Origin of the sequence: Neptunicella marina (assembly GCF_014270035.1) — a bacterium.
In the GTDB taxonomy this organism is placed as follows: Bacteria; Pseudomonadota; Gammaproteobacteria; order Enterobacterales; family Alteromonadaceae; genus Neptunicella; species Neptunicella marina.
Map to the genome: position 1 here is coordinate 1 of NZ_JACNEP010000017.1, position 57,671 is coordinate 57,671.

The window sequence follows — 57,671 nt, forward strand, 5'->3', positions numbered from 1 at the left end:
GATTCAGTAGGAATCAACGAAGAAATAATTCGTCGTTATGTTAGGCATCAGGAAAAAATGGAGAGGCAAGAGCAAGCTGAGCTTGCTCTGGACTAGAAGGCCCCCTTTTAGGGGGTTAACACAAAGCCACCTTCTTCAGAAGGTGGATTCTTTACTTGATATTTACCTATCGCAACGTAAATATATTTTCAGTAAGCCATTGCTGATTGATATTTGCACAGTTTATATTCATTGCCTGCACTAACTATGTGCACCTGATAAATCGTCTATAGTTAACAAGCAGTTAAGGTGCGCAACCACAATAATAAGCAATCACTGTATTGGCGCTTGTCATCAAGTTGACTTGAACCTGTAGCAAAAGGTTTATGTTTAGCTGGCATGGTTAGTGCTCATTTCGTGTTTTGGTGTTCATACCGGAGTTGACCCATATGGGAATAGATAAGTTGCTGTACTTGCAGGGAGTAGGGGCGCAGTTCATCGATTGTTTTGGTCAGACAATCCAAATTCCACACGTGGATCGCCTTGGTATTTTGCACTCGATGCTGGATCAGAAGCAGCTACCCCAGTCTTTATCCGACGAGTTTATCCATCAGCGTAATACGCAACTGGATGCGACACCCTGGACAAAGATACTACCCCAGTTTCAGTGGTGTTATGACGATGACTTATCTGTTTCTTTGCATTTGCCAGAGTTAGATACAGAGCATCATCAACTGATAATAGAAACCGAAAACCGTCAACAATTTCAGTTGGAGTTTTGCAGCTGTGATTTAAATGTGACTGGCGATTATCGTATTGGTGACCGTTTGTACTTTCGCTACAAACTTGAGTTGAAACAATATCTTACTCAACAGCAACTTGATCAAATCAGCCTTGGTTATCACAAAGTTGCTATAGGTGGGTTAGGCGGCGTTGGTGGCGATTATGCGCACTGGGTTGTTGCTCCACATCAGGTCTATCAGTTTAACCAGCAAGGTATTTCCTTAAACGAACAGCACAGTTGGGGAGTGAATATTCAACTCTTTACCCTTCGTAGTCAGTCTGTTTGGAAAATAGGTGATTTTGGCGACTTAAACCATTTAATTAACTGGATTGCACCTTATGGTGCAGATTTTATTTTACTCAATCCTTTACATGCGCTTGATATCAGTGATCCGGAAAATGCCAGTCCGTACAGTCCTCTGGACAGACGACGTTTGAATCCTTTGTATATTCAAATTGAAAAAGTACCTGAATTTAAAATATTAAGCGATACTGCGTTAAAACGCGCACATGCCAAAATGACAAAAAGATCCAAATTGTCAGTTAATGACAAAGAGGATAACTGGTTGGATTACACCGTTATTTTTGCTGCCAAGTATCAGGTTTTTACAGAGCTGTTTAAACAATTCCAAAAACAACATTTAAGGTTTAATACACCCAGAGCCAAACGTTTTCACCGCTTTTTAAAAGAGCAGGGGGAAAGCCTGTTGCAATTCGCTACGCGAGAAATGCAGCGTGCACCGCAACTTAAACAACAGGTCGAGTTTTTTTGTTATCTGCAGTTTGTCGCCAATCAGCAATTACAAGACTGTCAGAAAAATGCACTGCGTCGGGGCATGGCAATTGGCTTAATACGTGATCTGGCCGTGGGAGCCGTGGCCGATGGTGAAGAAATTCAGCAAAATGCGGGACAATTTTGTTTAAATGCCAGTATTGGCGCGCCACCGGACCCTATTGCGCCTCAAGGACAAAACTGGCAGTTAACGCCGCTTGATCCAGTTAAACTGAAACAGCATGACTACAGTCATTTTATTGCATTAATTCGCAGTAACATGCAGCACAGCGGCGCATTGAGAATGGATCATATTATGTCGTTAATGCGTCTTTGGTGGTGGCCGAAGGATCACAATAACGGCAATGGTGCTTATGTTTATTATCCTTTCGATACTTTGTTAGCGCTACTTTGCCTGGAGAGTCAGCGGGCCAAATGTATGGTTATAGGTGAAGATTTAGGTGTGGTCCCGCCGGAGATTGTGTCGAGTCTGTATCAGGCCGGGATTATCTCTAACGAGTTATTTTATTTCTGCCGTCATCAGGAGGCGTTCAAAGCCCCTGATGAGCACAAACGTCAGAGCATGATGATGTTAAGCAATCATGATGTGCCGACGTTAGCAGCATGGTGGAGTGGATTTGATATTGAACTACGCGATTCACTGGCACTCTACCCTAATGAGCAGGAAAAGCTCGCGGCACTAACGCAGCGAAAAATCGAAAAAGAGCAGGTTATCAACTATTTACAGTATTTTAATCATGACAATCAAGTTGATAATCAAAGGGAGTTATCCAGTGAAGAGATAGTGCAAAAACTTGCACCTGTGGTTGCCAGAAGTGCCTCAGTGATGTTTAGTTTACCTTTGAGTGATTTATGCTGTGATAAACACCCGGTCAATATCCCGGGGACCTGGAAGGAATATCCAAACTGGCGTCGTCGTATCGCAAAAAGTATCCAGCAAATGAAAAAAGACAGTGCGTTAGATAAGTTGCTGAAAGATATTGCCGCAGCCAGAAGCGACAATGGTTAAATGGGCACAGGAGTATATGGATGACAATCAAGCATTCCCAATTAGTTGATACGGGGTTTGTTCAGGCTTTATTGAGTAAAAACTACATTGATGCGTTTGCACATCTGGGTATGCATCCTGTTTCAGGCAGTCGCCAGCTCGTGGTGCGATGCTTTTTGCCTGAGGCCAGAAAAGTCACTGTGACGAGTCTTGATAATAAAAAAGTCGCCGAACTGGAACTGGTTAATGACGCAGGTTTTTTTGCTGGTACGTTAGGTCGGCGCACCAAACCTTTTTTATATCAATTGGTTGTGGAGTATGACGATACTCAAATTAATATTGTCGATCCGTATCAGTTTCAGTCCTTGTTGCAAGCAGATGATTTGTATCTTTTTGCGGAAGGAAAACAACTACAGGCTGAGCGTTTTTTAGGAGCAAATTGGCAACAACAACAGGGTATTGACGGGGTTAACTTTTGTGTATGGGCCCCTAACGCAAAACGTGTATCTGTAACCGGGGACTTTAACTGCTGGAACGGCGACCAGCATGTGATGCGTCTGCATCCTGCCAATGGCATTTGGGAAATATTTATTCCCGGTCTTAAACCGCAACAGCATTACAAGTTTGAGGTGGTGACGCAGGCAGGACATTGTCTGCAAAAAGCTGACCCTTATGCCAAAGCAATGGAGCCTGCACCCAACAATGCTTCGCTGGTGTGTGAGCATAAAGCTTATCAGTGGAGTGATAACTACTGGATGCAAGCCCGGAAGCACCAGCAATGGCATCAACAGGCGATGTCAATCTACGAAGTACATTTGCCTTCATGGCGCAGAAAGGGGGACGATGGTCGCCATTATCTGAGTTATACCGATTTAACTGAACAGTTAATTCCTTATGTGAAACAAATGGGCTTTACCCATTTGCAGTTAATGCCAATCAGTGAATATCCTTTTGATGGTTCCTGGGGATATCAGCCTGTTGGTATGTATGCGCCTACTTATCGAATGGGAAATCCCACTCAGCTTAAACAATTTATAGATGCCTGCCATCAGGCTGGTGTCGGTGTACTGCTGGATTGGGTACCTGCCCATTTTCCTACTGATCCGCATGGGTTAACTCAGTTCGATGGTACCCATTTATACGAACATGAAGATCCGCGACTAGGCACACATCCAGACTGGAATACCCTGATTTATAACTATGGTCGTGCCGAGGTACGCAGTTTTTTATTGAGCAACGCCAGTTACTGGCTACGTGAATTCCATTTTGACGGGCTGCGACTGGATGCGGTGTCATCTATGTTGTATCTGGATTACAGCCGGGAGCCTGATCAGTGGTTACCTAATATTTATGGTGGGCGTGAAAACCTGCAGGCTATCGACTTCTTAAAAGAGCTTAATCGCTTGTTATATCAGACTAATCCCGGGATTTGCATGATTGCTGAGGAGTCTACAGCGTGGCCGGGTGTCACAGGACAGGTTGATAACAACGGATTGGGTTTCGGTTTTAAATGGAATATGGGGTGGATGAATGACACCCTGAGTTATATCAAAAGAGATCCCATCCATCGTCAGTATCATCATCACGAGTTTACTTTTGGCTTGGTTTACAACTATACCGAGCAATTTATCCTATCGTTAAGCCATGATGAAGTGGTGCATGGCAAAGGTTCGTTACTGCATAAAATTCCGGGGGATGACTGGCAGAAGTTTGCAACCCTGCGTGCCTATTATGGTTTTATGTGGGGACATCCAGGCAAAAAACTGCTGTTTATGGGGGATGAGTTCGCGCAGCGTGATGAATGGGGGCATGACAAAAGTCTGGACTGGCACTTGTTGCAATACGAACCGCATCAGGGGGTGCAAAAGTGGTTGCAGGACTTAAATGCTTTTTATCGTGCAACACCGGCGTTATATGAAAGCGATTATCAGCCATCGGGTTTTGCCTGGCTGGATTGCACTAATTCAGCTCAAAGTGTTTTTGTGTTTATTCGCTATGCGCAGGATATAAGTCAGCACGTCATATTTGTGGTGAACATGACACCAACGATTCAAAGCGGATTCCGCATTGGGGTGCCCACCGGGGAGGATTATATTGAATGTCTCAACAGCGACAGCCTGTTTTACGGCGGAAGTAACGTAGGTAACGGAGGGCATATCAGCAGCCATAGTGGGCATTATCAAAATATGCCCTACAGCTGCGAAGTCACTGTGCCTCCACTTGGTTGTATTTTGTTGGTGCCTCATAGCATGACAGTTAAACGGAGCTGATGATGCAATGTTTTGCAGGTAACCCCTATCCATTAGGGGCAACTGTTCATGAAGATGGGGTTAATTTTGCCCTTTTTTCCGCCAATGCCAGTCAGGTGGTGTTGTGTTTATTTGATTCGTCAGGGCGTGAAACAGACCGTATTTGTATTAAACAATCTAATCGCCATATTTGGCATATATACGTTAAAGGAATTGGTGCCGGACAACGTTACGGGTTTCGGGTTGATGGACCCTACCAGCCACATTTAGGCCACCGGTTTAATGTTAATAAACTACTGCTGGATCCTTATACCAAGGCCTTGAGCGGAAAGTTTATTCCACACGACAGTCATTATGCTTATGACGCTGGCAGCAAGGATGAAGATTTATCTTTTGATAATCGTGATAACGCTGCTTATATGCCGAAGTCGGTGGTAGTGGATACTCGGCATGTTAAACAAGCCAAAGGTCCTATGCGGCCTATCAGTGACAATATTATTTATGAGATGCATGTTAAAGGTTTCACGATTCAGCATCCACAACTGGACGATGATATTAAAGGAACCTTTGCCGGATTAGCTGACGATAACATCATTACTTACCTAAAAGATTTAGGTATTAACAGTGTGGAGTTATTGCCAGTGCAGGCTTTTTTTGATGAGCCATTTTTGCAGGCCAAAAACCTCAGTAATTATTGGGGATATAACAGCATGTGTTTTTTGGCGCCGCACCCGGGGTATCTGGCCGGCGATGATATATTTGAGTTTCGCGCCATGGTGGATAAATTCCATCAGGCAGGCATCGAAGTGATTCTGGATGTGGTTTATAACCACAGTGCGGAAGGCAATCATCTGGGGCCGACTTATTGTTTTCGTGGTATCGATAACGCCAGCTACTACCGGTTGCATCCAAACGATCAGCGTTTTTATATTAATGATACAGGCTGCGGCAACACATTAAATATTACCCATCCAAGGGTATTGCAATTGGTGATGGATTCATTGCGCTACTGGGTGCAGGTGATGGGCGTGGATGGTTTTCGTTTTGATCTTGCCAGCTGCCTGGGACGTGAATCCTATGGGTTTGACCGTGGCTCTGGTTTTTTGGATGCTGTAGCGCAGGATCCGGTGTTGTGTCAGATAAAATTAATTGCCGAGCCCTGGGATATCGGCCCGGGCGGTTATCAGCTGGGAAACTTTCCTCAGGAGTGGAGCGAATGGAATGACCGATATCGCGATACCATGCGCCGTTTTTGGCGCGGTGATGGTGGTATGCTGGCTGAGTTTGCGCGTCGCTTTCATGGTTCCGGGGACCTGTTTGAACACTCAGGCCGCAGTCCGTCTGCTACCATCAATTTTATAACCAGTCATGATGGTTTTACCTTAAATGATTTGGTCAGTTACAACGAACGTCATAATGATATTAATGGTGAAAATAGTCGGGATGGTCATCAGGAAAACTTTAGTTATAACCATGGTGTCGAAGGCCAAACTGATGATAAAACCATTAACGCCTTACGTTTACGCCAACAAAAAAACCTGCTTACTACCCTGATTCTGGCGCAGGGAGTACCTATGTTGCTGGCCGGTGATGAAGTAGGTCACAGCCAGCAGGGCAATAATAATGCCTATTGTCAGGATAATGCGCTTAGTTGGCGAGACTGGTCTGCAGAAGAAAATAACAACGACCTTAGCGATTACTGCAAAAAATTAATCGCATTACGTCATCGGTATCCGTTATTACGTCATCCTCACTTTATTCATCAGCCAGAGTCGAGCAAAGAGCCGGGCCTGTTCTGGTTTAGCCGTCAGGGGGAGGTGATGAGTAAATCCTTATGGAGCGAATCTCAGACCCGTACGCTTAGCCTGATGCTGACAGGCTTTTTACAGGGCGACAGCAGCACCGAGCAACAAGCGTTGCTGCTAATGCTGAATGCCGATGATTCGCCGAACACGTTTTGTTTTCCTGAGGTTGCCGAAATTCGCCGCTGGAATTGTGTGCTGCATACTCAGGATATGCATAGTCCTGATGAAGAATATTCACCCAAACAATGTTTCGAGCTGCAAGATAAAAGCCTGATGGTTTTTCATGCCCATTTAATAAGGACGTAGTTATGGTTAAAAAAGCAAATAACAACCGTTCGGCGTCGTCCGGTAAGCAGGCTGATGGCGCAATTTGTGAGCCCTGTGAGAGTTTGCCGGTCGCTTTTGATCGCCACTTGCGTTACTGGTTAAGTCGTGATGATGATGCCCCCACTGCGCTGTATTATTCAATGGCACTCAGTATCAAAGAGCATATGCTGGAATACTGGCGTGATACCCGTACTAACGATGCCCAATATAAAAACAAGCAAGTTGCCTATCTCTCTCTGGAGTTTCTGATGGGACGTGCCATGGGTAATACGCTGCTCAATCTTGATTTGCAAGAGGACTGCAAGGCAGCATTAAAGGATTATGCAGTTAACCTCGAACAATTACAGGAACAGGAACATGATGCAGGTCTGGGTAATGGTGGTTTAGGACGGCTGGCCGCGTGTTTTCTGGATAGCTGTGCGTCAATGGATATTGCTGTGACTGGATATGGCATCCGCTACGAATACGGTATGTTCACCCAGAAAATTGTTGATGGTTATCAGCAGGAAAGTCCGGACAAGTGGCTACGTTTTGGTAACCCATGGGAAGTGCGGGTACCGGTACATAATGTCAGTGTAAAGTTTTTTGGTCATACAGAAACCCATACCGATAAAAACGGCCGTCGTCACATGGAGTGGGTGGATACGCAGGACGTACTGGCCATGGCTTACGATATGCCTATTCCGGGTTATAAAAATGAAAGAGTAAATACCTTACGGTTATGGAAAGCTGAAGCGACTGACGAGTTCGACTTAGACGAATTTAATCAGGGTGATTATGCAGAAGCGGTGGCGCGTAAAAATCTGGCTGAACAAATTACCATGGTGTTGTACCCCAATGACTCAAGCGAAAATGGTAAAGAACTGCGCTTACGTCAGCAGTATTTTTTATCGTCAGCGAGTTTGCAGGACCTGTTGCGTACCTGGGTGAAAAAGTGCGGCACTGATTTTAGTCAGTTTGGTGAGAAAAATGCCATTCAGCTTAACGACACACACCCTAGTGTCGCAGTACCGGAACTAATGAGGTTGCTGGTGGATGAATATTATCTGGAATGGGATGATGCCTGGGCAATAACCACCCAAACTATGGCTTATACCAACCACACATTATTACCAGAAGCTTTGGAACGCTGGTCTGTTCGCATGTTTAGTCATATGTTGCCGCGTATTTTGCAAATTATTTATGAAATTAACGCACGTTATCTGGACGAAGTGGCGCACCGCTGGCCCGGCAATTGTCAGAAGTTAGCGGATATGTCGATTATCGAAGAAGGTCATGAACCACAAATACGTATGGCTTATCTGGCGATTGTTGGCAGTTTTTCTGTGAATGGCGTAGCGGGATTACATACTCAATTACTGAAGTCGGGTTTATTTAAAGATTTTTACGAATTATGGCCGCATAAATTTAATAATAAAACCAATGGCGTAACACCACGTCGCTGGTTGGCTCATTGCAATCAAGGTCTGGCCAATTTACTGGATGACACCATTGGTCATGAATGGATCATGGACTTAAGTCAGTTAAGAAAACTGGAAAAAAACGCCAAAGATACGTCCTTTATTAAAAAGTGGCAGAAGGTTAAACACGATAATAAAAAAATACTGGCGGAGATGGTTAAAGAGCAATGTTTAGTCGAATTTGATGCTGACATGATGTTTGATGTGCAGGTAAAACGAATTCATGAATATAAACGTCAGTTGCTCAATATTTTGCATGTGATCCATTTGTACAACCGTATTATCAATGGTGATACTAAAAATATGGTGCCTCGCTGCGTGTTGCTGGGGGGTAAGGCTGCGCCTGGTTATGCCATGGCCAAGTCAATTATTAAGCTGGCAAATAACGTCGCGCATATGGTCAACTCCGATCCTGCTGTACGTCCCTATCTGCGATTTGCTTTTTTACCCAACTATAACGTCAGCGCCATGGAAAAAATTTGTCCGGGAACCGATTTGTCCGAACAAATTTCAACTGCCGGGAAAGAGGCCTCAGGTACCGGTAATATGAAATTTATGATGAATGGTGCGCTGACTATCGGCACGTTGGATGGTGCCAATATTGAGATGCTGGAAGAAGTCGGCGAAGAAAACTTTTTCTTATTTGGCTTAAATGCACAACAGGTTGCTCAGGCACGTATTAATTATTCTCCCCGGGCTATCATGCAAAATTCGCCACGTTTACGGGATGTGCTTAACTTGCTGCAAAGTGGTCATTTTAATCTGGTTGAACCGGGAATTTTTGATCACATTATCAGTGCCATGTTAAGCCCTGATGATCAGTGGATGACAGTTGCTGATTTTGATGCTTATGTTGATACGCAGGAAAAAGTGGCAGATTGCTATGCTCAGCCGGAACTATGGAGCACGATGAGTATCTTAAATACAGCTGCAAGCGGTCGTTTTTCCAGCGATGTTACTATTGCCGGATACCGTGATGAAATATGGAAAGCTTAACCCTGAATTTGCTTTAACGACGTTTAACCACAAGGGAGTGTTAGCTTATGCTAAAACCTAATTCCAGCCCACGTTATATCAGTAATTTAACCCGTGATACCTACGCACTCATTCTGGCCGGTGGTAAGGGCAGTCGCTTACATGAACTTACCGAGTGGCGGGCTAAGCCTGCGCTCTATTTTGGTGGTAAGTTTCGTATTATCGACTTTCCTTTGTCCAATTGTATCAATTCCGGTATCAGACGTGTGGGGGTGGTGACTCAGTACAAATCACACTCCCTGATTCGTCACGTAATGCGTGGTTGGGGCCATTTTAAAAAGGAATTAGGTGAATCGGTTGAAATCCTGCCGGCATCACAGCGTTATTCAGAAAGCTGGTATCAGGGCACGGCCGATGCTGTGTTCCAGAATATCGATATTATTCGTCGTGAAATTCCCAAATATGTCATGGTGTTATCGGGTGATCATGTGTACCGCATGGACTATGCAGGTTTGCTGGCCGCCCACGCTGAATCTGATGCTGATATGACAGTGTCTTGTCTGGAAGTGCCACTGGAAGAAGCTGCCGGTGCATTTGGTGTCATGGAAGTGGATGAAAATAACCGAATTTTAGGTTTTGAAGAAAAGCCCAAACATCCCAAACCCCTGCCTAATGACCCGACTATGTGTCTGGCGTCGATGGGAAATTATGTGTTTAACACAGAGTTTTTGTTTGAACAGCTGAAAAAAGACGCGGATAAAGAAGAGTCTGAACGTGACTTTGGTAAGGACATTATTCCTGCCATTATAAAGGAGCATAAGGTTTACGCGTTTCCTTTTCGCAGCGGTTTTAACGAAGAAAAAGCCTATTGGAGAGATGTGGGCACACTGGATTCGTTCTGGCTGGCTAACATGGAATTGCTTTCGCCGACACCCGCATTAAATTTATATGATGCAAAATGGCCAATCTGGACGTTTCAGGAACAAACACCGCCTGCCAAGTTTGTGTTTGATGATGATGACAGACGCGGTATGGCGGTTGATTCAATTGTATCTGGTGGTTGTATTATTTCCGGCGCGGTCGTGCGTCATAGTTTGTTATTTAATAATGTCGAGGTGTGCTCCTATTCACTGTTGGAAGACTCAGTGGTGTTACCTGATGTGGTGATTTTACGTAATTGTAAAATTCGTAAAGCCATTATCGACCGGGGCTGTATTATTCCCGAAGGCATGGTGATAGGTTTTAACCATGAGCAAGATAAAGCCAGAGGATTCCGCGTGTCGGAAAATGGTGTAGTGCTGGTAACCAGAGAAATGTTAGGACTGCCTGTCGGATATGACTGATCAAGCTGTAGAATGTAAAAGAGTACTGTTGGTAGCAACTGAAAACGCATTGTTGCCAGCCGCAAAAGTTGGTGGGATTGCTGATGTTATCGCTGATTTGCCCGCAGCACTAATGACGCAGAATGTTGTCGCCGATGTTGTTATGCCGGGATATGGTCGATTAGCCGCGCAAAATAATGCCGAGCTAGTCGCCAGTTTTGATGTACCGTTTGCCGGACACACGCTCAAAGTTCAGCTGGCCGTTTTGCCTCATCCTGACGTTAAGCAGGCCAGGATTTTTTTGATCGACCATGCCATCATTGCTGGTGCTAAAGGTGATATATATTCTCAGGATGAGCATGGTCGCCCGTTTGCTTACGATGCGACTAAGTTTGCTCTGTTTTGCATTAGTGTTGCAACCGCGCTAAAAAATAATGATATAGGTATGCCTGATGTACTGCACTTACACGATTGGCATACCGGCATGCTTGTCTTGCTAAGGGCTTTTGATGATCGTTTTGCTTTCCTGCGTAAAGTTAAGACCGTGTTTACGGTACATAATCTGGCGCTACAGGGAATTCGCCCTTTAAGTCATGATGATTCATCCCTCGCTGCATGGTATCCCGGGCTTTATCAACAGTTGTCTTCTGTGCAGTTATCACAAGTCACAGACCCGCGTTATGGGGGCTGCATCAATCCAATGCGAACCGGCATAGTGTTAAGCGATAAAGTACATTTGGTGTCTCCCAGCTACGCCGAGGAAGTGATACTTGCTTCGGATGCGGCTAAAGGTTTTTTTGGTGGTGAAGGATTAGAGCTGGATTTACGTGCCAAAAAAGCCAATGGTGCCTTGGTGGGAATTTTAAATGGTTGCCACTACGACAAAACAACATCACGTAAACAGACGTCTCCCGTGCCTTTGCTGCTGCAAAAAATGCAAACGGCCATTGTTAACTGGATGGGGCACCATCAGTGGGTCAGGGCAGTTGATCAGATTGCACTTATGCGTATTCAGCAAATTCACGCCAAAAAGCTTAAAAGCTTCCCATTTTTACTCACTTCAGTGGGCCGCTTAACCGATCAAAAAGTGCTTATTCTGCGTCAAAAAGTGTCGGCAACACAATCCGTGCTGGAAGCGATATTGCAAACATTGCAGCAATTTGATGAAGATGCCCTGTTTGTTTTGCTAGGCAGCGGCGACGCTGATATTGCCACAGAATTCCGCGAAATTGCTTCACGTTGCAGCAACTTTATTTTCCTGGAAGGTTATCACCCGGATTTACCCGAATATTTATACCGTTACGGTGATCTGTTTTTGATGCCCAGCTCCTTCGAACCTTGCGGTATTAGCCAGATGCTGGCGATGAAATACGGACAGCCCTGCCTTGTACATGCAGTCGGTGGACTAAAAGATACAGTGGTTGATGGTCAATCAGGATTTTCATTCTGTGGTGATAATTTAGTTCAGCAGGCTTCGCTACTGCAAAAACGGCTGCAGGATGCCCTGAGTATTTATGGTACCCAGGACTGGAAAATTATAAAACGCACCGCCAAAGCTCAGCACTTTAGCTGGCAGAAAAGTAGTGAACTCTATTGCAGCCAGCTGTATGACATATAGATGCACTGGCTTGCTGAATCCAGCATTTTAAATAATATTAAATGTTGGTGGTAACCATCCAAAATACAGACCCTGGTAATTCAGGTCAGGGAGTAAATTGAAAATACTGCTGCTTGCCGGATGGTTATGTTAAAGTCGCCAGACCTTGATGAAAAAATAAGCCGTTATTTTACAGTCGCTGATAAAAAGTTGCTTTATTTACAGGTGCTTGAATGTGTTTTGAAGCGAGAGCATACATTAAATATATTAGTTTAAGCACCGTCATTGTGTTTAATCTAATGTGTGCTTTTTGTGTGTCAGCTACGGATAACTGGATGACGCAGCTGACGCCTCGTTTTAATGAGTTCGCTCAACAAATAAAACAACAACCTGACACTGTCCTAAAACAACTTAAAGCCATGGATGTTTCTTCACTGACGTTGTTGCAAAAGGTTCAGTGGCAGCTGGTTTTAAGTCACACCTATTATGCGCTTACCTACCCACACGAAGCGTTACAGGAAGCTCAAACGGGCCTGACCTATGTAAATAAGGCAAAACAACCCTGGCTTTACCATCAGTTGCGTTTAGCAGAAGCCCTGGCCTACGATATTGTGGGTGACCCGGCTAAAGGTATGGAGCATTCAGAATCTGCGGTTGGCTGGGCTAAACTGCATAATGACTATGCTTTGCAACTCGATGCACTGTATACCCGTGGTGTGCTGGAAATTAGTCTGGTTGATTATTCTAACGCGTTGGTTGATTTACAAAATGCCCGGAGTCTTGCACCACAGTTGCGTTCTCATACATCTGAAGGTGAGGTCTCAAATGCATTGGCTCAGGTATACGAATATCGTCAGGAATCTGAGTTATCTATTCCCTTTTTTCAGGATGCAGTGGAGTACCACAAACGGCATAACGAGCCAATTGATTTAAGCATTGCTTTATATGGACTGGGCAGAGCCAACAAAAATGTGGGGAATCTCGATTTAGGTAAACAGCAGTTACAGCACTCTGCGGACATTTCTGCCAGTATTAATGACATTCAGGGCGTGGCATATGCCAGTAAAGAGCTGGCAGGTCTAAATATGCAGGAAGGCAATCTGGATTTGGCTGAAGAGCAGTTAAAAAAAGCATTCAATATTTTTACTCAGGCACGTAATCCTTATATGCAGTTCGATGTCACTCTGTCGTTGGCACAACTGGCATTAAAAAAATCACAACCTCAATTGGCGGAGCAATACCTGCAGCAAGCCGGAAATTATTTGTACCCTAAAACGATGCCGTTACAAAAGATATCTTTTGATGAGGAGCAGGCCAGAGTTAAAGCTGCATTGGGCGACTATAAAAGCGCGTTTGATATTCTGGAAAAAACAGTGCAGCAAAAGCAAAAAATTTACGTGGAACAAAGTACTGAACGATTGCATCGCTTGCGTTCACAGTATGAACTGGAAATGAAAGAGCAAACCAATTTAAAAATTCAGCGGGAAAACGCATTACAAAAAATGTCGCTCATGGAAAAAGAACATCAAAATCAATATTTAATGGTGTTGTTTGCTTTTACGTTGCTCATTTGTGTCTTACTGGCGATCATGGTTTATCGTAATCAGATAAACCGTAAACGTTTAACTGAACTGGCTAATATTGACGGACTAACAGGTCTCTTAAACCGGCGGAAAACGCTGGAAATGCTGCAACTGCAGTTTGATCTGGCCCAACGTCATCAGTTCCCGCTATGTATCGCTATTGTGGATTTGGATCATTTCAAAAAAATTAATGATGAGCTGGGGCATCCGGTTGGTGATAAAGTACTGGCTGCATTTGGACAGCTTTGTCAGAAAACGTTCCGTCATACAGATATTGTAGGTCGAATTGGTGGCGAGGAATTCATGGTTGCATTACCCCATACCGGATTAAGTGACGCCGAAGGCTTGCTATGCACTTTGCGTGAGCGGGCGATGCAGATTGGTGAAATGATTGATGTCGGTGAACGTACCATTTCCATATCCATCGGTTTGTGTTTACTTGATGGCCATAAAACAGTGCAATCTCTGATGGCGCAGGCCGATGATGCTCTATACAGTGCTAAGCAAGCAGGTAGAAATCGTATTGAAATTTTCTCGGCGGCAAATCAACGTCAGGCATTCTCATCTTAAAAACCGGTTGTTGCATTGAATATCGTCGAACGCGGGTTTATTTTGACCCGTCAGCAAATTGAAAAGCATGGTCAGACATTTCTGGAATTTTGGTTAAGCACCGATAGCGGCCCGGTTAAGGTGCAAACGCCTGTACAGGAGTTTGTGTTTTTTGTAGCTCAGGTCGAGCTTGCTCGCCTTACTCTGTTGTTCAACACACATCAGCTGGTTTTCAGAAGTCAGCAATTAAATATGACCGACTTCCAGCATCGCACTATGGCAGCGGTTTATCTGCCTTCTCAACATCAGTTGCAAAACGCTAAACGGTTGTGTGCCGATAATAGAATCCGATTATATGAGGATGATATACGGCTGGCGGATCGTTACCTGATGGAGCGATTTATATACGGCAATGCCTTGTTTACCGGGGTACACAAAGAACATCCCTCTTACCGTGAAGTCACTCAGGCTAAACTGCAAACGACAGATTACCAACCTGTATTAGCTGTTTTGTCGATTGATTTGGAATGCAGTGCTAACGGGGAGTTATTCAGTATTGGTATGGCCTCTGAGACCGTAAGTTGTGTACTGATGATTGGTGAGCCGCAGGCTGGGCCTGACTGGATTGAATGGCTGCCTGATGAAAGAACACTACTTCTGCGATTTGCAGACAAAGTCAATCAGCTGGATCCAGACATTCTGGTCGGCTGGAATGTTGTAAATTTCGATTGTAAATTGTTGCTTGAGCGGGCAAAAATGCACGCGATAAAGCTCAATATAGGAAGAGATGGCAGTGCCGCCTGGTGGAAAACATCACGTGCTGAAAATGACCAGGGTTTTATTGGTATTGCTGGCAGGGTCGTGGTTGATGGCATTGATGCTCTTAAAACTGCAACCTACCAGTTTGATAGCTTTAGTCTTGAGTTTGTTGCCCGGACTTTGTTGGGTAAAGGAAAAAGCACTGACGATGTTGATAACCGCTTAGCCCGGATTGAACATGATTTTATACATAATAAAATCAAGCTGGCTGAATATAACCTGCAGGATTGTTTGTTGGTACTGGAGATTCTGGCGCACACCAATATTATCGATTTTCTGCAATTGCGCAGCCAGTTAACCGGACTGGAACTTGATCGCATGGGCGGCTCTGTCGCCGCGTTTACCAACGTTTATTTACCCAAATTACATCGGGCAGGATTTATTTCTCCCAATCGACCTGCGGGTGGAGGCTTAGCCAGTCCCGGGGGCTATGTGATGAATTCCAGCCCCGGGCTTTATCAGCATGTTCTGGTACTTGATTTTAAGAGTTTGTACCCGTCTATTATCCGCACTTTTAAGATCGATCCACTTGGATTAGTGCAAGGTTTAGCCAGCCCTGAGAATGCAATCCCAGGTTTTAAAGGCGCCAGTTTTGATCGCAAACAACATTTTTTGCCGGATATTATCACGTCGCTGTGGCGGCAACGGGATGAAGCAAAACGTCAGCAGGATGCCGCCCGCTCACAGGCGATTAAAATTCTGATGAATTCATTTTATGGTGTGCTGGGGTCTGGGGGATGCCGTTTTTACGATACTCGTCTGGCGAGTTCAATTACCATGCGAGGGCATGAAATTATGCAAACAACCGCCAGTTGGATCCGGGAGCAGGGCTATGATGTGATCTATGGTGATACTGATTCGACCTTTGTCTGGCTAAAGAATGCCGGATCTACTGAGCAGGCCAACAGGATCGGCCAACATTTACAGCAACATATTAACCAGCAATGGCAACAAAAACTGGCTGATGAGTATAACCTCGACTGCCATCTGGAAATCGAGTTTGAAACGCATTTTAAACATTTTTTAATGCCGACTATTCGTGGTGCAGAAACCGGCAGTAAAAAACGTTACGCAGGTATCAAAACCTCTGAAAAAGGCGATAAACTGGTCTTTAAGGGGCTGGAAACCGTGCGTTCGGACTGGACTGCGCTGGCCAAGGAATTTCAAACAAAACTGTATCAAATGGTGTTTGATGGTGAACCCGTCAACGACTATATTCGCTCGGTGGTTGAAGGCACACGGCAAGGGCGGTTTGATCACATGCTGGTTTATAAAAAACGCTTGCGGCAGCGATTACACAAATACACTAAAAATGTTCCTCCACATGTCAAAGCTGCGCGTATGGCTGACCATAATAATCAGCAGCAAGGTAAAGCATTAAAGTATCAGAACAAAGGTTGGGTCAGTTATGTGTTAACTATTAACGGCCCGGAAGCGATTGAACATCAAAGTAGCCAGTTGGATTACGAACATTATATTGATCGTCAGATCAAACCCGTTGCAGAGGGGATACTGCCTTTTATCGGTTTAACCTTTGAGCAACTGGTAAGTAATCAGCTGGATCTGTTTTAACGCAAACTAAACTCAATATCGTTTTTAAAATCAGCTTTGGGGCGTTGTTGACTATCGCGTTGTCGCACGCGCCATGCCTGCACCGACATTTTTACATGATCTTGCTGTTTCCAGAACGCAATGGTCATGAAGTGTTCACGTGTTCGTTTATTTAAATAAGATAAAAAGGGTTTTGGGCGTTCCGTTGATACAGCAGCAATATAGTTCACTTTATTGCGGCTAACCCCTGCAATGGGGGGAGCGGGAAAATACACGGGTTTTTTTACTGCGACATCGGTGGCGATACTGTTAAGTCCGGTCAGGTTTGACATCGGCGATGACACCACTTCTATCAAACGTGTTTGTGTTGCCAGTTGCACTTCTGCAATACGGCCATAATGTACATCACCAGAAAGTAAGACTATATCATGTCCACATTGCGCAATTGCCTGAATTAATTGCTGATATTGCTTCTGAAAACTGAGTAAATTTCGTTCCTGAGAGTTATGCATATTGAGTAATATTTGCGGCAGAACCAGTATTCCCGGTGAGTTGAGCTGCTGCAACCAATCAAGTAACTGGCGAAACGTTTTTTGGTCAGTGAACTGAGTCTGGCTGCGATAGGAACGGGCATCCAGCACACAAAAGCTTAAATCCTGTCCAAGACTGAACGTTGAAATAGGTGATACACATTGTACGCGTTCGACACCATCTTTAGCGGTGGATAACCATGCCCGTTTTACTTTTGGGACTTTTAGCGGCCACAGGGTAGGAATATTACTATCTGTGAAAGGATAATCATTCCAGTACTCGTGATCATCTGCCAGGAACCAGTTTGCCCCACGGTTTAATACGCTACCTAATGCCTGCCAGTGCTTAGCATAATCGTCGGCAACACGTTGTCGAACTTCAGATGGCACCAACGAGAGTGTATCTATGCCAATATCCAGATACACCTGATCGCCAACCAGAAATTTAATGTCGGGTTTATGGTGAGCCGGAGCCTGTGTATAAAGGCTTTTGTAAGCCATTGCGGTCGAGCCCTGATCAAGGTGCTCGTAAAAACAACTGCCCAGCATGGCACAAAATGCCTGCTCTTTATGGCGGGGTAACGCGGTTGGTAGTGTTTTAAACTCTCCAGAACGCAGTTTTTGCCAACCGACTACACCGTACATGGGGCGATTTACATAATGTTGGAATTCTACCTGATATTCCTTATCAGGCTGCAATCCATCGATTTCACATAAATAAAAAAAACGTTTATGGATTTGTTTAAACGGGTATTGCCAGTCATTCATGTTGATATCGTACTGACGTATTTCCTGTGTCTGATGTTTTAGCAATACGCGTGCGATGTCGGGTTTATTTAAATCATCAAATAAACTACCAACCCAGACCTGAGCCGTTGTTGCACTTACCTTATGGATAACCAGCTGCCATTTACTGGTATTGGTATTCAAATTAAGTTGACTCATTTTTAAACTCCTTTTACTTGGTGTATTACAAGCTAATGGATTCAAATTGCTGATTGGCAGAAATGAAGACAAAACCTGCCCAGTATCTGGGGTTTTTATATCTGCCAGAGTGCAACATTTCACGCTGAGCGGTTTGCAATGCAATCGACGGGTTAAAATTATTAACAGGCAAAGCACGATAAAAATGTTGCATAAAAATGGCAGTTGCGCGGTCCGGAACTTTCCATAAAGTTGCCATTACTGACCCCGCTCCCTGCCCTAAAAATACCCGTGCCAGACTATTTAACCCTTCACTTTGCCGGGCTTGACCCAAATTGGTGTCGCAGCCACTTATGACAATCAGTTGATTGGCGAAATACTGGTTGTAAAGTTGTGATAAGGGGACAAAACCGTTAGCTGAGGACGATGTATCCGGGCTGGTCACCAACCCTGTGGTTTCAGGTGTTTGCGGATCGTAATAACCATGGGTCGCGATGTGAAATAATGCGGCATAGCGCATGGGGTGGGAGAGTAATTGTTCGCGGGTGGCGCTGTCACCCGTTGCAGAAATGACGGAATATTCTTTAAATTGCTGCTGGATATTGTCTGCTTCAGTTTTACTGGCAGGTAAAGCCGGGAAGCTGTTTGGCATCGCAGAATCCCTGCCGTTATGTGAGGTATTTGGAGCTGCAAAAATTGCGATGCCGGACGTAGAATCTGATGGGGATGATATATCACTTAAATAGCTATTCAGTGAATAACTGTAAATAATGGGCACACGTTGAGTGAGTGTGGCATTGCGGCCGGTTGTCTCACTTTGGCGTAATGCTGCAAACGAAATCTGTCTTAGTATGCCATCCGGCACAATAATGAGTTGCTGCAAATTCTGATTTGCAAGCAACGCCGGCGGCAATAAATCATTGGCGCTGAATTCATCGAGTAACTGTAATCCCAATTCTGCTTGTTGATTGTGTTCGTATTGGTGCAGGCGATGATTGATATCATCTCTTAAGGCATACATCTTCCAGCTCTGCTGAGAAATAACAAATACCACATAAGTCCGGTTGATTTTTACATAACGCAGTGCGATGTCGCCTTCAGGTATTTTCTGTTGAATTTCATTTAAGGGTAATACCGGCAGATCAGGTATCTGCTGTTCGCTATTGCGGTTTAAACTCAGGTAGCGTTCTTTAAGGTTATCCAGCTTACGGCGTATGGACTCATGATTGGCTGGATTGCCAATAAGTTGCACCTCAAGTGCAAGCTTCTCCAGTAATAAATCACTAATTTCCTGCGAATCCGGAGCCTCCCGGGAACCCTTTTCAACGAAATAACTGCGTTGCCTGCGCCATACCGATGCCTGATATTGTTCTGCTACCTGATATATTTTTTGTAATCTTTGTGATTGATTACAGGTGAGAACGAATGTCATGTAGCTATCAATTAATTCATGAGCTTTGTCCATCCAGAACGGGCTTTGGTAGTTGGAGTTCAGTTGTCTGACTGTATGCTGGAGCTCATTAAATCCTTGTTCAAAGGCATGGGTTAATTGCTGTTCAATAGTGACACGCTCTGCGTGTGACACTGATTTTAGCTGATGTTGTAAAACTTTAATTTCCAGTGTTTTTAGATAGATAAAATTGTTCTTGTCAGGAGTGACCTGTCTGGCAGCTATGTTTAGGCAATCACGTGCGTTATCCATCTGGCCGAGACGAATAAATGCATCGGCCAGTGTTAATGAAAACTGGGTGCTGTTGTAGGGCTGATTTAAAGCCTGTCGCTCCTGCATTGCACGTGAAATATAATGTTCTGCTGTTTGTCTGTGCCCTTGTTTGATTGATGTCAGAGCCGATACTGCCAGTATTACCGGTAACAGTTCTTTTTCCTGGGCGCGGCTAATTCCTTCAGCTCTTTCTAACCATTGCATGGCATCTGCCCACTGTTGTTCAGCGATTGAGGTATATGCCAGTTCAAGCAATGTTCGTGGGTGTTCAGCAATCCCAAGTGATAATTTCAGGTACCTTTTAGCCGTCACCCGGTCACCAAAATAATTATATATTTGCGCCAGATTCCGTGCATGGATCGAGTGAGCTATTGGATTATATTCTTTGCTGGTAAATTGCAGTGATTCACGAATGGATTGTTGAGCCAGTGTCAGTTTACCCTGCCATAAATTCAGCATACCTAAATTATTTAGGTATTCACTTATTGCATCTGACTCGTGCAAACGCCGCTTCACCAGAATTGCATTTTCCAACATAAAAGCGGCTTCTGAATATTCTTTATTTTGTGCATAGGTTGTTGCCAGTGCATTGTAAAATTCAGGTAATAAATCGGGAATTGGGTGCACGCGCAGTATTTGAGATACTTGATTTAAGTGGGTGATCCCGTTTTGTTTAAGCACAATATCACCGGTGTTGCTACCCTGAAGATAATGCGCAAATCCGCTGAATAAATGGGTATAGGCCTGAGCCTGTGCAAAGTGATTATACAAATCACTTTCTGCTTTGGTGTTTTCCAGATTGTGCACATAGGTGTTGAGATCATCAAAACGATACAGAGCAAATAAATTATTAATAGTTAAAACAATGCCTGAACTGCAGGCAGGCTCAGTGGTGGCTAAATGCTGCATATCATTTGCGGTTGAAAGGCTGAGTTCAAATTGACCTGTCTTAATTTGCATGGTGGCCAGTTTGCTCAATAGCTGGCAATTTAATATTGAAGCCAGCAGAGGCTTATTTGATGAAATATACTGTTGCAGACGATTAGTTAGTGTTGATTTATCTGCCCGCGACCAGCTGCTGGATAGTTCAGTCAGCCATTGCCATAAAGCATTATCTGGTAAGTTTTGATTGTAATTAGTTAACTTAAAATCTTGTGGATTTAAAGGGGAAAACGCGTAAGCCTGTATTTTTAGCTGGTAACTATGTTGATTGACCTGCGACTCAGGTAGCTCAAAAAACTCAATTTGCCCCAGTTCCTGAGGGCCTTCCAGGTGTGTAACCGCTTGACCATTGTATAATACATCAAGATTAAAAATATGTGTCTGGCTTTGGATTGACCATCTGCCACTTTTGGCATTTGGCGGTACCGGCAGCGTATATGAATATAACTTTAGTTTTTGCAGGTTGAATAGTTCAGAAGCAAAAAGCTGCGTGCTAATAAACACGCAGCTCAGCAATATTAAACGGATGAATACCTGAAAGTGCTGCATCAGTCTTACTTCCCGGCAATATCAGCCCCACATATATGAGGGTACCGGGAATAACAACATTTCACTCATTTGCTCTTCTTCTGAGGCTTCGTCGTCTTTTTTGTCTTTATCTTTTTCCTTGTCATTTTTAGCCCACAATAGCTCAGTACTAAACTGACGGGTGTTGGGATCCAAAGTGACTGACAGTGTCACGTGTGTCCAGCTGAAGGGCAGGGGATCGACGATTTCACGCAGATCTATTTTTTCCGCTACCATTTTGTTTGGCTCGGTTTTACTTGGATAGTAACGGGCTGTGCTGGTGACTTTTTGCGCGATGTCGGTCCATAATGCGCCACCCAGATTGGGATCATTAACAACAACACGCATATACCAGTCATTGTTTTCGTCCTGTTCTAAGCGCGTTTTCATTTTGTAAGCGGCATCGTTATCTTTATCAAAGGCCAGGGGATGGTAAACTCTTAACTCTTCTGGAATTAACGATAAATCGATACTGGTAACGTACGCACTATCGACTTGCCACATTTGTAAATCAGCTGGGATATCTGCTGCTTGCATAGTTATTGCACTCCTGATTGTGAGTATTGTATGACACGTGTCATGGTGATGTTGCTGTCGCCAAATTGAGCAATCCAATTTGACATAACGGGACTGAGGTTACCGCTAAATAATGTGCTGACAGGCTGACGCTGCTTTGTCAGCATTGTGGTCTGCTGGGCGGCATAGAAAGAAGCGATACTGTGGCGTAGAACATCTGCAATAATAATGCTGCCTAATTTTCCTAAACGGGTATTGGCTGGCTGACTTAATCCACTTTCCAGTAAAATATATAACCACAAGGGAAGTTTTTCTGAAGCAATAATAGGTTTAAGTATCTGATAAGCCTCGCTTAAATGGCTTTCTTCTAATGCTGCAACCGGTTTGGAGTCTGTTAACCCTGTGGCTTTGGCAAGATGTGCAAAGTGCATTTCGATTGAGTGGCGTAAGTCATAACCTGACGGTAACTGGCTTTTATTGCCAGCCAACAGGTTCAGGGTGACAATATTGCCCTCAGCCGGAACGTCAGCCATGCCTCCGGATAAGGATAAATCCAGTCTTCCTGCTTTTTGCGATGCCTGACCAAAAAATAAAGACCAGTCAATTTGTTGCTCTGGTGGAATATCGCCTGATTTATTGCCACGTAACAGATCGCCAATCGATAACGTGTAAGACGGCTGGATATGATTCATTCGATATACTGGCCTGACAAGACTATGGCCTATGCGAAATGCCGCATGTGAGAACTCACAAGGTATAGCGTCAATTGGTGTGGTGAAGTCACTAATACCTGATGCTGACTCAATGAAAAAATGTTGATAGACAACAGGATCGAGTAATCGCGACAAAAAGTCAGTAACCACCACCTGATGAAACATGCTGATTGTCGCTTGTTTTGCCTGAATAAAGTGACCTGTTTCGACTAAAAAGCGGTTGTGCAGATTTTGCCAGACACGGTGCATTTGACACACTATGGTATTTTCATCATTACGGGGTTCTGGAATATGTGCCACGCCGGCGGTATTGCGCCATACGTCATAATTGATATGGGAAGGAACGACAAATTTACCTGTTGGGTTAAACAGAGTGTCCGCACTAAAGTCCGGCCCATCACCGTACATACTGTCCATGTTCAGGCAGGGGGTGACATGCCGTTGTGCCTCTTCGCCTTTTGGATTGGTGGGAGCAACAATATCATGGGAAATCATTTGACCGAGATAGGTAAAGCCTGCTGGTATTTCCAGTGAATGCTGATCGTCTTTCAGTGGTTCAAAGGCAAGCGGCTGTAACAACTTGTGCCTGGGGATTTGTGTATCAAAAGCATGGTCTACTTTTTCGGAAATTTTTAATGCCAGAATGCGCGCCAGCTCAACAATTTGTTTCGTTGATAACAACACACCTTCCGGATGTGGGGGAAATAATCTTGTTTGAGTGCAATCCATGCTAACTTCCATTAAAAGTTGTAATCAATTCCCAGGGTATAATGTAGATCATTCGCTTGTTTATCTAAGCGGGAAATTGTCATGTCATAGCGTCCGGGCTGAACATTTTCTGCTTTAATTTCAAATATTAGCTCACCATTGTCGTTAGTGTTAATTTGTTGCCACTGATAATCCCGATTATTTTTTTCATCATGAAGACTAAGTTGAAATTCGCTATTAGCCTGTAAGCCCAAATCTATTACCAGCAATTTATTACTAACGGCTGAGTTGAAATAAATATGCCAGTCAGGTATCTCGCCACGATAGGTTTCCAGATAGACTAAATCCGGACTTACGGTTTTATCTGATGAAAAGGGCCATTGAATACAAATGACCATCACAGCTCCAAGAATGGCGCCAGCAACGACACCACTCCATTGATGCCTGGCTGTCAACCAGACGCCTTGCAAGCGCTTAAACACCTTGTTCGAAAAAGCGGTTTTATGTGCGGTAAAAATATCGTCAATGTGGATAAGTTCGATGAGACCGGGTTTGTCGATCAAAAAGGACTCAAAATAGCGGACTTCTTCTATTGATAACTGATTTAAGCGATATTTTTGTATTAAGTCTTTAGCCGTTTGTTCATTTAAGTCCATTTTGAATTACCGTGTGAGTGGCAGGAAACCTTATTTTCGATGTTGTAACTGCTCCAGCTTGTTATCTGTATTGTGCTGAGCAAAAAGCGTTTCTCTCATTTGAATTGATGTTTTTTTATATTCCTGCGGCACGCCGTTAAAAAAAGGCAATAAACTGATTAAGCTTATGGCGAATACTTTAAATGCATTCAATCCGTTATGTTCAGGGCTTATTTTATGTTGCATCAGTTGTTTAAGCCGTGAACGGGCTCGAAACAAAACTCTGTCGAAATGGGCTGCCGAGAGTACCAGTTCATCACATATTTGTTGCTTGTCTTTTTCATACAAATAAAAGTACTGGAGGATCTTTTTATCTCTGGCACTGGTGAGTTCACTTAACAATTGCTCAACCAATCGTAACGTGGCTTCACAATACTGGATGTGTGATAAATCTGATGGTTCGTTTAGAGGATAATCTTCAATATTTTCATCGCAACTGGTAGCCCGGCGAATTTCCTTACGTTGATGTGCGATTAATAAATTGATGGCTGTATTACGAACAAAACCATTTAGCGCTTTGGGGTTGTTGATTTCACCGTTTCGCGCTTTGTGTAATACCAGCAATATGGTTTCCTGCGCTAAATCTTCAATCAGGTGTTGTTCTTTGACCCGGCGTGCAAGAATAAATTGTAATCCCTGCCAATAACGCTCAAAAAGCAGTTTTTCAGCTTGTTCGTCGTGTGCGGCGATCAGTGTTACAAGTTTATCCGCCGGAATATCAGCTGGGTGGTTAACATTGTGTTCTGTCGATTTTTTCAGAACGGTCACGTTGCAAATAAATCCATTTATTTGGTCACTGGTTAATATCCAAGCTACACCAACTTATTGCCGAATTAAACAATTAATTGTTGGTTATTTGAATAATTATATTGGTGAAATATTAATGATTTTTACTTTTAATTGAATGACTTACTGTTGTTGCCATTCAAGGCCAATATAAATTGTGCGTGGTAATCCTGTAAAATATCTGTGTTGGTTGAAAGCAAAGTCTGCTCGTTCTGCGTATCGCGTGTTGAGCAAATTCCTGACTGAAATGTGCCATGACAGCGCTTCATTGAGCGAATAATTTGTCGAAAGGTGCAGTAGATTATGACCCGGGTATCGTTGGCTGTTTTGTGGATTCAGATAATATGCCCCTTGATGTTGCCAGCTTAGTTGTGTCATCAATTGGCTGACAGGTCGCCATTTTAGATTAACTTGTGCCAGTAGCCGGGGGGCGCTGTCAATATCGTTGCCTTTAATATTCTCCGAACTGATTTGAATGTTATTGGTATAGCTGTGACGACTGTAACTGCCATTGATACCAAGCGATAGTTTATCTGATAAGTCAACACTGGCTTCTATTTCAGCACCAGTGTGACGGGTTTTGCCATCACTGTAATTGTGCCGTTCAGTATCCTGAAAAATATAATGGTTTTTATGCATATCAAATAGAGTGAATGCCCATGAAATCCAGTTCAGCGATTTTTTTAGTCCCAGTTCAATATTGGTTAGCGTTTCCGATTGTAGATCCGCCAGTTGTTGCCCTTGTTGTAGTCTGAATAATTCACTGGACTGTGGTGGCCTGTAACCCTGACTCATTGCAATATACAGATTACTATCTCCAGTGAGCCGATAGATTAATGCCAGGCGTGGTGACATGTTGGTAAACGTTAAAGCAGTATCTGCCGGACGAAAATATCGACAATTAACGGTATCAGTGGTGCATGCGCTTCCATTGCTCAGGTGATTATCATAGTCGTAATCCAGCTGGCTCCAGCGTAGTGAAAAATCTATTTCCAACTGGTTGTTCAGAGGCCGGTTATAGTTTGCCCACACTGATGTTAACTGGCTATTGAGGCTGTAGTCATAATGGAAACCTTGTGGAATGGAAGCCGAAAATGGTTCAGATTGATATTCAGATAATTCACTTTGCGCGAATTCGTTATCCAGTCCGAGCGTTATTGAACCTGTTTCCAGTTGTTGATGCCATTTGCTGAGCATTCCTGCGCTAACTTGTTGATTTACTTCAGTGGGTTGCCAGGGAACCCAATGCTGTGAAAAGCGCATGAAACTATGGCGAAGATATGGGGTTATGCTCCAGGTAGTCTGGTTTTGGTACCAGTTAAGCTGTGAACTAATCCGCAGGGCACTGGCGTGGCGATATGCATCCGGGTTGGCATTTATTCGAACCAGCTCAGGTTTTTTATAGGCATTAAATCCCTCAATATAACCGGCACTTTGTTGATTTAAATGCGTTGTAGCAATAAGCAGGGTGCTGTCAAAATCATGCTGCAGATGTTGGTATATAAAGTTGGCTTTTTGTTGTTCATAACCTGAATCGGGTTGATAGCCATTCTCTCTGCTTTGATTGCCATACAATAGCCAGCCAGAGGAGTCATTATGCAGGCCAACACGAAATTTGCTGCGTTGATACCGGCGCTCTCCCATTGTCAGATCAATACTCAAAGGAGAAGATTGAAAAACCGATAATGGCTGACTATTTATCACGCCGTGTACCGCATTGCCATCGTATTGCGCGCTAACCGGGCCGCGGATAACGTCGATATACTGAGCCTGTTCAGTATTTAATTCAAACAACTGGTTGGCGTTGCAAAAGCCCATTGGCCTGACTGGTACACCCATTTCGGCGATGACAAAGGCACCACAGGCACCTGCACCTGTTAACACGGGTGAACGAATAGAAATCAGACTTTCCTGTCCATTTCCCCGACTAATCCAGCTTCCGGCAACTTGCGACAATAACTCACTGATATGCACGGCTTGCTGTAAGTTAATATCTGATTGTTGCAGCAGGGATGCGCTTAGGCTTTGTTGATCGTTATTTGACAGTGAGCGTGATGATTTAATTTCAATACGTTCCAGTAGCTGCTCCTGAGCGTGAATTGAAGAACTCAACAACATGCCGGACAAAAACAGTAGCAGGGGCAAAACGAGTGCAGGCTGGCGTATCGGAAACATGGAACAGTTAATCGCGTTTTTTAGCTAAATCAAGGTATTAGTTTACCCATGCTGTTGCATGGCTGCCAATGGGTGTTTACTCTTTGGGCGAAATAACGGCGCAAACTCCGGAGCCATCAGGGCATGCTCGAATTAAAAAATATAACCAAGTCTTTTATTAATGGATCCGAACAGGTCCATGCTCTGCAAGGGGTGTCGTTAACGGTCAGTAAAAATGAGTTTGTTGCTTTTATGGGCAGCTCAGGGTCAGGTAAGTCGACCTTAATGAACATTATGGGTTGTCTGGACACACCCAATAGTGGTCAGTATTTGTTAGACAACCAGGATGTGGCCAAACTGGATGACGATACTTTGTCCGCAATCCGTAACAAACATATTGGTTTTATTTTTCAAACTTTCCATTTATTACCCAAGCTGGATGCAATTGGTAATGTCAGGTTGCCACTGCGTTACACCGACGTCAGCGATGAAGAAGCGACTGAACGTGCAATTGCCTTGTTGCAAAAAGTCGGACTGGGTCATCGCATGCAACATAAACCCTTTGAAATGTCAGGTGGGCAGAGACAGAGAGTTGCCATTGCCCGGGCGTTAATTAACCGTCCTACTGTGATTCTGGCCGATGAACCAACCGGTAACCTGGACAGTAAAACCTCGGTAGAAATTATGGCGCTGCTCAAAGATTTGCATCAGCAAGGTCAGACCATCGTTATGGTCACTCACGAAGATGATATTGCCGAACATGCCGAACGCGTAGTTATGATGCGTGATGGGCAAATACTGGATGAAAATTATGCGCTGGCGAAATAATTATATAGCACTGCTGTGCATGGGGTTTATCACCCCATTGGTGCAGGCTGATGAATCCTTATTATTAACCGGCGTTGTTAGCTCTTCTAACAGTCAGGTTGTAACCGCACCACGTACAGATCGTTGGCAGGTACAAATTCAGTGGCTTGCTGATGAAGGCAAGATTGTCAATGTTGGTGATTTAGTTGCGGTGTTTGATGGAGGTGGAATTCAGTCACAACTGGAGCAAAATGAGGAAAATCTCAATACCCAGAAGTTACAACTGATCAAAACTGAAATGGATTTAAATCAGGCGGTTGTTGAAGCAGAAGGGGCATTAAAACTTGCTACTATCATGGTGGAAAAAACACGTATAGAAGCCAGTATTCCCGATGGCGAGGTCAGCGATTACGAAAAAGGTAAATATCGTATTGCTTACGAGCGTGCAATTGCCGACAAAGTGAAGGCAGAAGAAAAGGTTAAACTGAAACGCGCTGAACGGGATATCGGCATTAACAAACAGCAGCTTGAGCTTATTAAGTTGCAGGAATCCATTGATTACCAAAAGTCGCAGCTGGGTAAATTAAGTGTAGAAGCACAGGTACGTGGTCCGGTGACCCATATGTTACACCCCTGGAACGGTGAGAAAATTGCGGCGGGAACCAATGTACAGGCCAGCTGGAATATTGTGTCGGTGCAGGCGGAGCAAGGGTATCAGGTAACTGCCTGGATCCACGAAATTGACGCAGTCAAACTGAACGCGAAAAACAGTCAGATTATTCTGTCACTGGATGCTTATCCAAATGAAACTTACCAGGGCCATATTGTCAGTCAGAGTCGCCAGGCCGAACAAAAACCGCAATGGAGTGATAGCGCCTATTATCAGCTCGATATTGCGTTTGATCAGCTGCCTAAACATGACATTTTTCCGGGCATGAGTGTACGGGTACAAATCCAGCAAAACGGAGGGCAGCATGATGCGCAGTAGGATCTTTATTATCTGCTTTGTGCTGGCTTTGTTGAGTGCCTGTGATGATACAACTACAACAAATACTTCTCAGGATACACCTTTAATTACTGCCAGTGCCGAGGTGGTGTCAATGCAAACGGCTACCATTGGTCCGCCCAATGTTCGTCGTATGTGGCAGTACAAAATTGAAAAAATGGTACCGGAAAATACCCGGGTGAAAGAAGGGGATATGTTGCTGGTATTCGATGCTCAGCGACTTAAAACTGATTTGATTGGGCGCAAGAGTTCACTGCAGGCCGAAATTAAAAAAGCCCAAAGCCAAAAGCTGGATGATGAGGCGACCGAGCATGATTTAGTGCTGGCACAGGCCGAAGCCCAGATGAATTATGATATTGCACGGCGTAAAGCAGAAATTACCGATGAATCCCGCTCTCAAATTGAACGGGATAAACAACAGGCTGATTTTGAATACCAGAGCGAAAAGTTAGCACAGGCCAAACAAAAACTGGCTCACCATAAAAAAGCGAGAGAGATAAATCAAAAAGTCAGCCAGGGACGCATCAATATGTATCGCAGCCGGGTTAACTCAATTGAAAGTGATATTGAAAAGCTGACGGTTAAAGCGCCTAAAGATGGTTTAGTTATGTATGTTAACTGGAACAATGAAAAACCAGCAGTGGGTGAAACTGTGTATATGGGACGCAGTCTATTAACCTTACCTTCACTGGATCACATTGCGATTAAAGTTGAATTTGATGAGCCGGATACCGACAAATTACATGTTGGCCAGCTGGTTAAAGTGGTGTTTGAAGCCTATCCGGAAACCGCATATATGGGCAAAATATCTGAACTGGCCGAAGCCTATCACCCCAAATCGGCTAATAATCCAAAAGTGGTATTTGATGCTTTGGTTGAACTGGATAACGACGGGCCAAAAGAAATGCGCCCCGGTATGAAAGCGAAAGTGGAGGTGATGCCATGAGGCTTGTATCTCTGATAGCACTGTTAGTTGCTTTAGCCGCTTGCAGTGAAGCACCGCAGCAGACCATCCCGACCTATCAGGTTGCTGAGCGTGATTTTCGTATTCAGATCCCGGCAATCGGTGAGCTGGAAGCTGCTGAGGCCACCAATATCTCTTCACCAGGTCGTCGACCTATGGTGATTTCGTGGCTGGCAGAAGAAAACCAGACAGTTAAAAAAGGACAGGTCGTCGCGCGTTTTGATGCCGAGCAATTGTTATTAGATAAACGTGAAGAACAACTGGAAATGATGATGCTCGATAGTGATATGCGTAAAAAGAACGCTGAGCACAGCAAGGATCAAAACAGTTTAAATTCAGATGAAGTGTTAATTGGCAAAGAGTTTAATTTTGTTGATGCCTTCGCCATTGATGACCTGCGTTTATATTCCAAACTGGAGATTATCGATACCTTATCCAACAAGGAATATCTGGGGGCTAAAGATAATTTTATCGACTGGAAGTTAAACAGTCTGGATGAGCAGAATCAAAGTGCGCTGGATGTACTGGAAATCCGCAAACAAGGGCACGAAGCTAAATTCAAACAGCATGAACAGGCGTTATCCAAACTTGAAGTTAAAGCACCTTATGATGGGTTGCTGGTTTACGATAAAAACTGGCGTGGTGATAAAGCCAGCGTTGGCCAGACGGTTTTCCCCGGCGCCACCATTGCCAAAATCCCAAATTTGTCGCATATGCAGGCCAAAGTCTATGTGCTGGATAAAGACGCGATTGGGCTGGCAAATGGACAACCCGTTGAAGTGACCCTGGAAGCCTTTCCGGATCAGCACTTTAATGGTGAAGTAAAAAGTGTGTCGGGCTTTTCGCGCACTATCAAACGCGGTAATCCCACCAAATATTTTGAAGTGATAGTGGATTTGCCGGTTAAAGCCGAACAAATGCAACCGGGACAAAAAGTCACCGCAAATATCAATGTGAAAAAGGCAGAGCCTGCGTTAATTGTGCCGTTACAGGCATTATTTAACCAGCAAGGGAATAACTTTGTGTATGTAAAACAAGGTCAGGATTTTGTTAAACAGCCCGTCAGCACGGGGCAGAAAAATCTGTATTTTGTTGAAATTGTTGAGGGATTGAGCCCCGGTGACAATATCGCATTAAGTGAACCTTCCGTTCAGGAAACATCTGCGGGAGGCCAGTTATGATTAAGCAATTTTATCCACTTATCCTCGATGCGCTTGAGGAAATGGCTGCACACAAGTTGCGCACCTTATTAACCCTGCTGGGCATGATATTTGGCGTAGGGGCGGTGATTGCCATGTTGAATATTGGTGAAGGTGCGGAACGTCAGGCCATGAAAATGATTGATTCCATGGGGCTGCGAAATCTGATTGTTGAATCAAAAGTGTTTGCCAGTGAAGAGCTCAATGAAATTCGTCAGGAATCGTTAGGATTAAGTCTGGCCGATGTTGAAGCGGCAGCTCAAACCTTGCCTTACGTGGTTGATCACAGCGCTGAACGTCAGGTCAAAACACAATCGGTATACAGTGATTTTGGTAAGGCGGATGTGACTGTCGTTGGGGTGACGGCCAATCATTTTGATTTATCCAACTTAAAAACCAGTGCAGGACGTACGCTGACCGAAGAGGATGATAAAGATGTCGCACAAGTCGCTGTACTAGGGGCAAGTGCGGCTCAGCAGCTGTTTCCTGCAACCGATGCAATTGGTCAGTTTGTTAAAGTAAACCATCTGTGGGTGAAAGTTGTAGGGGTATTAGCAGCGCCCTATTCGGAGAAGGACGAGTTTCAGGGGGTTAAAATTGGTGGAGATAGCACCCGTATTTTTGTACCACTGAACACCAGTTTGAAAAAACTTAATGCCAATCCACTGGCCAGTGAACTGGATTTAATAAAGTTAAAAATTGCCGATGATACCGACCCGGTAATTGCAGCCAAAGGTGTATCGCAGCTGTTTAAATTGCGGCATGGCGAAGCTGAGGATTATCAGTTAATTGTGCCAGCAGCTTTGTTAGCACAACAAAAACAAACTCAGCAAATATTTAATATTGTGATGGCCTGTGTGGCGGGGATTTCTTTGCTGGTTGGCGGCATTGGCATCATGAATATTATGTTAGCCAATGTGCTTGAGCGCACTAAAGAAATTGGGCTGTTACGCGCGGTTGGCGCCACTCAACGTGATATCAAAATGCAGTTTATTGCCGAGAGTTTTACCATTTCTGTGTTAGGGGGATTATTGGGCATTCTGTTCGGTCTGATTTTATCTGAAGTGATTGGTTTTTATTCGGGCTGGGCAGTGAGCTGGTCCATTGTGGCGATTGTATTATCGCTATCCATTTGTATGGCAGTTGGTGTTGGCTTTGGTGTATTTCCGGCGATCAAAGCCTCTAAGCTAAACCCGATTGAAGCTTTGCATAGTGACTAGCTATTAACATCTGGTAGATAAAGCGCCTAAACAGGCGCTTTTTTTATGTCTGAAAACTGGCCATATGTAGCTGAAAATTTGGTCTGAAGTTTGCACTAAGTTGCTCTAAATATTTAACTCATCAATTGTGTTGGTTTGGTCTTTATAGGCTGAACCAACTGTTATATAAGGGATTGCGATATGAACGTTGATAGCACAAATCCGGTCACTGCCGCTTATTACAACAACAAAGCGGCAAATATTGTCCCCTCACCGACCACCGGCAATGATGCGGATGAAACTGAAAAAAGCACGGGCGACAAGGTGTTTTTATCCGAGGCGTTTGAGCAAATTGTGGCAAACCGGATCGGGCTCGACAAAGAAAAAATGGATGAACTTAAACAAAAAATTGAAGAGTTGGAAAACAAAGAATCCTTAACCGACAAAGAAAAACTGGAGTTGGAGCAGTTACGCAATGCGTTGGAAGAGCTGGTAAAACAAGCCGCCGAGCGTGAAGCAAAAAGTCAGGCCGCAGGTAACCCCGATGTTAAGCCTGTCGCTACTGCAAGCGCTGCGCAGCTGGCGGTTTATCAAATGTATTCAAAGCAGCCTGATAAAGAAACTTAATAACGGTTCCCTTGTGTAATCGATAAAAAGTGGATTATTGTGATTACCAAGGGATTATGTCGGTCTAATTACCGAGCGACTTTGTCGCATTTAAGGTAACAGTTAGTATTATCTAGTTCAATAAATGTGTAAATATTTCCTTTAAAACATGAGTTGATTAGACGTTTTGTATATTATTGAATTAGTCAGAATATTAAAGGTAGCCAATGTATACAATAAGTAAAATTGCGAAAGAGGCAAATGTTGGTGTAGAGACCATTCGTTTCTATGAACGCAAAGGCTTACTTGAACAACCCATCAAACCGATACAAGGATACAGGCAATATACAGAACAAGCACTTTCAAGAGTATTGTTCATAAAGCGTGCACAGTATTTAGGTTTTACATTGGCGGAAATATCATCATTATTAATATTAAGTGCTAGTAATTGTGAAGATGTTCAGCAACTCGCTGAGCAAAAGCTTGCAGTAATTGAAGATAAGTTAAGAGATTTGCTTAATCTTAAAGAAAGCCTTGTCTCACTTGTTTCAGACTGTAAAAATAATCCAAGTGATAAAGATTGCCCGATCATTCAGTCACTCCAACCGTAAAATGACACATCACTTGACTCCGTACCCATGTACGGAGTTTATGCTGTATATAAAGAACAGTTTAATAGACGTAAATATGGCAAAAAGTAGTCAACTATCAATCTTAGGCGGGCTTGCCGCAGCAATCGGTGCCAGTGCCTGCTGTGCTGGGCCACTTGTTTTGCTTTTATTGGGTATAAGTGGATCATGGATTAGCCATTTAACACTCTTAGACCCTTATCGTCCTATTTTTATATTCGTGGTTGTGGTTTTATTTGGCTTTGCTGGGTGGAAGATACATCAGCCTGTTGAAAACTGTGCGGATGGCGAGGCATGTGCAGTTCCAAAGGTAAGAGCGCGACGAAAAGCAGTATTTTGGTTTACCACACTGTTGGCGTTTGTTTTTGTTACCAGCAACTACTGGATCATATGGGTCGTGTAGGTGCTATCACTTAACTCTAATTGGAGAGAAAGATGAAGAAGTTATTGATTACAACATTATTGTTGATAAGCAGCACGGCGACGTTTGCCAAAGATGTAACTGTTACGTTAGAAGTTCCGTCCATGGATTGTGTAACGTGCCCGATAACAGTAGAAAAAGCACTTGAGCGCGTTAAAGGCGTTAAACAAGTGGAAGTGACATTTGAAAATAAACTTGCTGTTGTAACATTTGACGATGAGGTGACAAATTCTGATGCATTAACGAAGGCTACAAAGAATGCTGGTTATCCTTCATTAGTAAAGTCGTAAGGCCTTCGCTAGTTGAACGATAATGAAATCCTCTGAGGAACACAAAACTATGGCGAAAATAGAACTCTCATCGACGATTACTTGCCCACATTGCAATTATAGCCAGCAAGAAGAAATGCCAACCACTGCATGCCAATTTTTTTATGAATGCACTAAATGTAAATCACTGCTAAAGCCTCTGAGCGGCGACTGCTGCGTTTATTGCTCATATGGAACAGTGAAGTGCCCTCCAATTCAAGAGGGCAACAGTTGTTGTAATTAAAAAGTAGTCAGTTGAACAACTGGCTATTTTTCATGCTGATTCATGCAAAGCTTGTGACCTCTCAACTCTCAGTGCAGTTGTATTCATATCATTTCTAAGCCACATACTGCGCACGCCATTCGGGCTAACTTCAATTCCTAATGCTTTAGTTAGCTTCATCGCAACCTTCTGCTGACCTAGGTGGGGATGTTCAAGAGAGAACTCGATTACCGCTTTCTCGATTTCCATATCTACACAGTTTTTATGCCGTATGTTAGGCGTTTCTTGCCGTTTTAAGGCATCAGGCCCGCCTTGCTTGACCAATTTCAGATGACGGTAGATAGTGTCGCGAGACACCCCACTTTGACGCGAAGCCTTAGAGACATTACCTAGTCTTTCAACCAAGGCAAGGATCTCTAGCTTCTTTTGAATTTCTAAGTCTTCAACCGCTAATTTACTCGGCTCATTGACTTCTGATACTGCAAGTTTGCGCCCCGCGAAGTGCGCAGTAAACCCTTTCTTGCTGGTGTTTCTGATTTCTATTTTCTGATTTGCAATGGAGTGCTTAAACGGTGAGTCAATCAAGTAAAATTTGTTACCATAACTAAAAGTATGGTCATTACGGATTTTGCGATGGTCTTTAATTACGCAGATATCATCAAGGGTAGTGTGTTTGGATAATGGTGTGAATTCTGATGTTTGATGCTTCGATTTTACTTCGATATGTGACCGCCAAAACTGCGGGATAAATACATGTTTGAGGTAGGCGTTTGCAGCGGCAATATCAGTAATGTTACTCAGCCTTAATTCAGGCACTAAACGGTCTTGGAAGGTATCGAAAGCTCGCTCAATACGACCTTTACCTTGTGGTGAATTGGCAAAGATAATTTCAATACCCAACTCTTCACAAGCTCTTTGCATTTGTGAGAAGTTACACCGCTTAGGGCCACCGAAGATACCTGCTCTGTCTACATAGAGTGTTTTGAAAACGCCTTTTGTTTCAATGCAGTCTCGCATGACTTTTAAGCAACCAACGGTGGTTTCAGAGGGGAAGAATTCAGCATGCACTTCACTGGTAGCATCATCAATCATGGCGATTAGGCAGTGCTTCCTATTCCCAAACCAGCGATGTGGACTACCGTCCATTTGCATCATTAGGCCAGCAGCCTCCATACGCTCTCTGCGCTTACGCACGATGCCTCGTCTACGTTTGGCACGCTTAACATGGTGAATATCATGTGCCCAGCCACGCAGCGTCTCTCGCTTCACTACGATGTGTTCATCGGCCTCTAACTTTTCCGCAAGATGTAGTAAATTCAAATCAAAATACTTTTCTTTGATTAAGGCCTGCACTGCTTTTTTAATTGAAACGGGCGTTTTATTAGGTGGTGATTTTCCACTATTGCCATGCACAACAAACTGAATACCAACTTGCTGATACCGTGTTACATAGCGTTCAATCGAACGGCGAGACTTGCTTAGTAGCTTAGCAGCGTTGGCTATTGTTATCCTGCCTTCAACAACTTTAGCAATTATATCAACGGTGAGTTGAGCTTTAGAATCCATCACAATCATCCTCAACATGCCTCAAATATTCAAAAAAAGAACATTACCAGACATGTAAAAAAGTGACCGACAGTTTCCCTTGGTAATTAGCGAATACGACAGAATCGCTTGGTAATTAAGATACGACAAAGTCGCTTGGTGTTAACAATAAAAAGTGGATTATTCACAACTCTATCTGACACTTTTGATTTTAGAGCTTAACCAAACCTGACTGTCTACTTTGTGCCGGTAGGGTCATTCAAAGTTTGGTTGGTGAAAGACTGCTTTGTACGTAAAGCAGCCGTTCAGACTGTTGCTTGTTATAACTGTCCACTTTATTTTTCAACTACCAGTTTTGCGAATGCCTAAGTGTATGATTTGGCAGCTTAAAGCGGTACTATGCCAATAGTGATTTATTCATATGCAATTCTTAGGGGCCGCATCATTTAACTGTTCTGTGTCAGGAGAATCATGGCATCTCATAAGCGACTAAAAAGTGTTGTACAAAGCTCGGCTCACCATTCAGTGAGTGCGCTTTCTTTTGTGCATCCTCATCTTGGTCAAGCTTGCGAGGAAGCAGGCCTGGAATCTATAGAAATCTATGTGTCTGATACTGAGCCATGCCCAGAAAGATTTTTACACATTGAACCACTGAGGCAGGCGCTAAATAGCCTCAAAGAAACATTCTATAGTTTGGTAGTTACTGAGGGGTTCGAGCCAAAAGATATTGAATCAGTAAAAATGGTTTTTGAGTTCAAGCATGGTCAGCTCGATCACTATTGTAGTGTTTGCACAGCTTCGTTGGTTAGTGCATCTAAAACGCACCAAAGTAAGGTTAATTACCTTGGAAACACAGAACAAGTTTAGGCAAAGCTGGGCCGTTGCTAAAGACCTGAGGAAATAATGAGCTACGACGAACACGATGCAGCAATGGACGATTTCTATGACAGGATTAGCGAAGAGCTATTTCCTGAACATAAAGAAATAGCTATTGAACAGTTCATCGAAGAAAGAATGCAGTCGTATTTCCTAAAGAATCCAAACGTAATTCATCCAGCGATTGAAAGCTCAAATCATGCCGGTGACCTTTTACAAGTTTCGCCATCTTGTGCATTAGTAATGTACACAACGGCAATAGAGCTTTACTTAAAGGCAGTTTTGCTAAAGCCTGTCTTATATGGAATGGTCCATAACGAAAATATTGCGGGGCTTATTGTTGATTCTTCAACAGGTCAGGCTGGCTTTAATCGGTACAATAAACTGCTAACGGCGCTTTGTATCCAAGCTGCACAAATTGATTTAGCCTCTATTAAAGGTAAGGAAAATAAGCCGATCCTAAAAGAAGCAGAAGATGTTCAGTCGATTCGAAATAAGGTAGTACATCAGGGCTATAGGGTTACACCTGAAGAGCTGGGTCAAGCCAAAGATATTGCGTACCTTATGCTCACTGAGGTAGTAGAGCCCGTGCTAAACAACCTAGAATTAGTGATCGCAAGTAATGAAGCAGGCTTTTGTGTGTCAAAGGCTTAACAAGCGGGACAAACTTTTCACTGGCGCTCTAAGCTTGCCCCTGTTGCGGGCGTTAGCTTCTCAAATTTAGCAAGGAAGAGTGATGAGAATTGAATCAATTAGGATTGAGAACTTTAGATCTTTTAAAGATGAAACGATAAATCTAGATAACTACAACTGCTTAGTTGGTGCCAATGGTGCAGGTAAATCTACGGTTTTAAATGCTCTTAACCTTTTCTTTCGTCAATATAAGGACGCAAGTACTGATCTAAGTAAACTATCAGAAAATGACTTTCATCATAAAGACACCAAAAGTGAGATCAAAGTAACTGTCACGTTTTGTGATCTCAGTGATGAAGCTAAAGAAGCTTTGTCCGCCTATGTTAGGCAAGACAAACTGATAGTGACTTCAATCGCGACTTTTGATGAATCTAGCCAGAAGGCCGAAGTAAAACAATATGGTAATAGGTTAGGTATATCTGACTTTCGAAAGTGGTTTGATGCAAAGAAAGTTGGTGAAAAGGTAACTGAGCTTAAGTCTATATATGATGAATTAAGCTCATCATATTCCGATCTTCCTACTGTTAAGCAAAAGCAAGCAATGGAAGATGCTCTGAATGAATATGAAGAGAAGAATCCAGATAAATGCAGCCTAATACCATCGGAAGACCAGTTTTATGGAATTAGTAAAGGGGTAAATAAGCTTTCGCCATATATTCAGTGGGTGTTTGTCTCAGCATCAAAGGATGCTACTACAGAAGCTGAAGAGTCAAAGAATTCTGCGCTGGGTCAGCTTTTGGAAAGGGCAGTAAGATCACGAGTCAATTTTAGCGATAGAGTTAAAGCTTTAAGAGAAAAATTGGTAAGTGATTACCAAAAAATGCTAGACGCAGAGCAAAGCGTTCTATCAGATCTTTCAAGTTCAATCGAAGCCCGGTTAAAGGTCTGGGCGAATCCATCAGCGACCGCAAAGGTAGAATGGAAGCAGGATCCTGAAAAAACTATTAAAGTAGATGAGCCATGGGCCCATGTAGTAATCGGTGAAAAAGGGTTTGACGGCGAACTAGGAAGGTTTGGTCACGGGATGCAACGCTCATTTTTGCTATCGTTGTTACAGGAGCTCGCATCTATTGGTAGTTCAGGACCGACCCTCATTATGGGTATCGAGGAGCCCGAACTTTATCAACATCCTCCACAAGCTAGATATCTCTCAGAAATCATCCAAGATCTCTCTTCACAAGGTTGTCAAATACTTGCTTGTTCTCATAGTCCGTATTTCATACCAGGAGACAATTTCTCATCCGTTAGAGTTGTTAGAGAAATAGGAGAGCCATGTTGTTCTGAAATATCTAGTGTTGGTTATGATGAAATTACACAAAAGCTAAACGAAGTGGGTGAAAAACTTGTTCAAGAGTCTGGAATGTTAGCTAAGCTCTACCCAACATTAAGGCCTGAAATCAATGAGATATTCTTTTGCAAAAAGCTTATTCTTGTCGAAGGCATAGAAGATGTAGCTTACATAACCACCTATATTGAGCTTCTAAATAAAAGGAACCAATTTAGGATGGAAGGATGGCACATAGTACCTGTTGGAGGTAAAAGTGAACTCATTCGTCCCATCTGTATAGCAAAAGCATTGAATATCCCTTTATATGTTATTTTTGATGGGGACAAGAATAAAGAAGACCTCGAGAAAATCGCTCAACTCTCTGAAAGTGAAGAAGAAGTAGATAAAAATAAGCTTCAGAAAATTCAGGGGGAAATCACTCGCCATAAAAAAGACAACAAAGCGATCTTAAAGCTCATGTGTGAGGATGAGGCTCTTCATTGGAGTGACACAACGATCCATCTAGACCGAATTACAATGTGGTCAACCAATATAACACAAGTGTCCGAGAGCGATTTTGGCGATCGCTGGAAAGACTTTCAAAATCAGTCTTCAGCACATTATGGTAACGTCAAAAACTTGAAGAAAAATCCGCTTGCAGTTGCCAAAGCTTTGGAGCTTGCATGGAAAGAAAATGTTAAAAGCCAATCTATTATAGATCTGGTTAATAATATTTTGAGGCCAGAAGCCAACAGGTAAATATTGTCGGACTCACTAACGCTCACCGCAAATTTAGGCGTTGAATGTCCGCTCTTTGTCTTGATCTCACTGTCTGAAGCGGACTAATACACACTAACCATCTGATGACCGCTTCTCGCTCATAGCTGCCGGTTACATCCAGTCTACACTTTCTATAAAAAGTGTCAGATGATATATGAATGACTACAGATAAAGAGCCAGCATTAAGCTGGCTTTTTTGATTCTACCAATAACGCAGTTCAGTGGATTTACCACGGAATATCCAGTAGGAAAATAAGGTGTACGCCACAATCACCGGTAAGACAAAAATTACTCCATAGAAGATAAAACGCAGGGCTTCCGGCGCACTGGCGGCTTGTTCAGCCGTTAACTGATTCGGTACCACATAGGGAAAATAGCTGTAAGCCAGTCCCAGAATACAAAGTACAAACAAACTGGTTACTGCGCCAAAAGGGATCCAGCAGCCGAAATCGTTTTGATGGGGGACCAGTCGTAAATATCTGTCTACTACAGCAACGATAAGTACACACATCACAGGAACCGGCAATAGTAACAGTGCCGCCGGCATCGATAACCAGCGCTCGGCCACTGCAGGGCTGATAAGCGGGTTGATAATACAGATGCCTGCAATGCCAATCGCCGCTAACCAGCCGGCACGACGTGCCCATTTGGCCGCATATTTTTGCACACTGCCTTCTGTTTTAAGTACCAGCCAAGCACCACCAATATAGGCGTAAGCGGCTGCAACACCAGCGGCACTTAATAGTGCAAAAGTGTACGCCTGCCAGTCGCTTTTAAACCCCATTACATACATGCCTAATGCATAACCCTGGGTTAATGCGGCAATAAGTGAACCGAGTTTAAATAGTCGATCCCATAAAAGCTGATGATGAGTAACCGCTTTAGCTCTGAAATCAAAAGCTACACCTCTTAAAATTAACGCGCTCAACATGATAGATACCGGAATGTAGAGTTCGTGCAGTACCAGACTGTAAGCCTGAGGGAAAGCAATTAACAGAATACCAATGGCCAGTACTAACCAGGTTTCATTGGCATCCCAGAAGGGACCTATGGATGCGATCATCTGGTCGCGCTGCGTTTTATTGTTCATAGGTAACATGATGCCAACACCCAGATCATAACCATCCAGAATGGCGTAGATAAGCACGGCCAGCCCCATCAATATTAAAAAGATATCAGGTAAGTATTGTTCAAGCATGAGTTTGCTCCTGCTGAGAAGCGCTGTTTTGCGCAGTAAGCGAACGACTGTAATTAAGTTCACTCAATTCATATTCTTCCACTTTGACCGACTTGCGTGCCATATAAAATAAGGTGTGCAGATAGGCGCCAAGTAAAACCACATAAAGGGTCAGATATAAGGCTAAGGAGAAACCAACATTTTGTGGTGCGATAGGGGTGACTGCATCAGCGGTTTTTAATACCCCTTCTACCAGATAAGGTTGACGGCCGATTTCGGTAACGTACCAACCCGCTAACGTGGCAAGCCAGCCAGAAAAACTCATGGCAACCAGCGCTTTTTGGGTGAATGAATTGAGCTTTTTATGTCTTTTTAATTGATAGGTGGCGTACCAGCTGATCAGCAGCATTAACATGCCGGTTGCAACCATTACTCTGAAGCCAAAAAAGACGGGTTTTACCGGTGGATGTTCGGCAAATTCTTCCAGCCCTTTTACTTCACCATCCACTTTGTGCGTCAGGATAATACTGGCCATATTGGGGATAGGGATTTCAAAGTGATTGGTTTTTTGTTGTTCGTCTGGCCAGGCAAACAGTAACAGGGGTAAACCTTTTTCTGTTTTCCATGCGCCTTCCATCGCTGCAACTTTTTGCGGTTGATGCTCAAGGGTGTTTAAGCCGTGCATATCGCCAGCCAAAATTTGCAGTGGGATCAGTATCGCTGCGCAATACACAGCGGTTTTAAGTGCCAGTTTAGGAGCACGTTTATCATCACCTTTTAATAAGCGGTATGCCGATATACCTGCAATCAGGAAGCTGGCGGTCAGGCCGGATGCCAGTAGCATGTGGGTTAAACGATAAGGCATAGAGGGATTAAAAATAATCTGCCACCAGTCAACCGGATGGGCGACACCATTGATCATTTCAAAGCCGGTTGGGGTATGCATCCAGGAGTTAAGGGCGATGATCCAAAATGCGGAAATACTGGTGCCTACGGCAACAATCAGACTGGAAAGTGTATGTAACCAAGGCGGCAGGCGATTAATGCCAAATAACATCGCGCCTAAAAAAGTCGCTTCAAGAAAAAAGGCAGTGAGCACTTCATACCCTAATAAAGGGCCTGCAATGTTGCCGACCTTTTCCATAAAGCCTGGCCAGTTGGTACCAAACTGGAATGACATGGTGATACCTGATACCACCCCTAAGGCAAAGGTAAGCGCGAATATCTTGACCCAGAAGCGATAAATTCGCATCCATACCGGATGTCCGGACAATTGATGGCGCAATTTGAAATAAAACAGGAACCAGCCCAACGCAATGGTGATGGTTGGAAACAAAATGTGAAAACTAATATTAGCGGCAAACTGGATCCGCGATAAAACTAAGGTGTCTAACATCATGACTCCCAGACAGGTTTAAGCAAGAGCGTGTTGATCTTCGCGGTATGAATTTTGTTCTAACTAAACACTTTTTAATCGCGACGCTTATTTGCAGGCCTAATGGATTAAGTCAAAAATAAGCAACAAAGAGTAAAAAGTGTTTAAGACGAACCCTTCGGGCAACGTTTGCGCGGCATTTCTACTGCTTCAGCACGCATTTATGTAGAACAACTACACTGCATTTGTGCTTTATTGTTTAAATACCGCGCAACTAGTTGCAAAAATATACCGCAAAGATCAACACGCTCTAGTAAAAAATAATGCGATTATTTGGTAAGACGATCTTTGAGCTCCAGTACTTTTCCGACTCCTGAGCCGAGCTTTAACAGGGTTTTCAGCTGTTCTGGTTTCATGCGTTGCACGTCGTCAAACCAACTGCCGAACATTTCCAGCAGGTTGTGAATTTGTTGCATTTGATTAAGGGCGTATTCGTTGGTGTCACTGTTGTTATGGCTCATTAACTGGCCACGTAACAGTGATAGTGTCGGATCCATTTCCCGTTTACGTCTTTCTACCATCACCTGCATACCAAGATCCCAGATACTGCCATTAGGCTTAAAGTAGTCCTTGCGATCACCCAATACCGACTGGGTTCTAATCAGGTTCCAGCTTTGCAGTTCTTTAATACCCATGCTGACATTACCCCGCGAAATACCCAATGTGGCGGCTATTTGGTCAGCATTTAATGGGTCTTCGCTAAAAACGATCAGTGCAAACATCTGGCCGACTGTGCGGTTAAATCCCCAGCGACTGCCCATTTCACCAAAATGCATGATGCATGACTCAAGCTCAGGTGACATTTTTATTCCTTGTTTGAATTTTCAGAAATTATTGAAAATAATAAATCTAAGTTTGATTTAACGCAATAAAGATTCAAATAAAGTTTGTTGGAAAAGGGGAAAGTGTTGCTGGACGGCGGAAAACTGGCATTAAAAAAGGCAGCGATGGCTGCCTTTTGACTTAGTTAACTTGCGATAGTTATTTCTTTAAACGTCTTCTTAGTGCCAGAGGAAGCATTAAGAAAATGGATAACCAACCCAATGAACCACCACTGCTATGTTTAGGTGGTGTCACAACAGAAGGTTTGTTGGCAACATTGACAGTAACTGTTGAGCTTACTGTGTCTGTTCCATCACTTACTGTGAGTTCGAAGGTCAGTGTTGTATCACTGTTTACCGAAGGAGCCGTTACCGTCAAGGTCTCAGTATCCTCACCTGATACAGTTGCACTTGGTCCGTCAGTCTGGACCCAGCTGTATGTTAGGTTGTCGCCATTTCGGTCGGTGGCAGCTGCTGTTATCGTGGTTGAACTACCTTCCTGTACACTCGCAGACGCTTCTACGGTTAACTGTGGTTTAGCGTTATCACAACTTACCGAGTCGCCAGCAATAACTTTAGAGAATACAGGTGTATTCACGTTGCTGATTGTCACGTTATCGATAAACCAACCATACTCAGCCGCAGCTGAATCACTGCCCAGTCGGAAGCGTAACTTAACCTGACTACCATTTAATGCGGTACCAAAGTTAATGCTTTCCATCCCGCCCGCAGAGGTGGCTAAATCACCGTTCATGCCGGTAAAGGCTTTACGTCCACTTAGCACCTGACGAGGATTGTCAATTAACGTGCCACTGTATCCATTTTCGAATACACCGCCAATGTCTGTCACATCAACCCAGTCACTGCCATTGACGCTGATTTCGACAACACCACCATCCCACTCTTCTTCAATCCAGTAGAAGTGCCAGAAACTAACGGTAAAGTCACCGTTGTAACCCACTTCAAATGCATTTGATTCATAAGCAACGTCTGATTCAAAATCGTTGTTGTAAATCAGCATGGTTGTTGCGCCTAAATCAACACCTGGGTTCAGTGATTGCAGGAAGCCGGTATTTGCCATGTCTGCTACACGTGTACCTTCAGCTAAATCTCCACCAGCTTGCACATGCTCTTTCCAGTTCTGGAATATTGCCGCTGTTTCCATATCGGAGGTGGCTGTTTGTTCTACAGGCTCAACTGATTCAAAATCCATGTTGACCATGGTGCTAAAGCTCATATCAGGCGCTTCAACAATCTCGTCATCGGCGGTCTGCTCTGGGAAGGTTACTTTTAATTCCAGATCATCTGCGGTACCGGCAGAATTCAGGGTTAATTTGATGGTATTACTGGTGGCACTTGCAAAAGGAGCAATCTCATCAAATGTTACAATGCCATCATTTTCAAAGGTAACATCCTGATCACCTACAACTTCAACTTTTGCTGTTACACCTGTTAATGTTTCGGTACCTGTATTTTTGATTGTGACTGAAATAGTACCGGTTTCACCCGCATCTAAGATACTGTCATTGGTACAGTAACCTAAATCAGTTCCATCAAAGGTTGGGTTAAAGTCTACTTTTGTGGCATTAAATGTCGCAAGCTCTGACTCATAAGACTCAACTACACCTGCGTGGGTATCATCAAAACGTTCGGGAGATACCGCACCAAGACCCATACCACGACGGGCAAATGCTTTAAGTGCCAAATCGAAGTCGTCATGATCAGTTGCATACATAGTCGCTAATACCGCATCACGAGCCTCAGTAAAGGTAGGCGCAACCGGGGTGACTTTATAGGATGCAACCAGATAGGTTGCCATGCGTGACTGGGCTTCTTCAAAACCATATTTGTTGATTAAACCGACATAGATATCCCACAACATGGAACACCAAACTGTACCTGAACCATGCACTTCCGGATCGACAGTGATGTAATCAAAGGTTAATGGATTGATATCCATATTTGGTGTGTATGGGTAAGCGCGGATACCGTAATAGTAATCAGCAACGTAACTTACGGCTGCGTAAGGCACCTGAAACTCTTCATTACCTTCAATTTCTGCGTCGGCCGCACGTGCCAGGAACATCATCGCATGGAAATCACCCCATCCTTCACCCATTGAGCCGCCCTGATTATTGATTAGACCAGAAGCATTGCCAACCAGACGGTTAGATATATAGTGACCCCATTCGTGAGCGATGACTGCGTTATCGAAAGTAGAGTCTTTCAACGCGAAGTTGTTGAACATTTCAACTGTCACCGTATCGCCGGCATCAATAAGGTCGTAAATGCCATGTCCGTCAGCATAATTCAGACCCATAGAAGGAATTTTAACCGCAGCATCTTCACCGCCCATAGGGGCAGGGGTGCCATCATCGGTATTGTTTACAATAATTGCGGCTTTGGCACCGGCTTCCTGAGCGTGCAGTACTTTCAGGGTAAAGTTACAGGCCCCACGATCAATAATGGCAATTTTACCTGCTAAATCGGCAGCATTTGTCGCGACTTCACAACCGTCATTGATTGGTGCTGTGCCATCTTCCAGACGGACAGTATCACCTTCAATCCCGGTAAATTGCTGAGGTCCAAAAGATGCGGTTTTAGAGGATTGCAATAACCCTAAATCTGCGTGTGAAGTGACAGTGACACCAAAATCAACACCAACCACTGCATCTTTGCTTTGCCACAGGTATTGTTGCATACGAGGGCTGGCACCATCGGCAGGAGTACTCATATTGGCATTATCAAAACCACTGAAATCCTGAGCCTGTACATGCAATGGATCGCCTTCCACACCTCCTCTGTCATAGTTAACCAGCTGAGCGTTACCAGCAGCTTCATCAAAACCATAGTCATAATAAAAATCATGCAGGAAGTTGGTCATGTAAAACAGGTTAACAACCGCAGCTTTGCGATTGTTATAGCTATTGGCAGGCTCACTGTCTTTTAAAACATAATCAAAGGTCTGAGCTGAAGTTGTTTCTGCTGTTAAGTCGCCGGTGCCATAACCATCAGGTGCAATTAAATCTGCATAGGCGAACACGTTATTACCCGAGGTAATAGTGGCATCTGGTGATAACCAGGGATCATTTGTACTTATGGCACTGTAATTCGACAGTGTTACCAGAGGAGCAGGTAAAATAGCGGTGGGATCATTGCCTGGTACTGCCGCAGGAATAACATCACCATTCGGACCTTCCATTGGATAACCGTCGGCATTGGCATAAACACGATAAGTGAAGTCATTTTCACCAGCTTCAGCTGATAAATCCTTTTTAAACAGAACTTTCTGTGTGGTTGAGTCGATAACGAAGCTGTAGTATTTGCTTTCAACTGAATTTGCATCCGCTAAATTCAACTCCACATAGTAAGCCGCTTGTAAACCGTCATTTCCGTCAAAGAAAACACGTTTTGCACGTGGCTGGCCTACGACCTCAAAGTCACCATAAGTACTTTGAGCATCAAAAACCTGATATTTACCTTCATGCGCAGAGCCTGTGAGAATAACGTCTGCTTTACCATTTGACAGTACGTCTGCTGCTTTATGAATCGCTTCTTCGGCAGAAACAAAGTTAGCTAACAGGGCTAACGTTTGTCGACCCGGGTTGGAGCGAGCAAAATAACCTGATGCAGAAACCAGATTAAGTTCGCGATCCATCATGATGTTATATTCGCGGTTGAATACCTCAACACCCTGTATTTCCTGAGTGTATTTGGCGATCAATGGTCCTTTGGTTGTTTTATGGAAATCGCGAACTACCGCTTTATTGGATTCGGCTTTATTCGCTGATACGCCCGTCATCTGAGCCACATAAAAATCTGCTGCAAATTGTGCCTGTGCAGATTTGGCAACGCCGGTTAAGTCGGGTTTGGCCTGATTGGTTGGTGCCCAAATAAAGGTCGCCTTTCCTAATTTGGTGTCGAACTGGCTTTTCATTCCCGATATAGTTGAACGACTGGCTAATGCCTGTTGTCTGGCCGCGTCATAACTTGTTTGAGCGGAAATTCGTGGCGCTTTAAGTAAAGCGGTTTGATTAGAAGAATAGGTTACAGCATTGGCATTGATAGCGACGGAAGACAAAGCTGCCGTAACCAATGTAGCCAGTACACTTGGTTTAAAAGATTTCATGTAAGTTACCCTGTTGTTTTTAATGTAATTTCCCCGTCATATATTTGAGTCATTATTAGGTCCTTTGCCTATACGGCACATGACGGACTATCCGTTTTAGAACATAGGTATGCGTTAACGCAAGAGATGATGTGTTGGGCGATAAGGACTGTATAACTGTTAGGCGTTTGCACTGAGTTTTGAGGTTGGACTTTTTATGTATTTGTGATTTTTGTCCAGAAAATGAAACAGGATTTTATTAAAAATCTTTTAAAATCAAACTGATAGAAATGTTTGTTAAAATGAATTACCAAAAATTAACCATCATTTTTCGTAATGCGGGAGTGTAAAAAAAAATTTACGAAATTTTGATACATTAAATGTATCTTAATGCAGGCTTTATTTTAAATAGTGATGTATTATAAAAAACTATTAAGCATCATAGTTGAATAGTCACCAAGAATTTTATGTAAATTCTTATAAAAAATATTAAATATCATTAAGTTATGAATTTATATCACGTCTTATATGATTGAGTTATTCTATATTTTTATTTGTTATATTGGATGTTTTTTCAACTTAGTTGCGTTTTGACTGTTTAAACTTCTTTTTACGTTTTGAATCTTTTTCTTTCTTTTCTTCTAACTTAATGACAATTTCAGCGTCTTCTTTTTCTGTCATTATGGGCGTTTCAAGGGTAACTCTTCCTAATTTTCCGCTGCGAAGTTCATTGATTATAACTTCACATATTTTATGCAGATTGACTCTGCCACCCGCCATAATCGCGCCTCGTGATTTCGCTGCCATTTCCAGAAACTCGATTTCTGTATCGGGGATCTCATCCAGTTTAAAGCGTTGTTTTAACAACTCCGGATAGGCTTTAATCAAATAATCTGCGGCATAAAAACCAATGTCATCGTATTCCAGTGCGGTGTCTTTTATTGCGCCAGTAATACCCAAGCGATAACCACTGTTTTCATTGTGAACTTTAGGCCACAGAATTCCCGGGGTATCAAACAGAATAATGCCGCTGCCAAGATTAATACGTTGTTGTGCCTTAGTAACGGCTGGTTCATTACCAGTTTTAGCAATAATACGTTCAGCCAGTGTATTGATTAAGGTTGATTTACCTACATTGGGAATACCGCAAATCATGGTATGAATATTTTTAATACTGGCGTCTTTTTGTGGCAACATTTCACGACATAGATCCAGAATGCATTTCATTTGAGCTGGATTATCAGTGGTGGTGGCAATCGTGCGAACATTACGCTGCTGTTCCAGGTAGCGTTGCCATTGCTCGGTTAATTCAGGATCGGCTAAGTCTGATTTACTTAATACTTTTATGCAGGGTTTATCGCCACGCAAACTGGCAATCGCCGGATTTTCACTGGAATAGGGAATACGTGCATCCAGTACTTCAATAATAATGTCAACCTGGGGTAAGCGCTCTTTTATTTCTTTTTGCGCTTTGTGCATGTGGCCGGGGTACCAGTGAATTGACATTGTATTTCCTAAATGTGAGCTTGCATGGATAAACGCGCGCATTTTACCCCAGAATGCGCCGTATTGCTTTACTCCTGTTATGAACGGGGTTTTATCCTTGGCAGCATGCGTGACAGGGTGTTATCCCTTTGCATATAGTGGTGAAAAAGAGCAGCTACAGCATGAACACCTATTAGCGCATAACCTAGTTTACCGATAAGTTCGTGAATTTCTTCCAGATCATGTGCCAGTTCTGTATTGGCAGACAGGACGTTGGGTAAATCAAACAACAGCAGATCAACCTGTTTCCCTTCAAGGCTCACTATGCTGTAGCCAAGCACCGGCATTGCTAACATTAATCCATATAACGAAAGATGAAAAAGCCCAGCAAGCTTGTGCTGCCAGTCTGGAATTGCTGGGATTATAGCCGGGGCTGTCTGGGCGCGTCTGACAAACAAACGGATCCAAACTAACAGCCAAATAATACAACCGAAAATAAAATGACTTTTTACCATCCATGTTCTGGCGTCTGTACCTCGCTCAAACAGTCCGCGAAATTCAATACTGCAATACACGGCAATGAATAAAAGCAGTGTTAGCCAATGAATGATAATTAGCGGTTTTGTGTAGTGTTGCAAATTTGATTGCGCCATCATTTATCTCCTGTTTGGTAGCATTAATTTTGCATAAAAACCTTTTTGTTTTCTTAATCCGTATCAAACTTTTTAAGATAATTATCTATTTTTGCACACAGGACATGATGGATTGCGCTTAACACTAAATTGCTGCCATTCTCCTCGCAGCGCGTCAAATAACATTAAACGTCCCATGATTGGTGTACCTGCTTTGCTGAGGATTTTAACTGTTTCTAACGCCTGCATTGTGCCTATGACGCCTACCAGTGGTGACACCACCCCGGCTTCTATACAACTTAGCGCGGGCTCGCCAAAAAACTGGCTCATACACTGATAACAGGGATTGCTGTTGCCGGGTATTATCGACGTAACCTGGCCTTCAAATTGCACAGCAGCGCCTGATACCAGAGGGATTTCATGTTCTACACAGTGCTGATTTAACAGGTTGCGGGTGCTGAGGTTATCAGTGCAGTCCAGTATCAACTGAATATCTTTGAGTAATTCTGCGATATTTTGCTGATTAATATCCGTATGAATAGCATTGATGTGGCAATCACTATTAAGTGCGATTAAGCGTTTTTGTGCAGATGTGACTTTAGCTAACCCTATGTCTGCTTCGGTATGCAGCACTTGTCGTTGTAAATTGGATAGTTCTACCATGTCATGATCAACTAACGTCACCTTGCCTATTCCTGAGGCAACAATAAACTGTGCCGCACTGCAACCCAGGCCGCCTAGTCCCGCTATCAAAACATGGCTATTTAACAAACTCTCCTGACCCTCCAAATCTATCTGAGGTAACAGCATTTGTCTGTTGTAGCGTAGCGCCAGTTCTCTGGTAAGTTGTTTGCTCATACGGAGGCTAAATCGTTAAAATCTAAAGTGGAATATGTCCATATTACTGGCTTTTATGCTAATTTGTCAGGCAATTCAGTTACTTCAGGAATTTTTAATGTCTTCGTCTTCTAAGCCCTTTATTCCATTATCTATTGCCGTACTCACTGTTTCAGATACCCGTACAACCGAGACTGATACATCTGGTGGCTGGTTGGTGGAAACCCTGAGTGCCGCCGGGCACCATTTGGCAGAAAAACTGATCTTAAAGGATGACAAATATAAGGTGCGTGCTGCTGTCGCTAACTGGATTGCCAGCGATGATGTGCAGGTTGTTTTAATCACCGGTGGCACAGGTTTTAGTGCACGTGATGTCACACCTGAAGCGGTTAGTGTGCTTTTTGATAAAAGCATTGAAGGCTTTGGTGAGGTATTCCGGTCTGTGTCTTTCGATGAAATCGGTAGCTCAACCATTCAATCCCGCGCATTGGCCGGTATGGCAAATGGTACAGTGGTGTTTTGTTTACCCGGTTCAACCGGTGCCTGTAAAACTGGCTGGGATCTGATTAAGCAGCAAATCGATAGTACCCATAAGCCCTGTAACTTTGTTGCACAACTTAAAAGTATCGGAGTCTGATGTTAATGGCGTTAACTCATATCAATCAACAGGGCGATGCCAGCATGGTGGATGTGACCAACAAAGCGGTGACTTCCCGTACGGCGATTGCTGAAGGTTACATTTATATGCAGCCCGATACGCTTAAGCTGGTTGAACAACACGGTATGCAAAAAGGCGATGTGATTGCGGTTGCGCGCATTGCGGGTATTCAGGCGGCAAAAAAATGTGCTGACTTAATTCCGCTTTGCCATCCACTGGCGTTATCTAAAGTGCAGCTGGATTTTGAACTGCAACCTGAGAACTCACGTGTGCGTATTCAAAGCTTATGCAAACTGGCAGGCCAGACGGGGGTTGAAATGGAAGCACTGACTGCGGTATCGGTTGCAGCGCTTACCTTGTTTGATATGTGTAAAGCTGCTGATAAAAGTATGCGCATAGACGGCATTCGTGTACTCAGCAAACAAGGCGGTAAATCCGGAGACTGGAGTGCAGATGGTTAAAGTTAAATTTTTTGCGCGTTTGCGTGAGCAATTGCAATGTAGCGAACTTGAGGTTGAACTGGCTGAATCAACCAGTATTGCTCAGTTAAAACATAAACTGGTTGACGGTAACCCCAACTGGCAACAAGCGTTGGCAAGTGGTGATCTGTTATGCGCGCTCAATCAAACCTTGTGTAGTTCTGATACCGTATTATCGGATAATGATGAAGTGGCATTTTTTCCGCCGGTAACAGGTGGCTGAATGATTAGCATCCAGTCACAGGATTTTAGTCTTGAAGACGAGTATCAGGCGTTACGAACATTGGAAAATGGTGCAACAGGTGCAATCGTTATTTTTAGTGGCCTGGTGCGCGACTTTAACGATAATGGCGATATCCAGGGTTTATTCATTGAGCATTACCCGGGCATGACAGAACAGGCGATTGCCCAAATAGTTGAGCGGGCAACATTGCGCTGGTCGCTGCAAAAAGTGCGGGTGATTCATCGTATTGGCGAGCTTAAATCCAATGAACAAATAGTGTTTGTCGGCATTGCCAGTCAGCACCGCGCTGATGCCTTTGCCGCTTGTGAATTCATTATGGATTACCTGAAAAACGATGTGCCCTTATGGAAAAAGGAGCTGAGTAACCATAACAGTCAGTGGGTTGAGGCTAAAACATCGGATAAACAATCACTTAAGCGCTGGAACAAAAGCTGATGCGGGTGAGTTTGCACAGCTTTATTTATGCAGTAGTCTTTTTTTCGCTTTCCCTATTGAGCCAAAATTGCCTGGCGGAAAATGAACAAGTATTAACTCTCAGAGTTGCTGTTGCGGCGAATTTCAGTCAAACCTTACGTGAGTTGATAGCGGTTGGGGACTCCTCAAACAATCAGCAGAACCTGCCACAAATTGACGTTGTGGTGGGCTCTACCGGTACCTTGTATGCACAAATAGTGCACGGAGCCCCGTTTGATATTTTTTTAGCTGCAAATGTTAAACACCCGGCACAACTTGAGCAAAACGGCCTGATTGCAGAGCATTCACGCCACACTTATGCGGTGGGGCAATTGGCATTCTGGTGTCCATCCTGTGAAAGTACCGATGAGCAAAGCTTAAAGAACTGGCAGGGCAATCTGGCGATCGCCAATCCTACGCTGGCGCCTTACGGCGAGGCTGCAATACAAGTGTTACAGGCGTTAAATTTAGCGGATTTAACATCAATCAGGCTGGTGCAGGGTAATAATGTGGCACAAGCATTTCAGTTTATTGATAGTGGTAATACGCTGGGTGGATTTGTGGCTGCCAGTCAGGTGATGGAAAAAACTGAAGCTCAAACATGGTTAGTCCCACATCAATTTTATGCACCGATTGAACAACAGCTTGTGATAGTCAAAAACACCAAACAACTTGCTGCGGCAAAGCAGTTGGTGGCTTTTTTATTGTCAGAGCAAGCGCAATTGATAATCCAGCAACATGGTTATCAAGCGTTACCTGTGAACTCCAAGGCAAACTGATGGCTGCCACCGATATCACCGCATTGTGGTTAACCTTAAAGCTGGCATTTATTACTAGCTGTATTTTACTGGTAATAGGCACACCTTTGGCCTGGTGGTTATCTGGCTGGCAAAGCCGCTTTAAGCCGTTAGTGTTGGCAATTGTGGCTTTACCTCTGGTATTGCCTCCCACAGTGTTGGGATTTTATTTGTTAATTGCCTTCTCTCCACAAAGCGAGTTTGGCGCATTGTGGCAAAACATTACTGGCAAGCAACTTGCCTTTAGTTTTTATGGCATTTTACTGGGTTCCATTCTCTATTCATTACCCTTTATGTTGCAGCCGCTTTATGCTGCTTTTTCGCAATTACCCAAAACCTATCTGGATGTTGCGCATACCTTAGGCATGGGCAAAGTGGCGCGTTTCTGCAAGATTGTTGTGCCGTTAACCAAAGCCAGTTTTATCAGTGCCTTTGGTTTATGTTTTGCCCATACATTAGGTGAATTTGGCGTGGTGCTGATGATAGGTGGCAATATTCCGGGGGAAACCCAGGTATTGTCGATTGCGTTATTTGATCATGTGGAAAGTATGCAATATCAGCAGGCGCATGTTCTGGCGGCAGGATTATTAGTCTTATCATTTGTGTTGCTGGTTGTGCTTTATCGCCAGCATGGTAAAAAGGCGCAGTTATGGGGCTAACAATGAGCGAAACAGCTCATAGCTGGGCATTTAAAAGCAAATTGCCCGATAGTGATGGCAATGCTCGTATCGACGCTGAAGCTGAGTTACCGGTATCGGGGATCATTGGGCTTTATGGTGAGTCCGGTGCCGGCAAAACCACGTTATTGCGAATTTTGGCTGGTCTGGAATCTAATGCGAACCTGACGGATATTCCCTTTAAACGCGCAGGTATGGTGTTTCAGCAAGCCGGATTATTTCCCCATTTAAGCGTAAAGCAAAATCTGCAACTGGCCGCCAGTTATGCGCCGCATGAGGTGATGGATATTGGTGAGTTAAGCCAAAAACTGGGATTTAGTCATTTAATTGAGCGTGATTGCAATGGGTTATCGGGTGGTGAACAACAGCGCATTGCAATTGCACGGGCAATTATTAATGCACCCGATTTATTGCTGTTGGATGAAGCTGTATCGGCATTAGATCAGACATCGCGTATCAATATTCTGAATGTGCTGGTTGAGCTAAGCCAAACATTGTCATTGCCCATGATTATGGTGAGTCACCAGTTAGCGGAACTCTCGCAATATTGTGATTATTTGATGCATATGCAGGCCGGGAAAATTGTTGCCCATGGACATATTCAGCAGATGGTGCAGCAACTTAATATATCGCGCTCAAGTGGGGCATTTAGTCATCTGCAATGTCAGTTTAAACTGCAACATAGCCAGTACGGTATGGACGAATATGACGTTGAAGGCCAAGCGTTATTTACAGCCAGTCAGAATAAGCCACTAAATATTATTAATGTAGCGGCATCCAGAGTGAGTATCAGTACCAGCCAGCCGGCACAAGGCAGTATGCTTAATTGCTTAACTGCTACGTTGAGCGCAATTGAAAATGTTGATCAATATAAAAGACGATTAGTACTTCAAATCGGCCAGCAACAGTTACTGGCCGATATCAGTGTGTATTCGTTAGAGATATTACAGTTGCAGATTGGAATGCCTTTATGGGCGCAATTTAAGCTGCATAATCCATCCCAGTTTATTGACTAACTTTGTGTCACAACTTTAGCCATGCACTCAATTTCCACTCTGGCGCCTAAACCTAATCCACTTCCTGCAACCGCGCTGCGTGCCGGTAAATGACCGGCAAAAAATTCCACATAGACGTCATTTACCAGTGGCCACTCTTTTATATCGGCCAGAAATAAGGTGCATTTGATTACATGCTGCATATCTGAACCAAAGTTTTTGAGGGTTGTTTGAATATTAGTTAGCGCCTGACGTGTTTGTGCTTTAACACCGCCATCAACCAAATTCAAAGTGCCGGGTTTTACCCCCAGTTCGCCTGATAAATATAGGATTCCATCGACTTCAACTGCTTGTGAAAAAGGTAAATTGAGTTTTTTAAATTCATCCGTGCTCAGTCGTTTAAGGTTGTCGCCCGCGTTGCAGCTCAGGCTGATTAAGCTCAGTAGTATTAGTATCCATTTAATTAGTTTTAAGTTCATGTTGTTCTCCCTCACAAATAACGCTGAATTAATTCAAACAGCATCTTGTTTGATTGAACATGGGTAACATTATCCTTACCCATAATGTAACCTTCAGACATGCAGCTTTGTTTCATCTGGCCAAGTAACTGTAAACGTGTTTGAAACTGGATTGTGGCATCGCTGTTATCTGGCATCTCAATGAGTTTGCCATTTAATTGCCAGTTACCTTCAGGGGTTAACAGTTGTTCACAGGGTGCAGGGTTTAAGGTTGCAACAAATTTACGCTCCGTTGTCATTTCCCAGCCGTGTCCGGCATTGGCAAAGATATGGCTGCCAGCAGTGGACCCGGTTTGTCTAATATGCTGTTCCACTTTGGCGCAGCGTGCTAAATCATTGGAAGCATCTTCAGCGCCGCGAAAGCTAAAGTAAGGTGCACCTGTGGTGTGCTCGCTTTGTAATGAGAAATGACATGGCCCGTAAAAATCCACGTGCAGAGCAAACGGAGCAACGCCATTTGCAAGGTTTTGATAGATGCGTTTATCCAGTGCTGCACGGGTTGCCATGCCACCATAGGAGAAACCCATCACGCCAATTTTATTGTGATTAATAAGCGGGTGTTGATTTAATAGCTTAAGTGCCGCGTAGGCATCGGCCACCTCATCGGCATCACTGACAATCGCGACTCGTAAGCCATAGGGTGTTTGCTCAGTTACACCACGTGCCGCGTAGGTATCTATCACCATAGTGGCAACCCCTTGCCCGGCAAGCCATTTAGCATAATCAAGTTCCCGCGAAGGCAATATACCGCCGCTGCCATGCAATATAACCATGGCCGACACCGGATGTTCAGCTGTGGCATTGTTTGGCAGGGTAAGTAAGGCTTTAACTGTTATGTCTGGTGACGGCTGATCCGCTAACACTAATTGCTTATAATCGCCCGGGTTGGTTGATTGAAAATAAATTTCACCCGAGGTGTTGGCATCAATTTGTGTCACAGCCGGATATTCTGGCAACGGCGGCAATGATGGTAAAGCCTTAGCCGCTTGCTGTGCATGTAATGAGGAATTAGCTAATAACACGCCAGCAAACAACACTAAACGTGGCAGGTTTGTGATTAATTTAAACATAAAACCTCCGCTTAGAATTGATAAATCACTTCAATGCCGTAGGTTCTGGGTTCGGCATAGTTGGTGGTCACTGTGCCAAAAAAGTCCTTACGGTTATCAATAGGATCCTGAAAATCGCCTAGGTTTCTGGCCCATAAATAAGCCTCCCAACCGCTTTTATGGGTGAGCAATCCAATACGGGCGTTTATTAGGGTAATATGATCCACATGACCAAATTGCACATCAGTACCATCAGCCAGAGTTTGTGATTTCACGTTATCCACAGTGGTAAAAAAGCCGCTGCTGTGACTTAAATCCAGTCGCCACATTAAATCAGCATTTATCGCACTCAGGCTGACAATGTGCTGGATGCTGAGTGACAAATTCATATCTGGCGCGTTAATTAAATCTTTGCCTTTGGCGTTGCCACCACCGGTCAAACCGCCAGGGAAATCTTTAAACTCAGTATCCAGCAAACCTAAACTGGCGTTGATATCCAGATTGGGCAGGGGATGATAGGTTAGTTCCAGTTCCAGACCTTGAGATATAGCTTTGGCTGCATTGCGGATTGAGATGGATGATGCGCCATTTCCTAAATCAATAAACTGATTAACCTGATAGTTTTTAAATTCTGAACGAAAGGCCGCCATATTCAGTGTGATTTGATTACGATTAAAACTGGTTTTTAGTCCAAGTTCGGCACTGCCGACCGTTTCTTTATCGAATTCAATGCCTGCTGATAAATCAGCGTTGGTGATGTAATCAAGGTTGTAACCACCACTTTTAAAACCGGTGGAATATTTGGCATAGCTATTAATGTTGTCGGCAAGTCGATAGTTGTAACTCAGCGCATAGGACACATAAGAATCGCTGCGTTTATCTGTAAGCTGGCCGTTAGTGCTGCCAATGCCAAAAATGCCGGATTTAGAGCCATCCAGCAGCCAGTCTAAATCTTTATCTTCTTTGGTGTAGCGCACGCCAAACGCCAGTGCCTGATCATCTGACAAGTCGTAACCACTATTAAAATAAGCCGCCAGACTATCGGTCACCACATTGCCTGAGTTATACACCATAGTGCCGGGCACATTGCCAAACAAAAATGAGAACTCGCCGTTAATCGCATCGCGACGCGTATCCGCATCCTGGCTATACAAATATAATCCTGCCACATAATCAAAATCTGAATTTTTCTCAGGGGAAATCAGCTGGAATTCCTGTGACCATTGCTGGTACTGATCTGAATATTCAATAGTGAGTAAATCCACTGCGGCATAGTCAGAATCGTTGGTGTAAAAAATGTCGGTATCGCGCCAGGCTGTGATCGATTTTAAGTCAAAGCCATTTTGCATGGTGTAAGACACATCCAGCATCGCACCTTTAATATCACGCTCTTCCACAGTATCGATGCTGGTCGCGACCTGATATTTTTCTGGGGCAGCCTGGTCTGTGGTGGTGCCTAAGGTATCGGATAAGGCTTCACCTAAAAACGACAGACGATCTGAGCTTAAACCATCGGCAGAAAAATTGATTTCTAACTGGTCACTGGGCTGGGAGCGCAACTGTATGCGATAAGCACTGGCATCGCGCGCATTGAGTTTATTGCCGGTGGTCAGGTTATCGATATAACCATCACGCTTTAAATCGCTGTATGACACTTTCACCGCAGTGCTATCAGAAAGCGGTACATTTAACTGTCCTTTAAATTCGCGCGCCTGCATGTTGCCCACAGAAACACTGGCTTTGCC

The 57,671-nt window shown here is 43.7% G+C and carries 46 protein-coding genes and 1 pseudogene (1 of these 47 running past the window's edge); 29 read left to right on the plus strand and 18 right to left on the minus strand.

The features are described 5' to 3' along the window. The 9 genes and pseudogenes from H8B19_RS15875 to H8B19_RS15915 all read left to right on the plus strand — a co-directional run. Positions 1–96: pseudogene (locus tag H8B19_RS15875) on the plus strand (IS200/IS605 family transposase); the annotation flags it as partial. A 332-nt stretch (positions 97–428) separates the two neighbouring features. Next, the gene (gene malQ, locus H8B19_RS15880) at positions 429–2,564 is read left to right on the plus strand and encodes a 4-alpha-glucanotransferase (RefSeq protein ID WP_186507882.1); all 2,136 of its coding nucleotides are present in this window, start codon (positions 429–431) and stop codon (positions 2,562–2,564) included. A gap of 20 nt (positions 2,565–2,584) precedes the next feature. After that, positions 2,585–4,813, plus strand: a complete 2,229-nt coding sequence (gene glgB, locus H8B19_RS15885; protein WP_186507883.1) for a 1,4-alpha-glucan branching protein GlgB — start codon at positions 2,585–2,587, stop codon at positions 4,811–4,813. Positions 4,814–4,815: 2 nt separating this feature from the next. Next, complete coding sequence (gene glgX / locus H8B19_RS15890) at positions 4,816–6,903, plus strand: glycogen debranching protein GlgX (RefSeq protein ID WP_186507928.1); 2,088 nt, start codon at positions 4,816–4,818, stop codon at positions 6,901–6,903. Positions 6,904–6,905: 2 nt separating this feature from the next. Next, on the plus strand, positions 6,906–9,380 hold the full coding sequence (locus H8B19_RS15895) for a glycogen/starch/alpha-glucan phosphorylase (protein WP_186507884.1): 2,475 nt from the start codon (positions 6,906–6,908) through the stop codon (positions 9,378–9,380). Positions 9,381–9,427: 47 nt separating this feature from the next. Continuing rightward, positions 9,428–10,702 carry a glucose-1-phosphate adenylyltransferase gene (gene glgC, locus H8B19_RS15900; protein ID WP_186507885.1) on the plus strand — a complete coding sequence of 425 codons (1,275 nt, stop codon included), beginning with the start codon at positions 9,428–9,430 and terminating at the stop codon, positions 10,700–10,702. Continuing rightward, positions 10,695–12,299, plus strand: a complete 1,605-nt coding sequence (locus H8B19_RS15905; RefSeq protein ID WP_241737642.1) for a glycogen synthase — start codon at positions 10,695–10,697, stop codon at positions 12,297–12,299. The genes glgC and H8B19_RS15905 overlap by 8 nt, the downstream gene beginning before the upstream one ends. Positions 12,300–12,613: 314 nt before the next feature. After that, on the plus strand, positions 12,614–14,431 hold the full coding sequence (locus tag H8B19_RS15910; protein ID WP_186507886.1) for a tetratricopeptide repeat-containing diguanylate cyclase: 1,818 nt from the start codon (positions 12,614–12,616) through the stop codon (positions 14,429–14,431). Positions 14,432–14,446: 15 nt separating this feature from the next. Further along, positions 14,447–16,801 carry a DNA polymerase II gene (locus tag H8B19_RS15915; protein WP_186507887.1) on the plus strand — a complete coding sequence of 785 codons (2,355 nt, stop codon included), beginning with the start codon at positions 14,447–14,449 and terminating at the stop codon, positions 16,799–16,801. On the opposite strand, the gene H8B19_RS15920 is transcribed toward H8B19_RS15915, so the two are convergent. From H8B19_RS15920 to H8B19_RS15950, 7 genes are all read right to left on the minus strand, one after another. Then, positions 16,798–18,255 (minus strand): metallophosphoesterase family protein, encoded by a 1,458-nt coding sequence (locus tag H8B19_RS15920; RefSeq protein ID WP_186507888.1) that lies wholly within the window; start codon positions 18,253–18,255, stop codon positions 16,798–16,800. The two genes, H8B19_RS15915 and H8B19_RS15920, sit on opposite strands and share 4 nt — an antisense overlap. A 25-nt stretch (positions 18,256–18,280) precedes the next feature. After that, a complete protein-coding gene (locus tag H8B19_RS15925) occupies positions 18,281–21,448 on the minus strand; it encodes a CHAT domain-containing protein (RefSeq protein WP_186507889.1) in 3,168 nt (1,055 codons plus the stop codon). Between the two features lie 21 nt (positions 21,449–21,469). Beyond that, complete coding sequence (locus H8B19_RS15930) at positions 21,470–22,003, minus strand: hypothetical protein (RefSeq protein WP_186507890.1); 534 nt, start codon at positions 22,001–22,003, stop codon at positions 21,470–21,472. Positions 22,004–22,005: 2 nt separating this feature from the next. Beyond that, a complete protein-coding gene (locus tag H8B19_RS15935) occupies positions 22,006–23,424 on the minus strand; it encodes a peroxidase family protein (protein WP_186507891.1) in 1,419 nt (472 codons plus the stop codon). A gap of 11 nt (positions 23,425–23,435) precedes the next feature. Beyond that, positions 23,436–24,059, minus strand: a complete 624-nt coding sequence (locus H8B19_RS15940; protein ID WP_186507892.1) for a hypothetical protein — start codon at positions 24,057–24,059, stop codon at positions 23,436–23,438. A gap of 30 nt (positions 24,060–24,089) precedes the next feature. Further along, positions 24,090–24,866 carry a sigma-70 family RNA polymerase sigma factor gene (locus H8B19_RS15945; protein WP_186507893.1) on the minus strand — a complete coding sequence of 259 codons (777 nt, stop codon included), beginning with the start codon at positions 24,864–24,866 and terminating at the stop codon, positions 24,090–24,092. A gap of 141 nt (positions 24,867–25,007) precedes the next feature. After that, positions 25,008–26,996, minus strand: coding sequence for a TonB-dependent receptor (locus H8B19_RS15950; RefSeq protein ID WP_186507894.1), 1,989 nt, complete (start codon positions 26,994–26,996; stop codon positions 25,008–25,010). Between the two features lie 186 nt (positions 26,997–27,182). Between H8B19_RS15950 and H8B19_RS15955 the strand changes: the two genes are divergently transcribed. From H8B19_RS15955 to H8B19_RS19075, 10 genes are all read left to right on the plus strand, one after another. Continuing rightward, on the plus strand, positions 27,183–27,866 hold the full coding sequence (locus tag H8B19_RS15955; RefSeq protein ID WP_186507895.1) for an ABC transporter ATP-binding protein: 684 nt from the start codon (positions 27,183–27,185) through the stop codon (positions 27,864–27,866). Continuing rightward, entirely contained in the window at positions 27,850–28,833 is a 984-nt protein-coding gene (locus H8B19_RS15960) for an HlyD family secretion protein (protein ID WP_186507896.1), read from the plus strand. The genes H8B19_RS15955 and H8B19_RS15960 overlap by 17 nt, the downstream gene beginning before the upstream one ends. Beyond that, a complete protein-coding gene (locus H8B19_RS15965; protein WP_241737643.1) occupies positions 28,820–29,797 on the plus strand; it encodes an HlyD family secretion protein in 978 nt (325 codons plus the stop codon). Before H8B19_RS15960 ends, H8B19_RS15965 begins: the two co-directional genes overlap by 14 nt. Then, entirely contained in the window at positions 29,794–30,996 is a 1,203-nt protein-coding gene (locus H8B19_RS15970; RefSeq protein ID WP_186507897.1) for an efflux RND transporter periplasmic adaptor subunit, read from the plus strand. Before H8B19_RS15965 ends, H8B19_RS15970 begins: the two co-directional genes overlap by 4 nt. Further along, positions 30,993–32,234: an ABC transporter permease gene (locus H8B19_RS15975; protein ID WP_186507898.1), complete on the plus strand. Its 1,242-nt coding sequence runs from the start codon at positions 30,993–30,995 to the stop codon at positions 32,232–32,234. The genes H8B19_RS15970 and H8B19_RS15975 overlap by 4 nt, the downstream gene beginning before the upstream one ends. 180 nt (positions 32,235–32,414) lie before the next feature. Continuing rightward, entirely contained in the window at positions 32,415–32,840 is a 426-nt protein-coding gene (locus tag H8B19_RS15980) for a hypothetical protein (protein WP_186507899.1), read from the plus strand. Positions 32,841–33,046: 206 nt separating this feature from the next. Continuing rightward, positions 33,047–33,430: a MerR family transcriptional regulator gene (locus tag H8B19_RS15985; protein ID WP_186507900.1), complete on the plus strand. Its 384-nt coding sequence runs from the start codon at positions 33,047–33,049 to the stop codon at positions 33,428–33,430. Between the two features lie 40 nt (positions 33,431–33,470). Beyond that, on the plus strand, positions 33,471–33,851 hold the full coding sequence (locus H8B19_RS15990; RefSeq protein WP_479682837.1) for a mercuric transporter MerT family protein: 381 nt from the start codon (positions 33,471–33,473) through the stop codon (positions 33,849–33,851). Positions 33,852–33,883: 32 nt separating this feature from the next. After that, the gene (merP, locus tag H8B19_RS15995) at positions 33,884–34,159 is read left to right on the plus strand and encodes a mercury resistance system periplasmic binding protein MerP (protein WP_186507901.1); all 276 of its coding nucleotides are present in this window, start codon (positions 33,884–33,886) and stop codon (positions 34,157–34,159) included. A gap of 49 nt (positions 34,160–34,208) precedes the next feature. After that, positions 34,209–34,421 carry a GDCCVxC domain-containing (seleno)protein gene (locus H8B19_RS19075; RefSeq protein WP_108569075.1) on the plus strand — a complete coding sequence of 71 codons (213 nt, stop codon included), beginning with the start codon at positions 34,209–34,211 and terminating at the stop codon, positions 34,419–34,421. Positions 34,422–34,451: 30 nt separating this feature from the next. Here H8B19_RS19075 and H8B19_RS16000 read toward each other — a convergent pair whose 3' ends face one another. Then, on the minus strand, positions 34,452–35,975 hold the full coding sequence (locus H8B19_RS16000) for an ISNCY family transposase (RefSeq protein ID WP_186507902.1): 1,524 nt from the start codon (positions 35,973–35,975) through the stop codon (positions 34,452–34,454). 441 nt (positions 35,976–36,416) lie between these two features. Here H8B19_RS16000 and H8B19_RS16005 point away from each other — a divergent pair, with 441 nt between their 5' ends. The 3 genes from H8B19_RS16005 (at position 36,417) to H8B19_RS16015 (ending at position 39,540) form a co-directional block, all read left to right on the plus strand. Further along, entirely contained in the window at positions 36,417–36,812 is a 396-nt protein-coding gene (locus tag H8B19_RS16005; RefSeq protein WP_186507903.1) for a hypothetical protein, read from the plus strand. A gap of 36 nt (positions 36,813–36,848) precedes the next feature. After that, complete coding sequence (locus H8B19_RS16010) at positions 36,849–37,475, plus strand: hypothetical protein (RefSeq protein WP_186507904.1); 627 nt, start codon at positions 36,849–36,851, stop codon at positions 37,473–37,475. 82 nt (positions 37,476–37,557) lie between these two features. Continuing rightward, positions 37,558–39,540 (plus strand): AAA family ATPase, encoded by a 1,983-nt coding sequence (locus H8B19_RS16015; RefSeq protein WP_186507905.1) that lies wholly within the window; start codon positions 37,558–37,560, stop codon positions 39,538–39,540. Between the two features lie 223 nt (positions 39,541–39,763). On the opposite strand, the gene H8B19_RS16020 is transcribed toward H8B19_RS16015, so the two are convergent. The 7 genes from H8B19_RS16020 to H8B19_RS16050 form a co-directional block, all read right to left on the minus strand. Then, entirely contained in the window at positions 39,764–40,759 is a 996-nt protein-coding gene (locus H8B19_RS16020) for a cytochrome d ubiquinol oxidase subunit II (protein ID WP_186507906.1), read from the minus strand. After that, positions 40,752–42,134: a cytochrome ubiquinol oxidase subunit I gene (locus H8B19_RS16025; protein WP_186507907.1), complete on the minus strand. Its 1,383-nt coding sequence runs from the start codon at positions 42,132–42,134 to the stop codon at positions 40,752–40,754. Before H8B19_RS16025 ends, H8B19_RS16020 begins: the two co-directional genes overlap by 8 nt. 308 nt (positions 42,135–42,442) lie before the next feature. After that, entirely contained in the window at positions 42,443–42,982 is a 540-nt protein-coding gene (locus H8B19_RS16030) for a MarR family transcriptional regulator (protein ID WP_186507932.1), read from the minus strand. 172 nt (positions 42,983–43,154) lie between these two features. Next, positions 43,155–47,123: a rhombosortase-dependent M36 family metallopeptidase gene (locus tag H8B19_RS16035; RefSeq protein WP_186507908.1), complete on the minus strand. Its 3,969-nt coding sequence runs from the start codon at positions 47,121–47,123 to the stop codon at positions 43,155–43,157. Between the two features lie 558 nt (positions 47,124–47,681). Beyond that, the gene (gene ylqF, locus H8B19_RS16040; protein ID WP_186507909.1) at positions 47,682–48,608 is read right to left on the minus strand and encodes a ribosome biogenesis GTPase YlqF; all 927 of its coding nucleotides are present in this window, start codon (positions 48,606–48,608) and stop codon (positions 47,682–47,684) included. A 77-nt stretch (positions 48,609–48,685) separates the two neighbouring features. Then, entirely contained in the window at positions 48,686–49,240 is a 555-nt protein-coding gene (locus H8B19_RS16045; protein ID WP_206683200.1) for a cytochrome b, read from the minus strand. Between the two features lie 81 nt (positions 49,241–49,321). Further along, a complete protein-coding gene (locus H8B19_RS16050; RefSeq protein ID WP_186507911.1) occupies positions 49,322–50,077 on the minus strand; it encodes a HesA/MoeB/ThiF family protein in 756 nt (251 codons plus the stop codon). 97 nt (positions 50,078–50,174) lie between these two features. Here H8B19_RS16050 and moaB point away from each other — a divergent pair, with 97 nt between their 5' ends. From moaB to H8B19_RS16085, 7 genes are read left to right on the plus strand one after another with little or no spacing between them, the layout of a single operon-like run. Continuing rightward, a complete protein-coding gene (moaB, locus tag H8B19_RS16055) occupies positions 50,175–50,693 on the plus strand; it encodes a molybdenum cofactor biosynthesis protein B (protein WP_186507912.1) in 519 nt (172 codons plus the stop codon). Next, the gene (gene moaC, locus H8B19_RS16060) at positions 50,693–51,175 is read left to right on the plus strand and encodes a cyclic pyranopterin monophosphate synthase MoaC (RefSeq protein ID WP_422121166.1); all 483 of its coding nucleotides are present in this window, start codon (positions 50,693–50,695) and stop codon (positions 51,173–51,175) included. The genes moaB and moaC overlap by 1 nt, the downstream gene beginning before the upstream one ends. Beyond that, positions 51,168–51,416: a molybdopterin converting factor subunit 1 gene (gene moaD, locus H8B19_RS16065; RefSeq protein ID WP_186507914.1), complete on the plus strand. Its 249-nt coding sequence runs from the start codon at positions 51,168–51,170 to the stop codon at positions 51,414–51,416. Before moaC ends, moaD begins: the two co-directional genes overlap by 8 nt. Beyond that, complete coding sequence (gene moaE, locus H8B19_RS16070; protein WP_186507915.1) at positions 51,417–51,872, plus strand: molybdopterin synthase catalytic subunit MoaE; 456 nt, start codon at positions 51,417–51,419, stop codon at positions 51,870–51,872. Between the two features lie 56 nt (positions 51,873–51,928). Beyond that, complete coding sequence (gene modA, locus H8B19_RS16075) at positions 51,929–52,669, plus strand: molybdate ABC transporter substrate-binding protein (protein WP_186507916.1); 741 nt, start codon at positions 51,929–51,931, stop codon at positions 52,667–52,669. Beyond that, positions 52,669–53,346, plus strand: a complete 678-nt coding sequence (gene modB / locus H8B19_RS16080; RefSeq protein WP_186507917.1) for a molybdate ABC transporter permease subunit — start codon at positions 52,669–52,671, stop codon at positions 53,344–53,346. The genes modA and modB overlap by 1 nt, the downstream gene beginning before the upstream one ends. A 2-nt stretch (positions 53,347–53,348) precedes the next feature. Further along, complete coding sequence (locus H8B19_RS16085) at positions 53,349–54,380, plus strand: ATP-binding cassette domain-containing protein (RefSeq protein WP_186507918.1); 1,032 nt, start codon at positions 53,349–53,351, stop codon at positions 54,378–54,380. On the opposite strand, the gene H8B19_RS16090 is transcribed toward H8B19_RS16085, so the two are convergent. The 3 genes in view from H8B19_RS16090 to H8B19_RS16100 are tightly spaced (at most 11 nt apart) and all read right to left on the minus strand, a layout consistent with a single transcriptional unit that may run on beyond the window. Beyond that, entirely contained in the window at positions 54,377–54,838 is a 462-nt protein-coding gene (locus H8B19_RS16090) for a RidA family protein (RefSeq protein WP_186507919.1), read from the minus strand. The two genes, H8B19_RS16085 and H8B19_RS16090, sit on opposite strands and share 4 nt — an antisense overlap. An 11-nt stretch (positions 54,839–54,849) precedes the next feature. Next, positions 54,850–55,947 carry a dienelactone hydrolase family protein gene (locus H8B19_RS16095; protein ID WP_186507920.1) on the minus strand — a complete coding sequence of 366 codons (1,098 nt, stop codon included), beginning with the start codon at positions 55,945–55,947 and terminating at the stop codon, positions 54,850–54,852. A gap of 11 nt (positions 55,948–55,958) precedes the next feature. Then, on the minus strand, positions 55,959–57,671 hold the 3' portion of the coding sequence (locus tag H8B19_RS16100) for a TonB-dependent receptor (RefSeq protein WP_186507921.1). Its footprint extends 531 nt past the window's final position; the window shows 1,713 of its 2,244 coding nt (coding positions 532–2,244); the start codon falls outside the window, past its right edge; it ends in the stop codon at positions 55,959–55,961.

Excerpts from the sequence above, each read along its gene's own strand:
- malQ (WP_186507882.1), top strand. The coding sequence starts at position 429 with ATGGGAATAGATAAGTTGCTGTACTTGCAGGGAGTAGGGGCGCAGTTC.
- H8B19_RS19075 (WP_108569075.1), top strand. The coding sequence starts at position 34,209 with ATGGCGAAAATAGAACTCTCATCGACGATTACTTGCCCACATTGCAAT.
- moaB (WP_186507912.1), top strand. The coding sequence starts at position 50,175 with ATGTCTTCGTCTTCTAAGCCCTTTATTCCATTATCTATTGCCGTACTC.
- H8B19_RS16020 (WP_186507906.1), bottom strand. The coding sequence starts at position 40,759 with ATGCTTGAACAATACTTACCTGATATCTTTTTAATATTGATGGGGCTG.
- H8B19_RS16015 (WP_186507905.1), top strand. The coding sequence starts at position 37,558 with ATGAGAATTGAATCAATTAGGATTGAGAACTTTAGATCTTTTAAAGAT.
- ylqF (WP_186507909.1), bottom strand. The coding sequence starts at position 48,608 with ATGTCAATTCACTGGTACCCCGGCCACATGCACAAAGCGCAAAAAGAA.
- H8B19_RS15975 (WP_186507898.1), top strand. The coding sequence starts at position 30,993 with ATGATTAAGCAATTTTATCCACTTATCCTCGATGCGCTTGAGGAAATG.
- H8B19_RS15910 (WP_186507886.1), top strand. The coding sequence starts at position 12,614 with ATGACGCAGCTGACGCCTCGTTTTAATGAGTTCGCTCAACAAATAAAA.
- H8B19_RS16005 (WP_186507903.1), top strand. The coding sequence starts at position 36,417 with ATGGCATCTCATAAGCGACTAAAAAGTGTTGTACAAAGCTCGGCTCAC.
- H8B19_RS16090 (WP_186507919.1), bottom strand. The coding sequence starts at position 54,838 with ATGAACTTAAAACTAATTAAATGGATACTAATACTACTGAGCTTAATC.
- H8B19_RS15960 (WP_186507896.1), top strand. The coding sequence starts at position 27,850 with ATGCGCTGGCGAAATAATTATATAGCACTGCTGTGCATGGGGTTTATC.
- H8B19_RS15905 (WP_241737642.1), top strand. The coding sequence starts at position 10,695 with ATGACTGATCAAGCTGTAGAATGTAAAAGAGTACTGTTGGTAGCAACT.
- glgB (WP_186507883.1), top strand. The coding sequence starts at position 2,585 with ATGACAATCAAGCATTCCCAATTAGTTGATACGGGGTTTGTTCAGGCT.
- H8B19_RS15955 (WP_186507895.1), top strand. The coding sequence starts at position 27,183 with ATGCTCGAATTAAAAAATATAACCAAGTCTTTTATTAATGGATCCGAA.
- modB (WP_186507917.1), top strand. The coding sequence starts at position 52,669 with ATGGCTGCCACCGATATCACCGCATTGTGGTTAACCTTAAAGCTGGCA.
- H8B19_RS15990 (WP_479682837.1), top strand. The coding sequence starts at position 33,471 with ATGCTGTATATAAAGAACAGTTTAATAGACGTAAATATGGCAAAAAGT.
- H8B19_RS15940 (WP_186507892.1), bottom strand. The coding sequence starts at position 24,059 with ATGGACTTAAATGAACAAACGGCTAAAGACTTAATACAAAAATATCGC.
- H8B19_RS16095 (WP_186507920.1), bottom strand. The coding sequence starts at position 55,947 with ATGTTTAAATTAATCACAAACCTGCCACGTTTAGTGTTGTTTGCTGGC.
- H8B19_RS15970 (WP_186507897.1), top strand. The coding sequence starts at position 29,794 with ATGAGGCTTGTATCTCTGATAGCACTGTTAGTTGCTTTAGCCGCTTGC.
- moaC (WP_422121166.1), top strand. The coding sequence starts at position 50,693 with ATGTTAATGGCGTTAACTCATATCAATCAACAGGGCGATGCCAGCATG.
- H8B19_RS15925 (WP_186507889.1), bottom strand. The coding sequence starts at position 21,448 with ATGCAGCACTTTCAGGTATTCATCCGTTTAATATTGCTGAGCTGCGTG.
- H8B19_RS15895 (WP_186507884.1), top strand. The coding sequence starts at position 6,906 with ATGGTTAAAAAAGCAAATAACAACCGTTCGGCGTCGTCCGGTAAGCAG.
- H8B19_RS16010 (WP_186507904.1), top strand. The coding sequence starts at position 36,849 with ATGAGCTACGACGAACACGATGCAGCAATGGACGATTTCTATGACAGG.
- H8B19_RS16085 (WP_186507918.1), top strand. The coding sequence starts at position 53,349 with ATGAGCGAAACAGCTCATAGCTGGGCATTTAAAAGCAAATTGCCCGAT.
- H8B19_RS15920 (WP_186507888.1), bottom strand. The coding sequence starts at position 18,255 with ATGAGTCAACTTAATTTGAATACCAATACCAGTAAATGGCAGCTGGTT.
- glgC (WP_186507885.1), top strand. The coding sequence starts at position 9,428 with ATGCTAAAACCTAATTCCAGCCCACGTTATATCAGTAATTTAACCCGT.
- H8B19_RS15930 (WP_186507890.1), bottom strand. The coding sequence starts at position 22,003 with ATGCAAGCAGCAGATATCCCAGCTGATTTACAAATGTGGCAAGTCGAT.
- H8B19_RS15965 (WP_241737643.1), top strand. The coding sequence starts at position 28,820 with ATGATGCGCAGTAGGATCTTTATTATCTGCTTTGTGCTGGCTTTGTTG.
- H8B19_RS16045 (WP_206683200.1), bottom strand. The coding sequence starts at position 49,240 with ATGGCGCAATCAAATTTGCAACACTACACAAAACCGCTAATTATCATT.
- H8B19_RS16025 (WP_186507907.1), bottom strand. The coding sequence starts at position 42,134 with ATGTTAGACACCTTAGTTTTATCGCGGATCCAGTTTGCCGCTAATATT.
- merP (WP_186507901.1), top strand. The coding sequence starts at position 33,884 with ATGAAGAAGTTATTGATTACAACATTATTGTTGATAAGCAGCACGGCG.
- H8B19_RS16035 (WP_186507908.1), bottom strand. The coding sequence starts at position 47,123 with ATGAAATCTTTTAAACCAAGTGTACTGGCTACATTGGTTACGGCAGCT.
- H8B19_RS16000 (WP_186507902.1), bottom strand. The coding sequence starts at position 35,975 with ATGATTGTGATGGATTCTAAAGCTCAACTCACCGTTGATATAATTGCT.
- H8B19_RS16050 (WP_186507911.1), bottom strand. The coding sequence starts at position 50,077 with ATGAGCAAACAACTTACCAGAGAACTGGCGCTACGCTACAACAGACAA.
- H8B19_RS15935 (WP_186507891.1), bottom strand. The coding sequence starts at position 23,424 with ATGGATTGCACTCAAACAAGATTATTTCCCCCACATCCGGAAGGTGTG.
- H8B19_RS15980 (WP_186507899.1), top strand. The coding sequence starts at position 32,415 with ATGAACGTTGATAGCACAAATCCGGTCACTGCCGCTTATTACAACAAC.
- moaE (WP_186507915.1), top strand. The coding sequence starts at position 51,417 with ATGATTAGCATCCAGTCACAGGATTTTAGTCTTGAAGACGAGTATCAG.
- glgX (WP_186507928.1), top strand. The coding sequence starts at position 4,816 with ATGCAATGTTTTGCAGGTAACCCCTATCCATTAGGGGCAACTGTTCAT.
- moaD (WP_186507914.1), top strand. The coding sequence starts at position 51,168 with ATGGTTAAAGTTAAATTTTTTGCGCGTTTGCGTGAGCAATTGCAATGT.
- H8B19_RS15985 (WP_186507900.1), top strand. The coding sequence starts at position 33,047 with ATGTATACAATAAGTAAAATTGCGAAAGAGGCAAATGTTGGTGTAGAG.